The sequence below is a fragment of the Collinsella aerofaciens genome, from assembly GCF_005845035.1.
GTDB classification, from domain to species: Bacteria; Actinomycetota; Coriobacteriia; order Coriobacteriales; family Coriobacteriaceae; genus Collinsella; species Collinsella aerofaciens_I.
The window spans coordinates 57672-115342 of record NZ_SPFO01000002.1; the positions used below are offsets into that span (position 1 = coordinate 57672).

Below are 57671 nucleotides of genomic sequence, written 5' to 3' on the forward strand. Positions count from 1 at the left end.
GACCGTCACCGGGTCGAACTCGGCGACCGGCGTGAGCACACCGGTGCGGCCCACCTGGATGCGAATTTCGCGCAGGATGGTCTGCTTTTCCTCGGGCGGAAACTTAAAGGCGATGGCCCAGCGCGGTGCGCGGGCGGTAAAGCCCAGGTCGAGCTGCTGCTGAAAGCTGTCGACCTTTACGACCACGCCGTCGATGTCATAGTCCAGATCGCCGCGGTGCTCGAGCGCCTGGGCGCAGAACTCGTGAACCTCGGCCGGCGTGGCGCAGCGTGCCACATTGGGGTTGACGCTAAAACCGGCGCTGCGCAGCCAGTCAAGAAACTCGCGCTGGCTGTGGACATGCAGTGGGTCAGTATCGGCGATGGCATAGATAAAGGTAGCGAGATCGCGGCGCGCCGTGATCTTGGGATCTTTTTGGCGCAGGCTGCCGGCGGCGGCGTTGCGCGGGTTGGCGAAGGGGTCGCGTCCCTCGGCATCGGCCTCTTCATTCAGGCGGACAAAGCTACCCTTGGGCATATAGACCTCGCCGCGTACCTCGATGGTGCGCTCGCGGTCGGCGCCCATGTGGGCGAGCGCCGGCTCGGACAGGTGCATGGGCACATCCTTGATGGTACGCACATTGAGCGATACGTCCTCGCCCGTGGTGCCATCGCCGCGCGTGGCCGCGCGCACGAAAGTGCCGTTTTGGTAGGTAAGCGCCACGCCCAGACCGTCAATCTTAAGCTCGCAAGTATAGGTGACGCTACCTGCGCCGAGCGCATCCTCGGTTCGTTGGAGCCACGCGTCGAGCTCGTCCAGATCCATGGCATCGTCCATGGAATACATGCGTGCCATGTGCGTGACCGGCGTAAACTGCTCGCTCACGTAGCCGCCCACGCGCTGGGTATAGCTGTCGGGCGTCACCAGGTCGGGGTAGGTGGCCTCGATTTCCTGCAGCTCAACGAGCATTTTGTCAAAGGCGGTGTCCGTGATCTCGGGCGCATCGAGCATGTAGTAGCGATAGGCGTGGTAATCGAGCTCGTGGCGCAGCTCGGCCGCACGCGCTGCCGCCTGGGCATGGGCGTCGGTCGGCGCGGCGGCATCCGCACTCGCGGGCGTTTCGGTATCGATGTCCACACCGTCACCAAACAGGCTCGATTGCTCCATAGCGGCACTCCTTCGCTCGATTTCAAACGGATACAAGAGTACCACCGGTCACGATGGGGCCGAATAACCCTTTCGAACCGCACCGAATCGGCAGCGCCCGGACCGGGGTGGATCGCGCGATCAAACCATGCCCTTGTCAGCCCCAAGTGATCCGTTTTCCTCCGTCCCCAACGGATCAATAAGAAAAGAGGGGCTGTCCCGCGTTGGTGGGACAGCCCCTCTGGCATTGGTATGTGCGAAACGGCTCGCTAGAACCCCTGGCCGTAACCTTGACCCTGGCCCTGCTGGCCCAGCAGCTCCTCCAGATACTGGCGCAGCTGCTCGTCGGTAATACCGCCGTTGCCGGTATCGGTCGAACTGTCGTCCTGCTGCTGGTTCTGCAGCTCTTCATCGGAGCCCAGCTCGACGGTGACCTTCTTCTCTTCCTTGCCGCGCATGAGCGTGATCTCGACCTTCTCGCCCACCTCGTGGCTGCGCAGTGCGATGATCAGGCCATCGGCGCTCGTGATCTCGTCGTCGCCCAGCTTGGTGATGACGTCGCCCTCCTGAATTCCGGCCTTAGCAGCAGGACCATCCTCGACGACGCTCGCCACATACGCGCCGCTATCGGTGCTCAGCTTGTTGGTGCGGGCGTTGAGCGCGTTGACGCTCGAAAGCGTAGCGCCCATGTACGGATGCACCGGCGTCTTGCCGTCGATGATCTGGTCGGCAATGTTCTTGGCATAGTTGACCGGAATGGCAAAACCCACGCCCGAGCTGGAGCCCGAATAGCTCTCGATGAGCGAGTTGATACCCACGAGCTCGCCATTGTCGTTGACGAGCGCGCCGCCGGAGTTGCCTGGGTTGATGGCGGCATCGGTCTGAATCATGTTGGCATAGATGGTGTTACCGCTGGTAGAGCTCATGGCCGTGGAGCGATACAGCGCCGACACAATGCCCGTAGAGACAGACTGTTCGTTACCGAACGGCGAGCCGATCGCCATGACCCACTCGCCCACGTTGAGCTTGGAGGAATCACCCATCTCGATCGGGGTGAGCTTGGAGGCGTCAGCATCCTTGAGCTTGATGACGGCCAGGTCGCTCGAGGCATCGTTGCCCACGAACTCGGCCTCGTAGGTGGTGCCGTCGTCCATGGTAACCACGTACTGGTCATAGCCATCGACCACGTGGTTGTTGGTGAGAATATGGCCCTCGGTATCGAGCACCACGCCCGAACCGACGCTGCCTGAGTTATCCGACTCGTCGGCAGACTGCGAAAGCGAGCCATTCTGGCTGCCGCTCGAAGTGGCGGTAATGGAAACCACGGAGGGCAGGGCCTTGGCAGAAACGGCCTCGGCCAGCGTGGTGTCCTCGGAGTCGATCGTGATCTTTTGCGTCGACGAACCCGAAGCACCCGCCGTCACGGCATTCTTGCCGCCGCCGATATCGAGCGTGCCGCTCATAATGAGCGCAATGACCAGCAGGGCTCCGCAGGCACAGCCGGCAAGCGCCGTAATAAAGATCGGCAGCTTTTTGGTCTTGGTCTTGACCACCGTGTGCTTGTTCACGACCTGCTGGCCACCCAGCGGCTTGCCGGTCTGCGTGTCGTAGGCCTGCACGTAGGGAATGTTACTGCCGGCAGGCGTCGACTCCACCTGCACACGCGGCTGCTGCTGGGTCTCGCCGGCGTTGCCCGCATCCTGGGGACGCTGGGAATCGTTCTCGCTCATGGCTGCGATCCTTTCGTCAAATAACCAAAGGCCCGCCAAACATGTGGCGGGCCATCATTGTTCACGTTGAGTTGTACCCCAATATGCGGGCGTACGTGTATGAGAACGCAATCTTTTAGGAAGGCTTAAGTTCTGCTGCAGACCCGAAAGGACCCGGCCTACGGCAAAACCACCACAAAGGTGCCTGTCCCCTTTGTGGTGGAAATCTAGTCCTTAAACAGATAGCCCACGCCGCGGACGGTGGTGATGTGTGCCGCGATCTGCGGGCCTACCTTGGAGCGGATGCGTCGAATGTGCACATCGACGGTGCGCGTGCCACCGCAGTACTCAAAGCCCCACACGCGGTGCAGCAGCACCTCGCGGCTGTAGGCGCGGTTGGGGTGCGTCGCCAAAAAGCTCAGCAGCGAGTACTCCATCAGCGTCAGGTCGATGGGCTCATCATCGAGCGTCACCTGGTAGGTAGCCAGGTTAATCTCGAGGTTATCGATGTTGAGCACATCGTCGGCGGTGACGGTCTCCTCCTCGCCCATCAGGCGCTGCGCACGAGCCTTGAGCTCGTTGGGTGTCGCCGTGGGGCATACAAAGTCGGCATGCGCGTGATTGGGCAGGCGCAAGGTACCGAGCGCCTCGTCGTCGACGATCACCAACATGGGGACGCCGCCACGATCGTCAAGCCACTTGGCAATCTGATCGATACGGTCGCTGCGGATGCCGTCGGAATCGAGAATCAGCAGGTCAAAGTCGTGCGCCGCAGTCGGCGAATCGGGGGTTGCCAGGCTCACCTCGACACCCAGGGTGGTCGTCAAGCTGCGGGCAAACTCGTGGAAGCGCGTCGTGCGCGCCATGAACAGGGCACTCTTTTCGGACATATCGGCCTCCAAAGAAATGAGCTCAATCGTACTGGAACAAGCCAGCGCGATTAGGAGTTCGCCAGGTAGTGCTTGATCTCCCACTCGGTGATCGTAGACTCAAACTTATGCCACTCGTCGCGCTTCTTTTTGAGGAAGAAACTGTGGATGTGCTCGCCGAGGGCATCCTTCATAAACTGCGAGTCCTCAAACACGTCGAGCGCCTCTTTGAGCGAACGCGGCAGCGGCGTGTAGCCGGCCTCGAGCATCTGGCGGTCGGTGAGCTTGAGCGTCTCGGCCGTGGCCTCGGGCGGGAGTTCCAGCTTGCGCTCGATGCCGTCCAGACCAGCCGCCAGCGTGACGGCGTTGACCAGGTACGGGTTGGCCATGGGGTCGGGGCTGCGAAGCTCGATGCGCGTGGACAGCTGCTTGCCGGGCTTGTAGACCGGAATGCGGACCATACTCGCGCGGTTGCGCAGGCCCCACGTGGCGTACTGCGGCACGGAGTCGCCGCCCGTGGTGATGCGCTTGTACGAGTTGACCGTGGGGTTAGTGATGGCGCTGATCTCGCGCGCGTGCGCCAAGATGCCGGCCATGTAGTGCTTGGCGATATCGGAGAGGTGGTACTTCTCGTCGTCCTCGCCCCAAAAGACGTTGTTGCCGTCGTGGTCGAATAGCGACTGGCACAGGAACATAGCGCTGCCGTCCTCGCCCGCCAACGGCTTGGGCATAAAGGAGGCGTGGCAACCGCTCTCGTAGGCCTGCTGCTTAATGATGAGCTTGGCCGTGGTGATGGCGTCGGACATGCTCAGGGCCTCGGCGTGACGCAGGCTCATGCCGTGCTGCGAGCGGCCAGCGGCGTGGAAGGTGTACTCCACGGGCACGGACATCTTCTCGAGCGTGAGGACCGTGTTGCGGCGCAGGTCGCGGGCGGCGTCGCTCACCGAAAGATCGAAGTAGCCCACGTTGTCGAGCGGCTCGGGGGTGTGCTCGTCGGGGAAGTAGTAATACTCCAGCTCGGCACCCACATTGAGCAGGTAGCCGGCCTTCTCGGCCTTGCGGAACATGCGGCGCAGGGCATCGCGCGGATCGCCGGCAAACGGCTTGCGATCGGGAGTGCACACGTCGCAGAACACGCGGGCGACGCCGTTGTGGCTCGGGCGCCACGGCAGGATCTGGAAGGTCGAAGCATCGGGGAACGCCAGCATGTCGGCTTCCTCGGGCGTGGCAAAGCCCTCGATAGCGGAGCCGTCAAAGCCAATACCCTCCTCAAAAGCGACCTCGAGGTCCTCGGGGCTAATGGCAAAGTTCTTGAGGCGGCCGAGAATGTCGACAAACCACAGACGAACAAAGCGGATGTCACGCTGCTCTACGGAGCGGAGTACGTAATCGATGTTCTGCTGGTTCATGTCGCTCCCCTTTCTTTCGGGCGGGTTTCGACTGGTCTATATCGCAGATACTATCGCAGAAAAATGTTTCCGCAGGGTTAAAGCGTATCAAGCGCTCAAAAAACGTGTGCGAACAGGCAGTCACGAACGAATGGCTAGCGTTCAGATTCGGAAACAATTTGCCTACACGCTCGTTCCAGCGCTGGGAACTCCATCGTCACCGCATCCCAAACAACCGATCGGTCGACATTGCCGTAATCATGCGCGAGGTAATTTCTCATGCCGATAATTCCACGCCACTCAATTTCGGGATGAAGCCGCTGCGAGCGTTCCGACAACTTGCCCGCTTCTTCCGTCACCCTAAGCGCGCACATCAAAAGGGAGTCCGCCAACGCCCTCGTCCGCACGTCATTCGCATGCAGAAACTGGTCCTCGGTGATATCAAAAGCCTTGATGCGCTCGTTTGTTTCAGAGATGGCGTCCAAGACCTCTTGGGCGCGGAGGCCGTCTGACTTACGCGCGATCATAAAGGATCACTCCTTCGCGCTCGATTGCCGCGGCAAGATCGGCATCAAGATGGTCGCTCGAGACAAGATCAACCTGCCTCCCAGTTTCTTTGCGCACCGCCTCGCCGAATGCCGACAACGCGAAAAGGCCAAAGCCCTGATCGCGATCGACTTCGAGACGCAAGTCAATGTCACTATCGGCACGCGCGTCGCCACGAGCATACGAGCCAAAAAGAATCACGCTTTTGATGGCGGGAATCGGGCTGGCCGCCTCACGGACAGCGGACTCAATCTGAGCGGTATCCAAAATGCCCGCCGCGACGCTTCCGCTCGCAGAGCTTTTACCGAGTGAAGGGACAAACGGCAGCGAACGCTCGCGCAGCATCTGTCTCATAAACATATTGACTGCAACAGACGAAGTCATGCCAAGTTCTTCGCACAGCTCGGCAAATGAATCTTTAATTGACGAGTCCACTCGCACACTCAGCACAGACGCAGCCATGGATACCTCCTGTATGACATTGTCTATATATTATCACACAGACTAGCGCGAGGTCGAAGCGCGGTGTTCGATGTGGCCGGGGACCTCGATGCGCTTGGGGGCGAGCTTTGCGGCATCGCCCACCGTAGTGGTAACGACGTCGATGCGCTCGGACAGGCGCTCGACCACGCGCTCGGCAATGGTGAGGGTGTCCTGCGCGGCCGTGGTCACACCGCCAAAGAGCACGTGGTTCCAGGGGTAATCGTCAAACGTCGCAATCTTGAGGCCAGCCGGCAACGAAGGTCCCAACTGTGCCAGCGCCTCGGTCAGACGCAGGAAGACCAGGCCGTTGACGGCAATGAGGCCGAGCTTTTTGCCCGCGTAGTCGCGGATGGTCTCGTCCAGGCGGCTGACGCTCGTGGCACCGTCATCGGCCAAGGTGACAACCTCGCCCGCAAGGTCGCGGCGCGAAAGCTCGTCGGCAAAGGCCTCGGCGCGCTCGCGACGCACGGGGCTGTCGTCGCTTGCCTCGGTGAGCAGGCACAGGCGCTCGCTGCCCGCAGCGGCCAGGGCGTCTACCAGGCCGGCGACCAGCTCACGGTTGTTAGATGTCACCAGATCGGCACCGCCGTCGGCAACGTCGCGGTCGAGCAGCACAACGGGCAGACGTCCCGCGGCAGCGGCGATGGCCCCGTCGTTACCACCGCAGGTGTTGACGACCAGGCCGTCTACGCCGGCATCGATAAGTCTGGTGAGCGACTCCGCTTCCTTAGCGGGGTCGTTGACACTAATGGCCGTCATAAGCGAGCAGCCGCGCGCGGCGGCACTGGCGGAAAGTCCTTCGAGCATAGCGCTGGAGAACGGGTTGGCGATGTCGGCCAGGATCACGCCAATGAGGTTGGTGCGCGAGCTGCGCAGATTGCGCGCGGCGGCACGCGGGCGATAGCCGGTGCGCTCGATAACCGCCGCGATGCGAGCACGGGTTTCCTCGGTCATTTGCCCGGGGCGGTTGTTGAGATAGCGCGAGACCGTGGCCGGGCTCACGCCCGCCTCGGCGGCAATGTCCTTGATTCTCATCTGCGCCATAGCGCACCCCGTTTCCCATTTGTCGGCAGTCTGAGCCATTTTAGGCATTTTTTTAAAAATCTCGCTTGCAAAACGTTGTAGGTGAGCAGCATCGTTTTTGCGCCTCGAGCAGATGCGATGATGGGCTAGATAGACGAATCTTTGGACAGCTCGAAATAGTCGGGATGCAAGGTGATAACCGGGCCCTGCTCCTCGGGCATCAGGTGCAAGTGTGTCTCGGCCAGATAGCTCGCCGCGTCGGTATCGCCCCTCTTAATGGCCTCGAGAATCCGGCGATGCTGCCGACGAATCGGCTCCCAATCTAGGTCCTGCGACACCATACGCAACCAGTTGTATCGCTCAAAATGCGTATTGACGCTCTTCATCCAATCCCACAACATGTGACGGCCGGCAATCGCAAAACACGTCTCATGGAACAGGTTGTCCAGATCAAAAAAGCGACGCGTTTCGCTATGGTCGAGCGACTCGGACTCGGCAAGAATCTGCTCGAGCCGCTGCTTTTGCTCGGGTGTGGCGGCCGAACAGCATTTAATAAGCACGCTTCTCTCGAGTTTCTCGCGCAAGAAACAGGCATTCTCGGCGCGCTCCATGCTGATTTTTGAGACATAGGTGCCGCTTTTGGGACGCGTTTCCACCAGCTCCTGCTCGCGCAGGCGCACAAAAGACTCGCGAATGGGCGTGCGCCCGATTCCCGTCTCCTTTTCCAGACCAATCGCCGAAAGACGCGTGCCAGGCTTGAGCTCGGCATAGATGATCTTGGAGCGCAATGCGTTGTATGCCTGATCTTGCAGGCTCTGATAATGCTGATGTTGTTCCATAAAGCCCTCGGATGAAGCCCACGGTTTGTCGAATTTCACCACGTAATACTATCGCATCCCCCATCCCATCAGTTGTGGTGAAAGAGGGGGTGCTCACGTCGCCAGCACCGCAAGAGCAAGCGGCGGCATCCCGAAACCCGGGACACCACCGCTATTTTGCTATCGGATGGCGCAGAGACGCCCCTCCTCATGTGCCAAGGGGTTAACTAGAGTTCGCAGGCGACCTTGTAGCCATCGCCGATGGCGTCGCGGATGTTGCCGCACTTGTTGGCATCGCCCAGCACGTGGGCGGCAACACCGGCTGCAGCCAGGTCGTCGGCCAGCTTGGTGTTGGGACGATAGCCCATAGCAAGCACCAGCGTATCGGCACCGGCAATAGTGTGGACCTCGCCGTCCTTCTCGTAGCTGATGGTATCCTCGGTGATCTCGGTCACCTTGGCCTCGGTCAGCACATGGACGCCCTTGGAGAGCATGCGCGTGATGAGCACCGCGCGACCGGCACCGCCCTCGTTGGCGGCGAGCGTCTTGGTCATCTCGATGACGGTGACATCGCGGTTGGCCGGCGACAGGTCGTTGACCAACGGGGCCAGGTAATCGGCCGTCTCGCAGCCAACGGTGCCGCCGCCCACGATGACGATCTTCTTACCCGGGAAAGCCTTGCCACCCAGCAGGTCGTCGGCCGTCATAACCTGCTTAAAGCCCTGCATGAAGGCCGGAGCGATGGGCTCGGCGCCATAGGCCAGGACGACCTCGTAGCCGGCGTAGTCGCGCTGAATGTCCTCGGCAGTAAGCTCGGTGCCAAATACGCACTTCACGCCCGCCTCAGCAAGACGGCGATACTGATACTTGATCACACGGGTGAGTTCCTGCTTTGCCGGCGGAACGGCTGCGATACGCATCTCGCCGCCCGGTTCGTCCTGCTTGTCCACGAGCACCACGTTGTGGCCGCGCTTGGCGGCAATGAACGCCGCCTCCATGCCCGCAGGACCAGCGCCCACAACGAGCACGTTCTTGGCCTCGGCGGCAGGCTCGTAGCCAGCCTCGTCGCGCTCCACGTCCGGATTAACGGTGCAGGAGATGCGTTTGCCAAACATAATGCCGTTCAGGCAGCGCAGGCAGCCAATGCAGGGGCGAATATCGTCGGCGTTGCCGGCAGCGGCCTTGTTGCAGAACTCGGCATCACACAGATTGGCGCGGCCCATCATGCAGATATCGGCAGCGCCGTCCTCGATCAGCTCCTCGGCGATCCAGGCCTCGTTGATACGGCCGACCGTGGCGACGGGAATGTTCACGTGCTTCTTAATCTCGCGCGAGCAGGCGGCATGCGAGGCCTGCTGAGTACCGGCGGCGGGAATTGCGGAACCGCGCTTGATGGTGGTACCGCCCGACACGTGAATCATGTCGACGCCGGCCTTCTCCAAGCGACGCGAGACATAGATCATGTCGTTGAGGGTCAGGCCGCCATCGGTGTACTCATCGCCCGAGATGCGGACGTCGATGATAAAGTCCTTGCCGCAGCGCTCGCGAATCTCGGCGATGACCTCGAGCAAAAAGCGCATGCGGGCGTCGAGCGAGCCGCCGTACTCATCGGTACGCTTGTTATAGAGCGGGGTCAAGAAACCGCCGAGCATGCCGTGGGCGTGCGCCGCATGGACCTCGACGCCATCGACACCGGCCTTCTGCATACGCACGGCAGCGTCGCCAAACTGATGCGTGAGCTCGTGAATCTCATCGACCGTAATGGGGCGCGGCGCCTCGCGGGCATAGGACGGGCCCACAAAGGACGGAGCGATCAGGCGCGGCGTACCCGGAATGTTAAAGGCCATGTAGGCGGGGTGGAAGAGCTGCGGCATGATCTTGCAGCCATACTCGTGGACGGCTGCGGCGAGCTTTTCCCAGCCGGGGATAAACGTGTCGTCGTAGCAGCACATGTCACCCGGCAGATAGGTATAGGTGGGCTCGACCGTCACGACCTCGGTGATGATCAGGCCCACGCCGCCCTTGGCGCGGGCACGATAATGATCGACCAAGTCGTCGGTCACATAGCCATGATCGGCCAGGTTGGTGGACACTGGCGGCATAAAGACGCGGTTCTTGACCTCGGTTGTACCGACCTTGATCGGGCTAAAGAGCATCGGATAGGCAGAAGACTCCATACAGGATTCCTTTCGTTTGAGCCGCTCGGCGGCAGTTGCTAACGTACTTATCGTATCAGCAACTGCCGCATCCGCAGTCAAACATGCCCAAACGCGGTCGGCTAATGAATACCGCGGCCCAAGTCTTCGGCGATTTTGTCCACGCCCTTAAGTGCGGCACAGGTCTTTTTGTTGGAGCAATGCCCCGTGCAAACGCCACCCTGAGCGCAGTCGGCGCAGGTGCCCTTGCGGTAGATGCGCACGCACACGGCGACAAACGCAATACCGATAACAGCCAGTACAACAATATCGATAGGTGCCATAGCAAGCCTCCTCTAGTTAACCACCACTTACTTTACCCCATTCTCCACCTACCAAAAAGGGACAGGTTTATTTTGGTCGGTTTTATCTGCGGAAACGCCACATCTCCCCTACCAAAAAGCCCGAGTGTCACTGAGACACCCGGGCTCGTGGAAAGGGGTTGATCCTTATTCGGACTTAGGCGGAAACTGCAGCGGAAGCAGTGTTGGTCTCGTCCTCGTCGGTCCAAGCGTGCTTGGGCATAGGACGGAAAATCTGGAAGAGCATCGCGACCAGCAGCACGATAGCCACAACCGTCCAGAAGCCAAACTGCCCAAGGACAAGCAGGTTATAGAACTGGTTGATGAACAGGCCGATCACCCAAGCGAAGGCGCACTCGTAGCCGAGGGCAATCGCGGTCCACTTGCCGGAATCCATCTGGTTGCGGATGGTACCCATAGCGGCAAAGCACGGAGCGCACAGCAGGTTGAACGCGCCGAAGGCAACGCAGGCGCCCATGGTGGGGAACATGCCGGCAAACGCGGTCCACAGGCTCGGGTCGGTCTCGCCCGCGTCGGCGACGGACAGCAGCGAGCCGGCGGTGGCGACGACGTTCTCCTTGGCGACGAGGCCAGAGACAGTCAGCGCGGTTGCCTGCCAGGTGCTAAAGCCGAGCGGGGCGAAGATCCAAGCGACCAGGTTGCCCAGCATGGCGAGCACGGAGTAGTCCATGAACTCCTCGGGGATGCCGTCCATCGCAGGCAGGAAGCCAAAGGAGCCGTTGTAGCTACCAAAGTTGGAGAGGAACCACACCACGACGGTAGAGGCGAAGATGATCGTGCCGGCCTTCTTGATAAAGGCCCAGCAGCGCTCCCACACGTGCAGCGCCCAGGAGCGGATCGCCGGGAAGTGGTAAGCGGGGAGCTCCATGACAAACGGGGTCGGGCGGCCGGCGAAGAGCTTGGTCTTCTTGAGCATGAGGCCCGAGGCGATGACGGCAAAGACGCCCAGGAAGTAGAAGAGCGGGCTGATCCACGCGGCGGTGGTAGAAGAATCGCCGATGATGGAACCCATGAGCAGGGCGATGATCGGCAGCTTAGCGCCACAGGGAATGAACGTGGTGGTCATGACCGTCATGCGGCGGTCCTTCTCGTTCTCGATGGTCTTGGTAGCCATGACGCCGGGGACGCCGCAGCCCGAGGACACGAGCATGGGGATGAAGGACTTACCGGACAGGCCAAAGCGGCGGAACACGCGGTCCATGATGAAGGCGACGCGGGCCATATAGCCGCAGTCCTCCAAGAAGGACAGCATGACGAACAGCAGGAACATCTGCGGGACGAAGCCGAAGATGGCGCCCAGGCCGCCGACGATGCCGTCGCAGACCAGCGAATCGACCAGGCCACCGTCCTCGGTGCCGCCCGCCACAAGGGCGTCGTGCACCACGGTGGTGATACCCGGGACATAGGGGCCGTACTGTGCCGGGTCGACCGAGTCGGCATTGTCACCCGCAGCCTCGACGGCCGCGTCGTAGGCGTCGCGACCCTGGCCGAGCACATACCAACCGTCGGTACCGAAGAGCTGGTCGTTGGTGAAGTCGGTCACCGTGCCGCCCAAGGTAGAAACGGCGATGTAGTACACGCAGAACATGATGACCACAAAGATCGGCAGGCCCAGGATACGGTTGGTAACCACGCGGTCGATCTTCTCGGAGGTGCTCATCTTTGCCGGAGCCTTGGTGAGGCACTCGTCAATGATGTGGGCAATCACGCCGTAACGCTCGCCGGTGATGATGGACTCGGCGTCGTCGTCGCAGTCCTGCTCGCACTGGGCGACCAGCTGCTCCACGCGAGCGGCCTTCTCCTTGGTGAGGTTGATGAGCTTGCAGGCGTCTGCGTCACGCTCGAACAGCTTGACGGCGTAATAGCGGCGCTTGTTGGCGGGAACGCTCGCCGGAAGGTTGTTCTCGATGTGCGTCAGAACGTCCTCGATGGAGGAGTCGAACTTGTGCTCCGGCACCTGCCCCTTGGAAGCAGCGGACTTTTTGACCTGCTCGAACAGCTCCTTGATGCCCTTGTTCTTAAGAGCGGAGATCATCATGACCGGGCAGCCGAGCTTCTTGGAGAGCTTGTCCGTGTCGATCTTGTCACCGTTCTTCTCGACCAAGTCGGCCATGTTGAGGGCGACGACCACGGGCAGGCCGGTCTCGATAACCTGAAGCGCCAGGTACAGGTTGCGCTCGAGGTTGGTGGCATCGACAACCTGGACGACAACATCGGGCTCGCCGCTCATGAGGTAATCGCGCGAGCACTGCTCCTCGGGGCTGTAGGGGGAAAGCGAGTAGATGCCGGGGAGGTCCGTGATGGTAACGTTCTTGTCGCTTAGGAGCTTGGCTTCCTTTTTCTCAACCGTGACGCCGGGCCAATTGCCAACGTAGCCGTTGGCGCCGGTGATCAGGTTGAAAAGCGTGGTCTTGCCGCAGTTGGGGTTACCCGCCAGCGCGACATGGATCTGAGAATCCGCCATTCAATCCTTCTTCCTTGTGTGCCTGCGCTGCTTTCTCCGCGCAGGCTGGATAAATGTGCTTCAAAGTTGCAGCATTAAGTTAGAAAAACCTAACTTTATCTGCAGAAATATACGCCGCGAGCCCTTACTGGACCTCGACGACGGCCGCCTCCTCCTTGCGGATGGAAAGCTCGTAGCCGCGCACGTTGATCTCGACCGGATCACCGAGCGGCGCGACCTTCACGACCTTGAACGAAGTGCCCTTGATGAGCCCCAGGTCCATAAGGTGGCGGCGAAGCGCACCCTCACCGTGAAGCTTGACGATGGTAGAGCTCTCGCCCACCTTAACGTCACCCAACGTCTTCATCCTCTTGTCCCCCTTTCGGTTTTTATGAAATGCTTCGGACTAACCGACGGTCATGATGTGCATGGCAACCTTGGAATCGATGCCAAAGCGTGCGCCCAGCACCGTGACGATGATATTGGCACCACTCGAGCTCACCACGTGGATTTCGTTGCCCTCGACAAAGCCGAGGTCCTTGAGGTGGTGTTTCATGTCCTCATTGCCCTTTACACGAGACACGCGCACGGTTTCGCCCGCTTTTACCATCGAAAGCGGCATGGCCGGCATCTGCGGTCCGCAAGACATGAGTTGCTCCTAACGTCAGTTCGTCCTCAACATCGACGCGATAAAAGTTAACCACGTCTATGTTCGCTTTAGTAAACTAGCACGCGGTTAACTTTTTGGAAAGGGTCCCCATTCAGATTTCGAAAAAGTTTCCTATACGAAACAAAAAGGCGCGGCAAAGGACCATCCTTTACCGCGCCCTATCATGCCTAGAGCGAGAGATTTCTGATCGACGTAACGCAGGAAGCCTCATCCACGCCCGAAACGCGGAACACAACATCCTCGCCGCACTCGCCGTAGAGAGCCATGAGTCCCATGACATCGCGGCCATCCGTGTGGCGATCGCCGATGCTGACTGACACGTCGCTACGATGCTTGGCAATGATGTCATAGAGCAGCGCAACCGGGCGGGCATGTAATCCCAACGGATCTTTAATCGTCTTTGTAAACTCGACCATGTCCCCTCCCACGACATCGCACATTCGGCCGGCAAACCCAGCCACGTGGTAGTTATTGTAGCGTTAGATGCTTGTCGAGAGCCCCTCCGGATACCCCGTGGTCAAAAAGTGGCAAATATGAGTACTGTCACCAATTTAGTAGCAGCAAAATCGAGAGCAAATTGGCCGATTTGGCCGATTTTAATGTTTTGGAAGCCATCGAATCGCGTCTATAGGGGGTTAGATAAATTGATTTTGAGCCCATTTTCGCTCAGAACAGGCCGAAAAATATGACACCTCTTTTGCAACAGTACTCATATTTGGTATTTTTTGACCACAGGGTCCAAAACCATGCTCCAAAACACAAAAGGAGGGGCCTCGTAAGGCCCCTCCTTAGGAAAGGGAATCGATTTATTCCACAGCCGTAGATTAATCCTAGCCGCTACTCCATCATATCGAGGACGGAAGGGCGAAGCTCGTTCTCGGCGGCCTCGGGATCGGTCTCGCGCAGGCGGTTGATGTAGCGGTTGTACCACGTCACGGCAAGGCCCAAGAAGACAACCACGCCGCCAACGTTGTAGACCAGCGTCAGCCACAGCGGCTGATCGAGCGGAATGGTGCCGCAGATAAGCACGAAGCAGAAGACCACAAGCAGGAATGCGGCAACGACCAGGCCAAAGCTGCGCGAACCCATGCGGAAGCCACGGGGAGCGGCGTCAAAGTTCTTGCGCAGCATAAAGTAGGCAAGCAAAATCAGCAGCGGTGGGAGCAGAGCGGTGGCAGCAGTCATGTTGGTAACGATCATGAGCAGGTCGTCGAGGTTACCGGAGCCCAGGGCCGGAATGATCAGGATGGGGACGACGATGGCGAACTGCAGCCAAGCAGCGCGGGCAGGAATGCCATGCTCGTTGAGCTCGACGATCTTGCTACCAAAGACGCCCTTGGGGATCTCGGTGAAGAAAACCTTGATGGGAGCAGAGGTCCACATCATGAGGGAGCCCAGCGTGGCGGCGAGAAGGATCAAGCCGATGGCGCGCGTAGACACTTCCATGGGAATGCCAAAGTGGGCAAAGACAGCGCCGAATACGTCGAAGATACCGGTGGAGATGGCAACGCCGCCCTCGGGGATGAATAGGTTGACCAGCAGCGAAGCGCCTGCATACAGAAGGCCGATGGTCAGGCCGGCGATAACGACGGTGCGCACGAAGGCCTTGACGCCACCCTTAAGGTCGTTAAGGAACACGCCGACAGACTCAGCGCCGCCAACGCCCTGGATGATCCAGGCAAGCGTACCGAAGAAGCCCCACGCAGTTGCGAAGTTGCTCATGTCGGGAGCCATGTTAGCGGGAGTAGGAGCCGTAGCGAACTCAACGCCGCCAAAGGCAGCAGCCAGGGACAGCAGGATGAACACGGCGGTCAGGCCGAGAGCCGCGGTCGAACCGAAGGAGGAAATGGAGCCGATCCACTTAGCGCCCTTGGTCGAAACCCACGTGGCGATAGCAAAGACGACGATCTCGATAATGGTGATCCACAGCTGCGAAAGCTCGGCGTTGGCACCAAAGAACACGTAGCTCGCGTAGATGATGACGTTGGGCAGGACGGACGCAAAGAAGAACAGGTTAACGAACCAGTAGCTAAATGCCGTCAGGAACGCCCAGCGACCACCCATCGAGGTCTTAACCCATGCGTACACGCCAGACTCGGAGTCCTTGTTGAGGCCGACGAACTCGGCGGTAACCAGGGTATAGGGGACAAAGTACAAAAGCGTGGCGAAGAAGAACGACGGCGCAGCTGCCAAGCCGATGGCCGCGTTGTTGTTGATGATGTTCTTGATACCGAACACGGCGGCGACCGTCATGCCCAGCAGAGCGAACGAACCAATCGTTCCTCGTTTTTCAGAGCTCATAAGCCCTCCCAATCATCTGTTAAATGTCATCTAAAACCGTCCGAGCTGCAAGTGCAAACACGGATGGCGCACCTGCTAAGGGGAATGGGGAAAAGGGAGTCAACAAAGCCATCCCCCTTAACGGCGCGAAGCAAACGTCCAGGCGGACGAATACTACTTGTTGGGGAAGGAATAACCTTCGACTGTCACGTGCAGTACCACGACGCGGGGATCCGCGGCATCGGCCACGACACGGTAGGCCTCGTCAATTTCGACGACGGCAACGCCGCCGGCGGGAATCGTCACGGTCTCCCCCGTACCCTCAAAGCGCTCGCGATCATCGATATCGCTGTAGGCGCGCGTACAGGTAAGATCGGCCTTGGAAGCCACCTCAACGGTCAGATTGCCGTCGAGCGGGGCGAGCACGGCATGGTAGCGACGGTGACCGACCAGATCGGCAGTAGCCGCCTCGTGGGCGTTCACCCACCAATACACCAGCGAGTCGCCGATAGAGTACGCCACATCGTGCTGCAGTTCAGAAACGCCGTCGAGTGCCTGACCGGTACGCATCCACTTCTTGACGGACTTCATCTGAGCGTCGAAATCGGCGCGCGAGTTAAAGACATGCATGGCTTATGCCTCCTTAATGGGTGCCAGCGCCTGAGCCAAATCGGCAGACGTCAGCGGTCGCAGGGACACCTCAAAGCTGAAGCTCTCAAAACGGGTGCGATAGGAATCGAGCACCTCGGAACCCCAAGAGTTCGAGCCAAGGCCGAGCAGCTGGTCGTTGATGTTAACCGTGACCGTGTCGCCCGGAACAAGGTCGTAGACGTGCTTGGCATTATCAATAGCCTCGCAGCTATAGGGCCATGCCGAGAACGAGAACGGGTTGGAAGCGGCGTCGGCCGGACGAGTCACCAGCACGCCATCACCGTGGCTAGAGCGCAGGGCAACCCAGCGGGTACCCTCGCGGTTGGCACAGTCCTGAGGCATAACGTAGGGCGTGAACATGTCGTCGACCGTAGTGCGGTAATGACCGACCGGGTTGGCACGCAGCGAGTCCGGATAGTTCTCGCCCGGGCCGTGGCCATACCACTCGACGGCACGATCGCAACCGGGAACCTCAAAGGAGATGCCGATGCGCGGGATAATGTCCGAATAGTCGCCGTAGGGCTCGCCGGAAACCTTGAGGTCGACGCGACCGCTCGGAAGCACGGTGTAGACAAGCTCGACGCGCATGCCGAACGCGCGGACGGGAGGAGCAATACGTTGGCTCACGGTAACGACGACCGCATTGCCGTCCTGCTTCCAAAAAACCTTGCGGGTGGACGTCTGCATTACATCAATGAAGTTGTCCTTCCACAGGGAGTCGTACTCCTGGGCGTGGTTGTCGACGAGCGGATGCCAAAAACCAACCTGGGGACCAGAGGCCATGACGTCACGGCCGGATGCCTTCCACTCGCTCACGGTGCCGTTTACCTTGCTGAAGGTCAGCTCGCCGTTGAGGGAGTGAATGCGAATCTCCTGCTCGGTCTCCTCGACCGTAAGCTCAGGACGAGTGGGAGCCGCAATGGCCGGCGCCGGATGGTTTGCGATGGCAAACTGGTTTGCGCCCAGTTGGAACATCGGCTCGCACCAGACGTGAGCGGCCATGGTGTAGGCGCGCACAGTCAGCAGGGTCTCGCCTACCGCGGCCTCGTGAATCACCAGCGGAAGCTGGACGGACTCACCGGGGGCAACCGCACCGGGCATGAGCGTCTTGCGGCAGACCACGTCGCCGTCCACCAGGGTCTCCGCCGACAGGCAAACATCCTCGAGGGTGGTAAACCAGCGCTTGTTGGTGACAGTCAGCTCGCCCGCCTCGGCGTCATAAGCCATGCGAACCGGGCAGATGACCTGGCCGTACTCGGTAAGGCCCGGGCTCGGCTGCTGCCAGGGGAACACCATGCCATCGATGCAGAAGTTGCTGTTGTTGGGGTAATCGCCGTTGTCGCCGCCATACATATCGTAGGCAATGCCGTCCTCGGTCACAGCAGCCAGACCGTGGTCGCACCATTCCCAGATAAACTGGCCTTGGATGCAATCCCAGCGATCGAAGACCTCCTGATACTCGGACAGGCCTCCGGGGCCGTTGCCCATGGAGTGACCGTACTCGCAGTTGATGCGCGGCTTGGGGAACGGATGCTCACCAAAGTCGTTCATCTGCGACACGCGGGAGTACATGGTGGAGATAACGTCGACGGTATCGGCGTTGCGATCCTCCTCGTAATGGACCGGACGACCATCGAGCTCGTGAGCCTTGGCGTACATCGCGCGGATGTTGCAGCCATAGCCGCTCTCGTTGCCCATCGACCACATAATGATGCAGGCGTGATTGCGCTCCTGCATCACCAGGCGCTCAATGCGGTCGACGTAGGCCGGCTCCCATGCCGGGTCGTCGGTGACCAGGGCGATATTGCCGATATTCTCGAAGCCGTGGCTCTCCATATCGGTCTCGGCGACCAGCATGATGCCGTACTCGTCGCACAGCTCGTAGAAGCGCGGATCGTTGGCGTAGTGGGACGTGCGCACCGCGTTGATGTTGTGCTGCTTCATGAGCTCCAGGTCGCGGCGCATGCGCTCGAGACCCACGGCGCGGCCCTTGTGATCGTCGTGGTCGTGGCGGTTGACGCCATGCATCTTAAAGTAGGTGCCGTTGAGGTAGATATGATTGCCCTCGACCGTCACCTCGGCAAGGCCTTGGCGATGCGGAACGTACTCGCTGACCTCGTCGCCGTCGTAGACCTCAAGCGTAAGGTCATAGAGGAAGGGGTCCTCGGGGTTCCAGAAGTGGGCATCGGCAACGCTGCACTCGGCATGGCCGTCGACGCACTCGCCCGTAGCGACCACATTCTGGCCATCGCTGAGCGTATACACGACGCGACTTGCGCCCTCGGCAACCGTATCGAGCGTGATCAGAGCGGCATCGCCCTCGCGGTGCGTGCGGAACCTAAAGTCGACCAGATGCGCGGTGGGACGCTGCATGAGGTACACATCGCGGAAGATGCCCGATGCCCACCACATGTCCTGGTCCTCGATGTAGCTACCATCGCTGTACTGCAGAACCTTGACCGCAAACAGGTTGTCGCCCTCGACGAGCGCGTCGGTCACGTCAAACTCGGCGGACAGGCGCGAACCCTTGGTCATGCCGATAAACTTGCCGTTGACATACAGCTCGCCGTAGCTCTCGATACCGTCGAAGCGAATAATCTCGCGAGCGCCGGCAGGCACGGCGGGAAGTTTGACGATGCGTTGGTAGACGCCCGTAGGGTCGTCGGAGGGAGCGAACGGCTGATCCACCGGGAACGGAAAACCCTCGTCGGTGTAGGCAAGGTTGCCATAGCCGTCTACCTGCCACAGGTGCGGAACCTCCACGTGATCCCACTCGGGCTCGTACGTGCAAAGTGCTTCGTTGGAGACGGCCGCGGGGCCCTCAAAAAGGCGGAACTGCCACGAGCCGGACAGCTGGACAAATCCGCGCGACAGCTCGCGGCTGTACGTAGCGGCGAGATCGGCGGTCTCATAACCCATAAAGTACGCATGGGGTGCCAGGCGGTTCCTGTGGGTGAGCGCTTGGTTTTCCCAATCGTTAATGGCGTCCATGGTGATGCTCCTTCGTCATCGTAGTGCTTCTTTGTGCAACCGGTTGTCCTTATCTTACGGGCGGTGCAAAAATCTGTGCAACCGGTTGTCCGCCGAACGGTCGATTTTGCCGGATTAACGGTGCAACCGGTTGTACAACCATGCTACTTATGTCACCCTAAGCTTAGGTACACAGCACAGGGCATCGTTCTTGAACTCACAGGCAACTGTCGCGCCTACCTATATCTCGCCCACACATGCCGTACTCAGTCGCAGTTTGATTGCAGCACGACACCGGTCACCGGATATCATGAACGCTGTTCAGGCGCACTATAGTAAGCTGTATCCGCACCAGCCTGTATCAGTAACAACATCGACCGCATTTTCCAGGAGACGCCATGACCCAACCAGCACGCACCGCACCCACGCTTGCCGAGGTTGCTGCAGCTGCCGGTGTTTCGCGCTCCACAGCATCGCGAGCACTCAACGATTCGCCCCGCATTAGCGAGGAGACCAAAAAACGCGTCCGCGCGGCTGCCAAGGAAGTCAATTTTGTACCCAACGCACGCGGCCGGGCACTCGCCGTCGGACGCACGGAAATAATCGCCGTACTGGTTACCGAGCCTTTGAGCGAGCTGTTTAGCGATCCCACCTACAGTGAGTTTTTAAGCGGTATTACCGAGGAACTTTCTGAGTCGTCTTACCTACCCGTGATCTTGCAGGCATCTTCCTCGCACGAGCGCAATCGCGCACGCGAGCATTTTGAGCGTCGCTCGTTTGACGCCGTCATCGACGTCTCGCCCTACAAGGGCAGTGAGCTGCTCGAGGTGCTGCGCGAGCTGGGCGTACCCACCGTGTTGTGCGGCCAGCTCGAGGGCCACCCCTATCGCGATGTGTTCTCGACGGTCTACTCCGACGACGAAGAGGGCGGCCGCTTCGCCGCGCTCGCCATGAAAGATCGCGGGCGCAAGGACATCGTTGCCGTGCTGGGGCCGCAGGATAACCCCGCCGTCGTCGACCGCCTTCGCGGCTACCGTGCAATTTTGGGCGAAAGCCTTCCGGATGAAAATGTCATCTATACCGGATGGAGCAGCGGAGACGGCTACCAAGCCACGCGGCGGCTGCTCGCGCGCGAAATACATGCCGACGGCGTGCTATGCGGATCGGACCGTATCGCAACCGGCGTTATCGCCGCATTCAACGAAGCGGGAATTAGCGTACCCAAAGACGTTTCGGTCGTAGGCTTCGATGACCACGAGGTCGCAGCTCGCAGCGTCCCCGCGTTGACGACCATTCGTCAGCCGCTTCGCGAGGAAGGCCGCATGGCTGCAGGCATTGCGCTCGATATGATTAACGGTGCCGCGCCCACCACCACCGTCATGCACATGCAGCTCGTTCAGAGAGACTCACTGTAGGAAACTGGGCCGGGCTTTCCGCTAGGCTGCTTTAGCGGAAAGCCCGGCCCATTCCGAACGCCGATTCTGGGATGTATTTTCCGCCAGAAGCTCAACCGGAAAGTGTGACCCGTTATTTGGCTGGATTCTGGGTCGCAGTTTCCGCGACGTCCGGTCACCCTATGTCCTCGCAACGCCCGCGCATAAAAAACGAGGGAAGGCACGCGTCCTTCCCTCGTTACAGGCAATATGTAGCCGCTTGCCTACATCAGGCGCAGGCTGACGTCCTTGAGCTGGGCGCCGGAAACGGCACTCGGGGCGCCCGACATAAGGTCGGAGCCGCTGGCCGTCTTGGGGAACGCCATGACGTCGCGGATGGAGTCGGAACCGGTGAGCAGCATGCACACGCGGTCCAGACCCAGAGCGAAACCGCCCATCGGGGGCGCACCAAACTTGAGCGCCTCCATGAGGAAGCCAAACTGAGACTCAGCGCGCTCCTCGGTAAAGCCCAGGAGCTTGAGCATGGACATCTGCATCTCGGCGTTGTGGATACGCATGCCGCCGCCGCCGGCCTCAAAGCCGTCCATGACAAAGTCATAGGTGCACGAACCGGCTGCCAGCGGATCGGCCTCGATCTTGGCGATGTCGGTCTCGGTCGGCAGAGTGAACGGTTGGTGCTCGGCAGCGTAAGCCTTGCGGTCCTCATCCCAGTGGAACAGCGGGAAGTTGACGACCCACAGGAAGTCGTGACCCTCGCGCTTGATCTCGAGCGCGTTGGCCATGTGCGAACGCATGCCGCCCAGGATCTCGTCAGAGAGCAGGCGCGGGCCGGCGGCGAACATCACGAGGTCGCCGGGCTCGACGTCCATACGCTCGCGCAGGGCAGTCATTTCCTCGTCCGAGAAGAACTTGACGATGGGACTGTTGATGGAGCCATCCTCGCGGAAAGCAATCCAAGCCAGGCCCTTGGCGCCAAACGTGGAGGCCACGCCGGCGAGCTTATCGATCTTGGCACGTGCCCAGGCACCGGCGCCCTTGGCGTTAATGGCCTTGACGACAGAACCCTCCTCGTTTGCGGCAGTCGCAAAGACCTTGAACTTGGAGTTGGCAAAGATGTCGGTCAGGTCGACCAGATGCATGCCATAGCGGGTATCGGGCTTGTCGGAGCCATAGGTGTCCATGGCCTCCCAGTAGTTCATGCGACGCAGCGGCGTGGGCATCTCGACACCCATGCGGCCGAAGGCATCGGCCAGGACCTCTTCGAGCGCGCTCATAACGTCGTTCTGGTCCACGAAGGACATCTCGATATCGACCTGAGTGAACTCGGGCTGACGGTCGGCACGCAGGTCCTCGTCGCGGAAGCACTTGGCAACCTGATAGTAGCGCTCGACGCCACCGACCATAAGCAGCTGCTTCAGGAGCTGCGGGGACTGCGGCAGGGCGTAGAAGTTGCCCGGCTGAATACGGCTGGGAACGATGAAGTCACGAGCGCCCTCGGGCGTGGACTTAAACAGGGAGGGCGTCTCGACCTCCATGAACTCACGGTTGTGCAGCGCCTCGCGAATGGCAAAGGTAAAGTCGGAGCGCAGCTTGAGGTTGGCCATCATCTCGGGACGACGGAGGTCCAGATAGCGATAGCGCAGACGGGTGTCCTCGCTGGTCTCGATGCCGTCCTCGATCTGGAACGGCGGGGTGACGGACGTGTTGAGCACCTCGGCGTGGTCGGTCAGGACCTCGATCTCGCCGGTCGCGAGCTTGGCGTTGGTGGTCTCCTCGCCACGGGAGCGCACGACGCCGTGGATCTTGATGGGCCACTCGGGACGCATGGTCTCGGCGATCTTAAATGCGTCGCCGTCAGAGTGCTCGGGGTCGAAGGTGAGCTGCGTGATGCCCTCGCGGTCACGAAGGTCGCAGAAAATAAGGCCGCCGTGGTCACGGCGACGGCTCACCCAACCGGTGAGGGTGACCTCTTCGCCCACGTTCTCGAAGCGAAGCTCGCCGCAGGTACGGGTGTGCATGGAATGCTCATCGATGGGACGGGTCTGGCTCATACCAGTGATCCTCCTTTATGGATCTGTGCCGCCCCGTGTCGTTCCGGGCGGCGTCGTACAGATTTGCCCAGCCTGCGTAAACCGCGCAGCCGGACATGGCGTTCTATCTTATCGCACCCGCGTCGATGTACCACGAAAAAGTAGCTCTTGCCCAAAGACTTGACGGAGACGAAACAATTGACGCACCGTGGCCGTCGCCAAGGCGCGCGGCGTGCGACAATGTGCCCCAATAAAACAGCACTTGGAAAGGCCCGTCATGACTGCACGCCTCATCGTTATGGATATCGACTCCACGCTCATCAACCAGGAGGTCATCGACCTGTTGGGCGAGGAGGCCGGCGTAGGCGAGCAAGTGGCGAAGATCACCGAACGCGCCATGCGCGGCGAGCTCGACTTTAAGCAGGCGCTTGAGGAGCGCGTGGGGCTGCTTGCCGGCTTGGATGAGAGCGTGTTCGAGCGCACCTTTGAGCGCGTGACATTTACCCCCGGCGCGTTAGAGCTTGTGCGCTCGGCACACAGCAAGGGCTGGAAGGTCGGCGTGGTGAGCGGCGGCTTCCACGAGATCGCTGACAAGATCGTAGCTGCCGCGGGTATCGATTTTTGCCTGGCCAACCGCCTGGAAGTCGTCGACGGCAAGCTCACGGGTAAGCTGGCGGCAGACATTGTGACCAAGGAGTCCAAACTCATCCAGATGCTGGATTGGGCAGTCGAGTGCGGTGTCGACATGGCCCATACCGTCGCGATCGGCGACGGCGCCAACGACATCCCCATGATTCAGGCCGCGGGCACGGGCATCGCGTTTTGTGCCAAGCCCAAGACGCGCGAAGCCGCCCCGTTTGCCATCGATGAGCGCAACCTGATGCTCGCCATGGACATCATCCTGCGCGACTAGCCGATCCGTCTAACAATTGAATCAGTCTGTCCTATAGTTTCCGAACAATTTTGTCTTAGTGTTCGGAAACATACCCTTTGAGTGCTAGACTTTGCGCCGTCGAAGGGAACATATATGGATAAGCGAGATCTTGAGCAGTTGCTGAGCGATGTTGCCGGCGGAGCAGTCACCCCGGCTGTCGCCCTTACGCGCATCCAGACGGCGCCAACCGCCAATCTGGGTTTTGCGCAGCTCGATCTTTCGCGCGGGGTGCGCCAGGGAGCCGGCGAGGTTGTCTACGGCGCCGGTAAAACCGCCGAGCAGATTGCCGCCATTATCGAAGCGCTGCACGATGCCGGCCAGGAGCGCATCCTGGTCACGCGCCTGGACGCCGAAAAGGCAGCCCGCACCTCGGAACTCCTCGACAACGGCATCGACCTGGGATATGTCCCGGACGCACAGCTCGCCCTCGTAGGAGGCAAGCCCTCCCCTACCGGCAATGGACGCATCGTCGTCGCCTGCGCCGGTACGAGCGACCTGCCCGTCGCCGAAGAAGCCACGTTGACGGCCGAGTTCTATGGCAACGAGGTCGACCGCCTCTACGACGTAGGCGTCGCCGGCCTGCACCGCCTGCTCGCGCATGCCGAGGAACTCGCCCAGGCACAGGTGGTCATTGCCATCGCCGGCATGGAGGGCGCGTTGGCGAGCGTTATCGGCGGTCTGGTGAGCTGTCCGGTCATCGCCGTTCCCACCAGCGTGGGCTACGGCGCAAGTTTTGGTGGCGTAGCCGCGCTGCTCGCCATGCTCAACTCCTGTGCCAGCGGCGTATCGGTCGTCAATATCGACAACGGCTTCGGCGCCGCCTACCAGGCAAGTCTTATCAATCATCTGAGCGCCGGCACACCCCGCGCCCGCTAAGGAGCATTCCATGTCCAATCATCAGCACACGCTTATCATCGACGGCACCTCGGGCATCAGCGGCGATATGACCGTCGCGGCCCTGCTCGACCTGGGCGCCAGCGAGGAGCACCTGCGCGAACAGCTCGCCACACTGCCGGTCGACGGCTTTACGATCGCCGTCACGCGCGTAAACAAGCATGGCATCGACGCCTGCGATTTCGACGTTCAGCTGGCAGAAGAGCTCGAGAACCACGACCACGACATGGCATGGCTCTACGGCAACGAAGCAGCTGCCGAGCACACGCACGAGCACGAGCACGAGCACCACCATCATGACCATGACGAGCATGAGCACTGCCATGAGCATGATCATGAGACCCACGGCCATGGCCACGAGGGTCACCATCACGCCCACCACCATCACCACCGTTCTTTGGCGGACGTCACCGCCATCATCGACGGCTCGCAGTTAAGCGATGGCGCCAAGCGTCGTGCGCACGCCATCTTTACCGCGCTCGCCGCCTCCGAGGCCAAGGCCCACGGCAAAACGCCCGAGACCGTCATGTTCCACGAGGTAGGCGCCGTCGATTCCATCGTCGACGTCTGCTCTGTCGCCATCTGCCTCGATGACCTGGGCATCGAGGATATTGTCGTCGAGTCGCTCTCCGAGGGCCACGGCACCATCCACTGTGCCCACGGCCTCATGCCCATTCCCGTCCCCGCTGTCGTCAACCTGTGCCAGGCGGGCAATATCGCCCTCACGCCTGCACCGGTCGCCGGCGAGCTCGTGACGCCCACGGGCGCCGCCATCGTCACCGCGCTGTGTACGTCCGACCAACTGCCCTCACGCTACCGCATCGAAGCCGTCGGCTACGGCGCTGGCAAGCGCCCCTACGAGGGTTGCTCCGGTACGCTCCGCTGCCTGCTCGTTCACGCGGACGCATAGCCATGGATGCCCGCAAGGCAAAAAGCCGCGCTGCCATCGTTTCGGCGTTCTCCGAGCTGCTGCGCGAAGAGGACTACGGCAAGATCACCGTCGGCGACATCATCGCGCGCGCCCACGTAGGCCGCGCGACATTCTACGGCCTCTTTAAGAGCAAAGACGACCTACTGTCCGAGCTCGTGAGCGACATCTGCACCCACGCCCTCGACGACGATGGTACGCCGCTCGACGACCCACTCGTGCAAGTCGAGCATATCCTCAACAACCTCTGGGAACGCCGTCAGGGCGTTCGAGCCCTCGTAGCCGGCGCCGGCTCACGCGTCTTCGCCGACTGCCTCCGCAAGACCATCATGTCGCGCGCAGCCGAAACCGTCCCCGTCGACCCCGCAGGCCCCGCCGCCACCATGGACCGCAGCTTCTTACTACACCACATAGCCTCAAGCTTCGTAGGAATGGTCCAATGGTGGGCCTGGCACAACTTCCAAGCAGCCAAAGCCGACGTAGCCAAAGACTACCTATCAGCCATTAAGCCTCTCTTCAACTGAGTAAACCCCTCATCCCAAAGTTCCGACCTCATCTCAAAGCGCCGCCCCAACCCAAAGCACAATCCATCCCAAAGTGTCGACAGAAGCCCAACGCCCCTACCAGCAACAAGCCCCTCCCATCCAAATTCAGATATATATTGGGTTGCTTGTACGAACGCAACAAAGATCCCGCAGCTGTCCGCATGGGGTAACTTCCCAGCGCATTCCGCAGGACGCAAAAAGGCTCGCCGCACGAAGTGCGCAGCGAGCCTTTTTGCATGTCCGAGGACGCGCTGGGAAGTTACCCCATGCGGCCAGCGGACAACTATGTAGCCTCAGACTAGAACATGCCCAAGAAACCATGCACAAACAGCGCGGCCAGAGCGGCACCGACAAACGGAGCGATGCCAGGAACAAGCAGGCCATACTTCCAGTTGTTGTCGGCCTTGTTCTTGATCGGCAGCACCTGATAGGCCATGCGAGGACCAAGGTCACGAGCCTGGTTCATGGCGAAGCCAGTAATGCCGCCCATGCCCATGCCAACAGCCCAAACGATCAGACCGACGCAGATAGCGAGCATCAAAACGTTCTCGCCGGCACGGCTAGCGGTAGCCAGGATGGCGCTGATGAACACAAAGGTGCAGATAGCCTCGCAGAAGAAGTTGCGGGCATAGTTGGTGCCCTCGGTGGTGGGGTTGGTCGAGAAGATGTTGCGCTGGGCAATAGGGTCGACGACGCCGTCGGAAGCCTTGAACTCATCGGCATACATCAACCACGCGATCACGGCGCCCACAAAGCCGCCGAGCATATCGGCAATCATGAAGGGGATGCAGCTGCTCCACGGCACCAGGCCCACGATGCACTGGGCAAGCACCATGGCGGGGTTCATGCACACGGCGCCGCCAAAGATAAACAAGGCGACCGAGATGCCAAAAGACCAGGTGGTGATGGCAAACATGTGGCCGGAGCCCTGATACTTGGTGCCCTTAAGCACGGTATCGCAGTGCACGCCCACGCCAAAGATGATCATGAGGGCCGTTGCGCCGAATTCGCAGAGGAGTTTGGTAAGCATAAAACCTTATCTTTCTTGTCGGTTATAAACGGTTCGTTTAGGCCGCGTACTAGTGCTGTGCGACGACAACGCCCAGGCCATCGGGAATGACGGCCACCTTGGCATCGGCACCCTTCATCTCAAAGGCGAGCTTGAGCGCCTCATCGAGGGTGTTAACCGGCGTCATGTGCATATCCTTGATCATCTGGTGATCGCACAGGTCGGTAACCATGATCACAGGGTGATGCGCCAGGATGCGGGCAAAGATCTGGCTCGTCCACTGGTCGGGCAGGGTCTCGTCCTTAGGACGGTCGATGCAGGCGCGCTCAAACTCTGCCGGATCATTGTCGGCGATGTTGTGATAGAAGCCCTCGCCACCGTGACCGTCGGCACAGCCGGCGACGTCGATGATCACGCCGCCCTCGGGAAGCGTGGCCTCGGCAGAGCACATGCCCTTCACGGCCTGGTAGATGTTCTGGTCGAGCGGGTAGCCGCCGTTGGTGGTGATGGCAATCTCGCACTCGACGGGCTCAACGCCGGCAAGGCTCTTCACGAACTCGCAGCCAGCCTCGTGCGCCTTGTGGATATCGCCGGCAAAGGAGCCGATGACCTCGTGCTTGCCGTTGAGCACCACGTTAAGCACAAAGGCAAGGTGAGCCATCTCGGCGGCAGCAAACATGTCCTCGCTCACGTGGTTGTGGCACAGGTTGCCGGCACGCGAGTGGGAATCATTCACAAACTGACCGTTGTGGTTGTACATGATGGTCTTGTAGCTGGCGATGCCAGGCAGGACGGACTTGCGGCTACCAGAGAAACCGGCAAAGAAGTGCGGCTCAATAAAGCCCTCGGCAAGCAGCAGATCGCAATCGGCGGCAATCTTGTTGATGATGCACTCGCCACCAGAAGGCAGGGTGCCGATCTTTTTCATCATGCTGTCGTCAGTCGCGACGTGCATAACGATTTCCTCGTTGGCAACGATCTCCTCGCCGTACTTGTTGACGAGTTCCTCATGCGTCGACGGACGATGCATACCCGTAGCAACCAAAATGCGCACGCGAGCCTCGGGCGCAGCAGAATGGATGTGATGCAGCAGAATAGGCATCGTCACACGCGAGGGAACGGGACGCGTATGATCGGAGCTAATAATGACAATATCCTTCTTGCCAGCACAAAGCTCCTCGAGCGACGGCGAACCATAAGGGTTGGCAAGCGACTCCTCTACCAGCTCTTCCTGCGATTTCGTGGTCTTAAACTCGTTTTGATGACCTTCCATCACACCCGCGAAGTTCTTATCCTCGAGCTCCAGATGCAACGTCTTGTGGTCAAACGGCAGTTCACATTCAAACAATAACGAGCGCCCTCTTCCTTTTCAACTGACACACTAGATAAACCGTTGGAAGGATACGCCGCTCACCGAAAAACACCACCGTCCACCGACTCATTAACACAACGTTCATATTTGATCCACAACAAAACGGCCGCGACCCCAAACGGGACCGCGGCCGCCTGTCAAAGACACTATAGACAGGATGATTTACGCAGCGCCGAGGCAAACATCTAGCCCGAGACGTACGCACGTAAGCCATTTTGCATAAATGCATTAATTAATTTAATCAAATGGCGCATGGATTTCTAGCCGTAACAGGGTAGTGCTCTCCGGAGCGTGCATTTTTGCGAGTATTCAGCATCGCGGGATAAGATTTTGGTGCCAAAAGTCTTTCAAAAGGTAGATAGTCCTCATGGCTCGTCCCATCTGGATGGCATGCGGCGAGAAACCAGCCATATATGAACATCGGCAAAGCCCAATCGTCATGCAAAAGCATCAACAGGAGCCGCGAACGTCACCCATAGCCTTATGCACCAATCTTTGGCTGCTGAAAACTCCGTTTTTTGCACGTCGCCCCAAGCACCACCCTCACCCAGCGGCTGATCCGCCGAAGACCGGACATCGCAGGGCCCGCCATCAGTTTACTTTTAGGCACACTCCGCAGGACGCAAGAAGCCCTCGCCGCACTCCACATTGAGCGCGAAGCGCACCTTATTCTCATCGGCCCCAATTCCTGAAGACCGAGGACGAAGGGACCCGATGGGTTTCCCTCTGAATGCATTCCGCAGCACGAAGCCCCCTTATCCGCAGCTCCGAAGGAGCAGGATAAGGGGGCTTCAAGTGCGAGGACGCATTCAGAGGGAAACCCATCGGGTCCCGGTGAGAGCCACAGGGCTATCGATTACCCCGTGTTCTGCAATCCTGCCGAGACGCCGGTCACAGTCGAAAGAATCAGGCTCATGTACTCGGCCTTCTTCTCCTCGGCCATCTCGTCCTGGTTCATACGCACCTCGCGAAGGGCGCGGACCTGGGCGATGGACAGGGCGTCGACGTAGGGGTTACGTACACGGACGGCGCAGCCGAGCACGCGACGGCGCTGCAGCGGCCACTCGTCACCGACGATGGCAAGGACCCACTTACGCGTGAGCTGCATCTCGGTAAAGACCTTCTCGGACAGATCCTGGCGGTCGCCCAGGTGCAGATACATCTTGGCGATGCGCTGGTCGGTCTTGGCGATCGACATCTCGATGTTGTCGATAAAGGTGCGGAAGAACGGCCACTCCTGGTAGGCAGCCTTGAGCTGGTCAAGATCGCCAAGCTGCTCGCAGGCGGTGCCCAGACCGTACCAAGCGGCCAGGTTAATGCGCGCCTGGCTCCAGCTGAAGATCCACGGAATGGTACGCAGGTCGTCGAGTGACTTCGCACCCAGACCGCGCTTGGCCGGACGCGAGCCGATCGGCAGCAGACCGACCTCGGTCAGCGGCGTCACGGTCGAGAACCACGGTGTAAAGTCCTCGGTGTTCAGCAGGTCCAGATAGCGCTCGTGGCTTGCGGTGTTGAGCTTCTCGGCCATATCCCAGAACTTCTGCGTGGTCTCGGTGTTGGTCTTCTCGACACTCGGGGCCGACTGCAAAAGCGTTGCGGCGGCAACGGACTCAACATGGCGCTGAGCCAGCGTGCGGTTGCCGTAACGGGCAAAGATGACCTCGCCCTGTTCGGTGAGCTTAAAGAAGCAGTTGACCGAACCCTTGGGCTGCGCCAGCACGGCCTTGTTGGCAGGGCCGCCGCCACGGCCCACGGCACCGCCGCGACCGTGCATGAGCACCAGGTCGATATCGTTCTTCTCTGCCCACTTGGCAATGCGCTCCTGCGCGGAGTGCAGCGCGAGCATGGCCGTGGTAGGACCGGCATCCTTGGAGGAGTCGGAATAGCCCAGCATAACCTCCATCCGGCGGTTGGTCTGGGCAAGGCGCTTTTGCACCACGGGCAGCGTAAGCATCTGGTCGAGCACGTCGACGCAGCCCTCGAGGTCCTCGAGCTGCTCAAACAGCGGGATCACGTCGAGCTCGGGGACATCCTCCTCGTGTGCAAAGGACAGGTGGGCGAGCTCAAAGACGTCGGCCACATGCTGGGCGCTCTTGGTGAACGAGATGATGTAGCGGTGCGCCATCTTTTTGCCGTAGCGCTTTTGGATGGAGCCGATAGCGCGGAAGGTATCGATGACCTCGCGCGTCATGGGCTGCAGGTCGCCATGGATACCGTTCTCGTGGATATCCTTAAGGGCGCGGGCATGCACCACGGAGTGCTGACGGAACTCCATCTCGACCATATGGAAGCCGAAGGACTCGACCTGCCAGATGATGGTTTGGACCGGGCCGTAGGCAGCACGGACGGCACCGCAGGCGGCCAGCGAACGCTGGACGACGCGCAGGTCATCCAGGAACTCGTCGGCGCTGTGGTACATGGTGTCGGTGATACGACGGACGGTGGCATTCAGGCGGTCGGCCATGACGAGCATGACGGCGCGATGCGGCTCGTGCTCGGAGATCAGCTCGGCGCGGGCCGTGTAACGAGAGCTCATCTCGACCTGATGGTTCCACAGGTTAATGAGCTCGGCCGACGGCTTGCTGTAGGTAGCCTCGAGCGTGAGGTTGCGGCCGATGTGGCGGCACTTGTCCTCGAGCTTGAGCACCATGTGCGTAAAGTACTTGGCGGCGACCTCACGGCTCACCTTGGCGGTGACGTTGGGGTTACCGTCGCGGTCGGAACCGATCCAGCTGCCGGGATGGAAGAACGCCGGGCACAGCGGCGGCACAGTACCGGCCTTGTCGCCCAGCACCCAATCGTCAAAACGACGATAGATAACGGGGATAACGTCGAACAGCGTGTTATCGAAGATGTCGATGATGGTATCGGCTTCCTCGACCGGCGTGGGCTTCTTGAGCGCGATGGGACTCGTACGCACCAGGGCGTCGATCTCCTGCAGCATATGGCGCTCGTTCTCCACCAGGTCGGAGCCGCCCAGACGCGGACGCTCCTCCAGCAGGTTGGAGATACGGCGGATCTTGCCCTCGACGGCCTTACGACGGGCCTCGGTGGGATGTGCGGTAAAGACAGGGTGGAACTCGAGCTTGTCGAGCAGCTCGTTGGCACCCTCGACACCCAGCTCATTCACCAGCTGGTGATAGGCAACGGTAAGCTCGTTGGCAGGATCGACCTCGGTATCGGTCGACGCACCGGCCTCGCGCTCGCGCAGCTGCGCCACACGGTAGTTCTCCTCCGACAGGTTTGCCAGATGGAAAAAGCTCGTAAAGGCGCGAACGATGACCTGCTGCTTATCGAGCGGCAGGCTGTCGATCAAATCGACGACCTCACGAAATGCCACGGCAGTGGGCTCGTCGGCGGTGGGCACGCCCTGCTCGTCGACGGCTTCGTCGGCAGCGCAGGTACCGGGGTTGCCGGCATTGACCACAATCTCGGCTGTCAAAATCTTGTCGAACAGGTCCGCGATCTCGGGATCATACTCGCTAAGCACACGGCGCTCCAGGCGCAAGAACAGCGCCAGATTGTCGCGCAGCTCCTCGGGGATCTCGATCTCGGCGAGACGCTCCCTGGACTCGGCATTCGAGCCGATTCGGTTAACGAGGCGGTTGACCACGGCAGCGACGCGCGCCGCGGCTTCGGGTACAGACTGGTTGCTTAGGTTCTCAGCCACGTTTCCTCCCATTCCTCCTTCTATGCACGTAACATGCGGTATTCATTATAGGCGCTTGAGAAATACTTTCGACACTGATTGCGCTTTACCACACAAAAGTATTTTCTGCATTGCAAAGGTTTTTGCCCTAAATGGTCGTATTTCTCGGTGGGCGGCATACGTAAACGGGGGCATTCCGCATAAAAGCGAAACACCCCCGTAACAATCGCTCTCCATGAGCAGGGCACGTTAGCAGGCCCGAAGCTCAAAAAGATGCGCTACAGGCGCTCGCGAACCGCCTCGACGACGTTGTCCAAATCGGCGAGCACCTCGTCATGGCTCTGCATGTCGCGCACTTTGACCTTGCCGGCGGCAAGCTCGTCGCCACCCAGGACCAAGATGAGCTTGGCGCCTACCTTATCGGCTTGCTTAAACTGGGCCTTGAGCGAACGACCCTGATAGTCGGCCTCGGTCACGATACCTGCGGCGCGAAGCTCCTGCGTAATGGCAAAGACGTTCTGACGCAGCTCCTTGCCGGCGTTGGCGACATAGACGCACGGGGCCTCATCGGCACCCAAATCGCTGCCAAAGGCCTGCAGGGCCAGCAGGGCGCGCTCAAAACCGACAGCAAAGCCGACGCCCGCCGTGGGCTTGCCACCCTCGAGCTCGACCAGGCCATCGTAGCGGCCGCCGCCGCCGATGGAGCCGACGCCGGCGCCAGGGGCCTCGACCTCAAAGACAGTACGGGTGTAGTAGTCCAGGCCGCGCACCAAGGTGGGATCCTCGACATACTCGATACCGGCGGCATCCAGATAGCGCTTGACCTGCTCGTAGTGCTCGCGGCACTCATCGCACAGGTTGTCACCCATCAGCGGAGCCTCGGCCATGATCTCGCGGCAGTGGTCGTTCTTGCAGTCGAAGGCACGCAGCGGGTTGAGCTCGGCGCGCTCGCGGCACTCATCGCACATCTCGTCGGCGTGATCGAGGATGAACTGCTTAACCTGCTCGCGATAAGCCGGACGGCACTGGGCGTCACCCATCGAGTTGATGAGCAGACGAAGCTTGGAAAGATCGAAGCCCAGGCGCTTGTAGAACTCCATGAGCATGATGATGCACTCGGCGTCTGCCGCCGGATCGGGAGCGCCGAGCCACTCGATGCCCACCTGGTGGAACTGGCGCAGGCGGCCCTTCTGGGGACGCTCGCCGCGGAACATGGCCTCGGCGTAGTAAGCCTTAAACGGCGTGGAGCCCTGGGGCACCAGATTGTTCTCGACGACGGCGCGCACCACGCCGGCCGTGCCCTCGGGGCGAAGTGCCAGGCGCTGCTTGGGCTTGAGTTTGGTGTCGGTGCCCTCGGTAAAGACGCGCTCCAGGTTGGCACCGCTGAACACGCGGAACATTTCCTTGCGCACGACGTCGGTCGACTGGCCGATACCGTGGACAAACACGTCAACCTGCTCGATCGCGGGCGTCTCGATGGGTTTAAAACCAAACGGCTCGAACACGCCGGCCGCAATCTGCTGCATCTTTTGCCAGGCGCGCATCTCGGCGCCGATAAGGTCGCGGGTTCCCTCCGCCTTCTGTGCCTGCATGGGCAAACACCTTTCTTTTGTATCGCGTCATAGGTAGTGGACATTATACGGCACAAAGCAGCAACGCGGCGGCGCGCCTGACCGAACGAGGGTATGGGGACTCGTTCGGCCAGACGCGCCGCCGCGGCAGCCGATCCCTTTTCCTCCGTCCCCTTCGGATCACGTGATCTGTTGGGGACGGAGGAAAAGGGATCATTTCGTAGGCCCGTGGCCGCCTTGGAAACCGAATGATGGTACGAGCATCCATTCGGCTTCCAAAGCGGCCACGGACAGAACGGGGCGAACAGAAAAGAGCAACGGACGTCTACTCCCCCACCACGCTTGCGCGCAGCTTGGCGGCGATGGGCTCCGATGCCAGCAGGAACACGAGCATGACCACGGAGCACGCCAGGCACACGATCCAGGTGCTCGCAAAGGAGCCCGAGACGGCAAAGAGCACGTAGACCTGCCACAGCTCACCGACAAAGCTCATGCCGGCAAGCACCGCCGAGGTAGCGATAACGGTAAGCGAGCCCAATACGCGGCCACTCACCTTATCGGCAACATGGCCGATAACGAGCGAACCCACGACACTCACCACGGTGGAGATGGCATTGGAGACGTTGTACTGCGCAAGGGAAATACCCAGGTCGCTGACGATCAGCGGCTGGAACAGGCTCATGCAATTGACAAAAATCGTGTAACACGTGGCCATGATCACGAAGCCGGAGGCCACCACGAGCCAGCCGGGGAAGAACTTACGCTGCTGGGGCATACTGCTCCTTTTAGACAAACGAATAGCCTGCGCCGGGCGCCGGTAGTGCCCAAGATTGCCTTGAAAGACAAGGGCATAGGCCTTACGGCCATGCCCGCAGGCTTGAAAAGCAAGGTTGGGTGCTACCGGTGGTCGGCGATATAGCCCAAAGCGACGGCGGTATAGGCCGCGGCACCGAGGGGAAGCTCGGCATCGTTAAAACGTGCCTTGGGATGGTGCTGGGCAAAGTGTTCGTCCGTGTCGGTTACGGCCGCGCCCACGGTAAAGTACGCACTCGGAATCTCGCTCGAGATAAGCGCGAAGTCTTCACTCGCCATGGCATGGAAAAGCGACAAGAAAGCCGCCTTGGGCAGCACTGCGCCCACGTAGCCAAGCGACGCCTGGGTCATATCGCTGTCGAGTACAAGCGGCGGAACATCCGAAAGCGTCTCGATGGTCGCCGGCGTACGATATGTTGCGACAACGCCGTTAACGACCTCGGCGATGCGGGTCTTGAGGTGAGCCATGAGCTCAACATCAAAGCCGCGCAGCGTTCCCTCGAGCACGCAGGTGTCGGGGATGACGTTGGCCGCCAGGCCGCCAGCAAACTTACCGACGGTAAGTGCGACCTCCTTGGCCGCCGGCACTTCGCGAGCGATGAGCTCCTGAAGCGCCAGATGCACATGGACGCCGGCCGTGTGATGGGGTCGATGCAAATCTCGGGGCTCGAGCCATGGCCGCCCTTGCCCTGAAGCGTGATGCGAAAACCGTACACGCCCGAAAGCGCCGGGCTCCCATAGAGCACCAGGCCGAGCGGCGATTGGCTGTTGACGTGCATGGCAAAGGCAGCCTGGGGGCGCGGGTTCTGCAGCAGGCCATCGGCGATGGCAGCGCGCGCCCCTTCAAAGGTCTCCTCGCCCGGCTGGAACAGCAACTTCACCGTGGCGTTGGCCTCCACAAGCTCGGCCTCGCGGGCCTTGAGCAAACGGGCCGCACCGAGCAGTGCCGTCGCGTGCATATCGTGACCGCAAGCATGCATGCAGCCATTGGTGGATGCAAAGGGCTCGCCGGATTCCTCGACAACGGGCAGGGCATCCATATCGCCTCGGAGCATGACGACCGTTCCGGCCTGCTCGTCCTTGCACGTGCCATTGCCCTGAGCGGCCGCGGCCGCACCGGCACCGATCAGGCCAACGACGCAGGAACCGTCGACGAGCGTGGTATGGGGGATGTCCATCTCGTCCAGACGTGCCTGGATATAGGCAGACGTCTGCGGAAGATTGTTACCGAGCTCAGGCATCTGGTGTAGATCGTGTCGCCACGCAGCGAGCTCGTCTGCAAAAGCCCGAGCTTCTGCGACAAGACCGTCACCGATAGCGGTCTGCGCCGCTGTGGTAGCCTGAGGCGCTGGTTGCGGTTGAAAATCGGACAGAGCTGATGCCATAGAAGCCCTCCAGTAACGTTTTTGCAGCACGCACTTTGATAGCGTAAAGTGCAAGGTACAACTGTAAGGGCATGACATAAAAATGCCGCCCTGGGAGGGCGGCGCAACAAGTTGTTTACAATTGCGGGTGTGATTTTCGGCGCAAGAAATCGAAATGCGTCTCGCTCAAGATAATCGAAAGAAAGATGAGCGCGAAGCCGGCGAGCAGGCGCGAGGTGAGCGCCTCCCCCATCAGCAGCACCGAGAACAGCACGCCCGAAGGCGACTCCATCGAAAGGAGCAGTGAGCCCGTCGAGGCCGAGACATGCGCCAGGCCGACGTTTTGGATGAGCAGAGCCGCGCATGTGCAACCAACCGAGAGAAACGCCATCGCGCTGATAAAGCTCGGCGTCCACACGGACAGAGGCGCTTGGGTCTCGAATAGCAGCGACGTTGCCAGGCTCAGCACGCCGTTGCCCACAAACATCCAAAACGTGATGACGTTGATGTCCATTTTGCGACCGTACTTGGCAGTCACCGCCATCTGGATGGCGAAAAAGACCGCACCCGCCAGCGTAATGACATCACCGATGTTGAATTCAACGCTATCGAGCGCCACCAAGCCAACGCCCGCCAAGCACAGCAGCGCCGCGCCCAGGTTATAGCGGGTGAGTTTTTCGCCGCTCAGAAAATAGCTCGCGAACGGCACAACGATGCAATACGTGCCCGTCAAAAAAGCATTCTTGCCCGCCGTGGTGTGCGCCAGACCGACTGTCTGCAGGGCGTAGGCGGCCCACATAAGTGCGCCCATGCCAAGTCCGACGATAAGGTTGCGGGCGTTGAGGTGCGCGATGATGCGCTTGTGGAAGATGAAAAACATGACCAACGCCGCAGGCAGAAAGCGCACGTAGAGCAGTTCGAACACCGGAATGGTGTCGAGCGCGTCCTTCATGGTCGTAAAGGAGTAGCCCCAGACGACTGCCACCGAAAGCAGCAGGACTTTCCAGAACAGCGGCGAGCGAGCGCCGGCGCCGCGGGAGGTGCCGCCCGCGCCCAGGTCCTCGCGAGCAACAGGGCTATCGGGCATCATTTCGATATTGTCAGTGGCATGCTGGGCCATAGGGCATCCTCGCGCTCAATCTGGGCGTGGTGTCCGCACGCGCATGGCTGCGTGCCGCCTCATGGTCAAATAAAAGCAGGGCGCACCGGACCCCCGGCACGCCCCGCTACTGTAGCAACAACCGGCGTTGCATCGCAATCCAGCCCACTAAAGTACCGACTTGAATAACCTCGATGTTCCGTCAACGTCAGCGAAAACGGCCCCAAGCGAGCAAGGTGACGTGAAATGAAAGGGCGCTGACCTTCTGGTCGCGCCCTTGAAATTGAACGTCAGATTGCCGCTTGGGGCCGTTTGCAGCGTCGAGCCGTTACGCGGTTTGGTAAAACCGCGTAACTAGATTAATTTGGTTGATTCCAGCTTTTCGATGATCCAGTCGTTGGCTTTGATGACCGGGCGGCGGAAGACGACGCCCAGGGCCAGTGACGGAATCAGATAGCTCGCCAGAATGCCTAGCTCAATCCAATACTCCATATGGTAGGCACCGGCCATGGCGGCATGCATGGCGTTGATGCCGTGGGTGAACGGCAGGAACGGATAGATCGCCTGGAACACGGGGCCGGTCATCTCGATGGGGAACGTGCCGCCCGAACCGCCGACCTGCATGACCAGCAGCACAACGGCGAGCGCCTTGCCGATATCGCCAAACGAAACCGTAAGCGTGTAGACGATATTGGAGAACACGAGACTCGCGACCCAGCCCGCCAGCACAAACTGCAGCGGGTCGTCGCACTGGATGCCAAAGAACAGGATGTCGCCCGCACACACGAGCGTTGCCTGCAGCAGGGCCAGACCGCCAAAGAACAGGTAGCGGCCCAGGTAGATCTCGTGCAGGCGCACGGGGATGAGCTCGTTGATAAGCTCATCGTCAACCGAGACCTTCATCATGGCCGCCAGCACAATCGAGCCCACCCAGAGCGACAGAATCGTGTAGAACGGTGCCATGGCCGAACCGTAGTTGCGAATCGGATAGACCGGCTTGCGATCGAGCGCGACGGGGCCGGAAAGCGACACGGCCAGACCCTCGGGATCATTGCCGATCATCGTCTTGATCGTAGCGAGGTCATCCGACATCAAGGCGCCGTCGAGCTCGTCCTTAAACGCGCTGATCTTGTCCGACGCCTCGCCCAGCTGATCAGAAGCCTTGTTGACCAGCTTTGCAGCCTTGGAGAGGCCCTTTGCCAGCGAACCGGATGCGTCGGTCAGGCCGCCTACGGCGCTATCCAGGTCGCCCGAGATGCCATCAAGCGAGTCCAGAATGCCCGAAACCGTCTTCTTGAGCTCCTTGGCCTTAACCGAGAACGTGGAATCGTAATCGGATTTGGCACCCGCGATGCCGGCCTTGGCATCAGCGATGGCCTGATCGACCTCGGCACGCGAGTTGTTGACCTCGGCCATGCTATCGGAGAGAGACTTCGCGGTAGCCGCCAGATCCTTGGCATTGTTGCGGTACTCAACGGCGATTCTGCCCAGCGACGTCGCGGCGGACTTGAGGCCGTCCTTCAAATTCTCATCGCTCACCTGGTCGGCAAGGCTGCGGAGCTGATCGGCCATCGCATCGATATCCTTGGCGCGCGCATTGAGGGCCGCAGCGGCATCGTTGAGTTGGGACACCGTAAGGTCGACATGCTGGTTTGCGGTGTCGAACGCCTTCGCGAGCTCGGCAGACACATTGTCGAACGAACCAGCACTTCCATCGATTGCGGCATCGATGGCATCGTTTGCCGCCTTAAGCGCTTCTTTGGAATCATCGATGCCGCTTTTGGCATGTTCCATGAGCTGCTTTGTCGACTCATCGACCGTGCCCGTCTGCTTGAGCATGCCGCTCGCCGACGTCAGCGAATCGGACGTGGAGCTCAAAATGCCCGCCAGCGACGAAGCATTTGCCTGAACGTCTCGCAGGTCCTCAATCGAATCGCCAAGCGTCGAGGACAGGTTGGCGATAAAGTTGCTGACCTGGTCGGTGCTCATGTAATCGAGCAGGCTGGACACCGTCTTAAGACCGATGCTCGTAATGGTCTCGGTAAAAGTTTCGTTAACCTGGCTCTGAACGGCACTCGAACCCTTCTCGGTCACGATCTGCGCAATGGCGTTGGCCTTCTGGTTCTCGTAAAACTCGATATCGGCGTGTTTCACGTCGGTCGAGAAAAGCGTCATCATGTCGGAGCTAAAGCTCTTGGGGATTACGACGGCCGCATAGTAAGCGCCCGACTTAACGCCCTCGATAGCCTTTTCGCGATTGTTGAGCACAACCCAATCGAAGCTCTCGTTGCCGCGTAGGGTGGCGGTCACGTTTTCGCCCACGTTAACCTCGACGGGGATCAAATCGCTCTCGTAACCCTCATCGGTGTTGACCACGGCGATCTTAAGATTGCCGGTGTTGCCGTACGGATCCCAGCTGCCGGCGATGTTAAACCACGCGTACAGACACGGTACGATAATGAGGCCCATCACGACAACCAAGCCGATCACGGAGCGAGACACGTTTTGGACATCGCGCTTAAACAGATGCAGGATGTTCTTCATTTATGCCTCACCTCCTTTGGAGTGCTTGCCAAGCGCGGTGGTATCTCCATCATTTGTGGCTGTGCTGTCGCTGCCCTGAGATTTATGGTGCGAGCCGATATGCGGCAAGCGGCCCGTGGACTGATCGCCGCCCTTGGCACCACGCTCGCTGGCGTTGAGGCCAAACATGTGGCGGGCGGCAGGAATGGCGGCCGTGTGTTCGCGCATCTCGCGACGCAGGTCCTCATCCGAAAGCGCCGAGATGCGCATCTGGGTATTGAGGCTCGCTCGGATATATTCGATATTGATCAGCCAGCCGCAGATGGCAATAACCGAGATGATCCAAATGACAAGCAGGATGATCTTGCCGTTATTGTCGATATCGAGAACCGTCGACAGGACAAAGAGCAGGACCTGAACGCCCACCACGGCGGCAAAACCGCCCTTGATGTAGTACGGGTAGCGATGTTCAAAGGCGACCGCATGATCGAGCAGTTCGCGACGGTACGAATCGGAATCGAGCATGACGCGCATGGCCGTGCGCAGCGAGTAGCGCTGGCGCGGCAGGTCGTTGGACTCGCAAATCATCATACCGGTCGTGGAGAGCTGTTTATCAAAGAGCAGGTTAAGGTTGAGCAGCAGCGGACGCAGCTGCAGGCCGATAAAGAGCGCCACGATCAAGAACACGCCCAGAATGCACAGGTTAAACAGGTAGTTGAACGAATACATGCCGCCGACCGTCTCGCGCAGCAGATTGATGCCGTAGGTAAAGGGCAGCAGCGGGTGCAGCCACTGGAAGAAGCCGGGCATCATCTCGATGGGATACATGCCCGACGAACCGGGAATCTGCACGATAACCAGGATGACGCCGATTGCCTTACCGATATGCTTAAACGTAGTAGATAGCGCATAAATGATGTTGACGTACGTAAACGAGATGGCGATGCCACCCAGCACGAACAGCAGCGGGTTGATGCACTGCACGCCAATCACCAGATCGCCCGCCGTCACGATGATGGCTTGGAGCGCGCCCAAGATCACCAGGAGCATCCAACGGCCGAAGTAGCCCTGGCGCGCCGTAAAGCTGCCAATGCCCTCGCGATCGACCTCGAGCTTGTAGATGGCGATGAGTACGTAACCGCCCACCCAAAGCGCCAGATTAGTGTAGAAGGGGGCGATGCCCGAGCCAAAGCTCTTGACCGGATAGATTGACTTGGACGTCAACTCAACCGGAGACGCCATGAAATCTGCCACGTCATTGACATCGACGCCCATCAGATCGGCCAGCTCGCCCATGGACTCGGAGGTCTGCAGCGCCGCGACGTCATTGGCGGCGGTTGCAAGCTTGTCCTGGACCTTGGCAAGCGAGGAATCGGTCTGGGACAGCGTGGTCTTGGCCTGGCCGAGCGTAGCGCTAAGCTGCGCCAACGTGCCGCGCGCATTTGCAAGTGTAGGTGTCATACCCGAGACGATACCGGTCAGGTCGCCCGAAACGGCAGCAAAAGAGTCGAGCGCGCTCGAGGCCTTCGGCAGCGCGTTTTGGCCCAAGTCCGTCTGGGCTTGGCCAAGGTTGGTCGCACCGGTATGAATTGCGTTATTGATAGCGTCACTGGCACCCGAAACAGCCGCTGCGTCATTCGCCATGGCGCTCGACTGCGCGGACAGACCGTCCTTGATGCTCTGAAGCTTTTCATTCTGCTCTCGAAGCAAATCGATGGTCGATACAATGCGCGCGTCAATTTCCTCGGAACCTGTCGACGTGTCATTGGCGAGAATCTCTAAGTGCCCGATAACGGCCTTATTGTGGTCGATCGTCGCTTGGAGAGACTCGAGCGAGTTGTCGATACGGGTGGTCGTAGATGTGACCGTGCCCGTCAGCTTGCCGATGGCAGCGTTCGCAGAGGCTGACGTCTTGGTGAGCGCAAGGCTGCCTTCCGAGAGCGCCTTGGAGAGCGAGGCGACAGAGTTGCCCGCCGTGGCGCGAGCCTCGCCCAGCAGGTCATTGCCCTGGGAGATCGCCTGCGTCAGCGACGGCGCCTGACCCTGCAGACCGGCAAGTGCCGCATCTGCCGAGGCAATGGAACCACTCGTCTTATCGATGGCGGCATTCATGTCGCCAATCGAATCACGCACTTCGCCCAACGTATCGGAAGCCTCTGATACCGAACCGGCCAACGAATCCTGAGTCTGGGTTGCCTTGTCCTTTAAATCGACTCCGGCATCCTTGGCAATACTGGCAACGGTCTCGCCCACCGTGGAGACAAATTCCGAGTTGATCTGCTCCTCGATGGTGTTTGCACCGGTGTCGGTAACCTTGGGCGCAATAGCGCTCTTCTTCTCATTGACGTAGTACGTAAGCTTGGGCTGATGGTAGTTGCCGTCGAGCATCGAAACCAGGTTATCCGAGAAGTTCTTGGGGACTACGATGGCCGCATAGTACTCACCGCTCTCGACGCCCTCTTTGGCATCGGCCGCAGAATCGACGAAGGTCCAGCCCAGCTGATCGTTCTCCTTGAGCTGATCGACGACCTGATCGCCCGCGTTGAGCTCGCCCACCAGGTCGTTTTGGGTGCCCCGATCGTTGTTGGCGATGGCAATCTTGATGCCCTGGGTGTTTCCGTACGGATCCCAGTTGGCCACGATGTTGTACCAGGCATACAGCGAGGGAATAACGCACACGCCAAGGGTAACCACCAAGGCGACGGGGTTCACAAGCAGTCGCTTAATGTCGCGCTTAAATATCGCAAAGGAGACCTTTGCATTGGATAGTTTGCTGCCGAGACTCACGCTTGGACCATCCATCCTGTCGTTGAATCGAATCGTACTATCGATAACCATTGTACGTAAGCGCTTTAGCGTCTCAGAGCACAATGGTATTGAGTTTTGCGGGTAGCAATATACTACGAAGACGAATTAACGTACAGTTGTACAGTATCTTTAATTTCAGCAGGTCACAAAACCACAACCCGCACAAATTAGCAATTCAAATAGTCATCGGGGACGTTCTTAAACGACTGGTCAAACAAGAACGCCCCCAACGACTAGTTTGGACCACGGTAACATCGATGTTTTAGCAATGCCAGCGAGCGGGCGCCAGAGCGAACAAATTGGCATGAAAAGAGGACGGCATAGACCTTCTGGTCATGCCGTCCTCTTTGAATGACAAGTTGTCGCTCTGACGCCCGCGCAGCGTCGACTGGTCCGCCGTTCGTTAGAACGGCGGAACTGAGGGCAGCGTCGAGCTGTTACGCGGTTTGGTAAAACCGCGTAACTACCTAACTACATCAAGTTGCAGACAGCCGCCGCGAAGGCAACGGGGTCCTCGGGGAGGATGCCCTCGACCAGCAGGGCCTGATCGTAGAGCAAGCCGGAGTACTGCTTGATCTTGTCGGCGTCACCTGCCTTCTGGGCAGCGACAAGCTTGTCGAAGACCGGGTGCTTGGCGTTGAGCTCGAGCACGCGCTGGCTCTTGGGCATGCCGTCGGGCGCGCCCTCGGGTCCCTTCTGGAGCACCTTCTCCATCTCGAGCGAAAGCGGGCCCTCGGTGGTGATGCAAGCGGGGGCATCGGTCAGGCGCGCGGAGACGGCAACTTTCTCGACCTTGTCACCGAGCGCCTCCTTCATAGCGCTAAAGAGGTCCTCGTTCTCCTTGGTGGCGTCCTCGGCCTCCTTCTTCTCGTCCTCGGTCGCCAGGTCAAGATCACCGGTCGCAACGTTCTTGAGCTCCAGATGACGATCCTCGACCTCGGGCTCGGCACCGTCGGCCACAGCCTTCTCGGCAGCCTCGCGGGCAGCGTCGTCCTCGTAAATCTTGGGCATATCGGCGGCAACGTACTCACGCATAGCCTGGAACGTGAACTCATCCACATCCTGCGTCAGCAGCAGCACGTCATAGCCGCGGTCGAGCACGCCCTTTACCACGGGCATCTTTGCCAAGCGCTCACGCGAGTCGCCGGCGGCGTAGTAGATGGCCTTCTGATCCTCGGGCATGCCCTTGGCATACTCGGCCAGGGTAATCATCTTCTGTTCCTTGGCAGACCAGAACAGCAACAGGTCAGCGAGTTCATCGGCCTTCATGCCATAGCTCGAGTAGATGCCGTACTTAAGACCGCGGCCAAAGTTCTCAAAGAACTTCTCGTAGGCCTCGCGGTCGTTGTCACGCATATCCTCAAGGTCGGCGGTAATCTTCTTTTCCACGCGCTTGGCGATGGCCTTGAGCTGACGGTTCTGCTGCAGCGTCTCACGCGAAATATTGAGCGTCACGTCAGCAGAGTCCACGACACCGCGCACAAAGTTGTAGTAGTCGGGCAGCAGGTCGTCGCACTTCTCCATAATCAGCACGTTGGAGCTGTAGAGCGCCAGACCCTTCTCGTAGTCCTTGCTGTACAGATCGAACGGGGCGCGACCCGGCACAAACAGCAGGGCGTCGTACTCGAGCGTGCCCTCGGCGTGGAAGCTGATGGTGCGCGCAGGATTATCAAAGTCGTGGAACGTAGACTTGTAGAACTCGTCGTAGTCCTTCTGCTCAACATCGGAGCTGCGCTTTTTCCAAATCGGCGTCATGGAGTTGATGGTCTCGAGCTCCTGGTAGTCCTCATACTCGGGCTTGTAATCGTCGCCGGCGTCCTCGGGCTTGGGTTTCTGGCGGCTCTTGGACACCATCATCTGAATCGGATAGCGCACATAGTTGCTGTACTGCTGAATCAGGCTCTTGAGGCCCCACTCGGTCAGGAAGCGATCGTAGGTCTCGGCCTCGCCGTCGGCATCGAGCTTCTCGTTCTCGCGCAGCGTCAGGATGACATCGGTACCGTGCTCGGCGCGCTCGCCATCTTCGATGGTGTAACCCTCAAGACCATCAGACTCCCACACGTGAGCGGTGTCCTCGCCATAGGCGCGGCTCACGACCTTCACGTGGCTGGCGACCATAAAAGCCGAGTAGAAGCCCACGCCAAACTGGCCAATGATGTCGACATCCGAACCCTGCTGCTCGGCGTTCTCGGTCTTAAACTCCTCGGAGCCGGAATGGGCGATGGTGCCCAGATTGCGCTCCAGCTCCTCGGCGGTCATGCCAATGCCGTTATCCGAGATAGTAATGGTGCGGGCATCTTTATCAAAGGAGACGCGAATAGCCAGGTCGCCCTGGTCGAGCTTGACGCTCGGGTCCTGCAGGCTCTTAAAGTTGAGCTTGTCGACGGCGTCGCTCGCGTTAGAGATAAGCTCGCGCAGGAAGATTTCCTTATTGGTGTAGATGGAGTTGATCATGAGGTCGAGCAGTTTTTTGCTCTCGGTCTTAAATTGACGCATGTGCAGTCCTTTCGCGCTACCCCCGCCCGCAAAAACGGCCCGGTCGCCCGAGCCGCATCGCAGACCTGCTATGTTCAGACTTAGATTTTATAACCCATTAGCGCGCACATATACATACGGAATCGAAAAACTGTATGTCAGAGCGCTCTGATGCGCCAATTGCCAAGGAGTGTCCCAAACTGCCGGCAGGAAAGGAACGTCCCTATCTGCCATCTACGCGCTTGGCCATCCAAGCATGGGGCTGGCCCTCGTCTTCGTAGTCCACCGGGGCAATCTGCGTGTAGCCCGCCTTGGCATAGAGCGGCAGCACGTATTCCTGAGCATGCAGCTTAATGAGCTTGGCGCCGGCATCACGCGCGCACGTATCACTGGCCTCGACAATCTTGCTCGCCAAACCGCGACGGCGCATGCTCGGCAGCACGGCCACGCGCCCCATAATGTAGGTCTCCCCCGCCGCGACACCTTCGTCCAAGTCGCACGCCGGCGACACCGGAGCCTCTGCGTCAGCCGCGCGCTCAAGCTCTTCGGGAAACACGCGCGAGCAACCGGCAAGCTCGCCGTCTACATAGAGCGTCACATGAATGCAGTTCGGATCCTCGTCGATAGCGTCGAACTCATTCTCGTAGCCCTGCTCATCCATAAAAACGACGCGGCGCACCAACGCCGCGTCATCAAAGCATCCCGTCTTAAGTTGGATATCCATGCTGCCCTTTCATTCAATGCGAACGTTAGGGACAGATTTTAGCGAAAATGGGCTCCGCGCACGCTAAACTTCGCGCGAGCCTTCGCCAGGCAGTCGTAATGACCCACGTTATGGGCATCGCTCGCGATGAAGCTGTACAGGTTCTGATCGAACAGGCGCTGTGCCGGCTTTTTCTCGCGACCAAAGCGACCGCCGGCAATAAAGTCCGCCGAAGCCTGCAGCTTGCAGCCCATATCGACCAGGCGCTCCGCCACGCTTACATCCTTTTGGACGGCGCGATAGCGCTCAGGATGAGCGATGATCACCTGGTAGCCACGGCACTGCAAATCGTAAATCGTGTTCTCGTACTCTCTAAACGCATACGCATCGGCATGCGTCGAAAGCTCAAGCAGGAACTCATTGGTTCCATCAAAATGCAAGTGCTCCGCGGCATCGATACCAAGCTCAACGAGCTTTCGATGGTTGACCTCGAAGCCCATCTGGAGCGGAAAACCGTCAGCGTTATCACGCAGCAGTTCAAAGGCATCCCACATCTTGTCGTAATCAAAATAGGGATCACGGCAGTGAGGAGTGCAAACGATTCTGGTTACACCGGCCCGCTTGGCAGCCTCGAGCATCGCCAAGCTCTCATCGAGATCGGCGGCGCCGTCGTCTACACCCGGCAAGATATGGCAATGAATGTCACGCATAGGTCAGCCTTAATCAACTAAACGTTTGCTCGGTTGGTGAAGATGCCCTTTTTGGAAGTCCCCTGATCGTCGGAGCCCTTCTTCACCTTCTTACCGTCCTTGGTGTAGTAGGAGTAGTAGTACTCGCTGGTCTCGGTCTCACAGTAATTCATGACGGTACCGATGAGCTTGACCTTTTCGGACTTCTTAAGCTGGCCGATAGCGTTGAGCGCCTCCTCGCGCTTGGTGAAGTCCTCGCGCACCACGAACAGCGTGCCGTCGGTCAGGCTGGCAATCTCGGCAGCATCGATGAAGGTGCCGACCGGGGGAGCGTCGAAGATGACGTAGTGGAACTTAGCAGACAGTGCCTTTACCAGCTTGGCAAAGCGGTGAGAGACGATGATGTCGGCAGGATTGGGAATATGCGGCTCGGCATCAAGGAAGTAGAAGTTCTTCTGACCCGTCTCGACAATTGCCTGGTCAATGGAGATCTGCTCGGAAAGAACCGCATAGAGTCCGCCGCGCGAACGAACGCCGAGCATATCGGAAAGGGACCTGCGGCGCATATCGGCCTCAACCAGGAGCACGGACTTGCCACTCGTGGCGATTGCCTGAGCAAGGTTAATGGAAACCGTAGACTTGCCCTCGTTGGGAATCGAGGAGGTAACGGTGATGGTGCGAATGGGGTCGTCCACGCTCGCAAAGCGAATGTTGGCCAGAAGGGTCTTGGCGGCATTCTGTACAACGAGCTTATCGGTGTTCTTTGCCTTAGCCATGCCTATTTACCACCTTTCATAGCCGGAATTCGGCCAACAACGGGAATGCCCAGGAGCTCTTCCGCCTCTTCGGCACCGCGGATGCGGGTATTGAGCATGTCTGCCAAAACGACATAGGCGACTGCGATAAAGATACCGGCGAGGAACGCGACGGCAATATACAGCGTGCGCTTGGGGCCGCTGGGGACTTCGGGGGTCTTAGCCTCGTCGATAACGTTGATGCTCTGGGCAGCGCCGACGTTCTGAGCGACCGTACTCACCGAGCTAGCTATGGCCTTTGCGACCTCAGCCGTCTCCTTGGCATCGGTGCCGGTAACCGAAAGCGTAATGACACGCGTGGTGGTCTCGGAGGAAACAGACACCTTGTAGTCATCCAGATCGGTGAGGCCCAGTTCCTTGGCGGCGCCGCTCTTAACGCTATCGCTATCCAGCAGCGTGGCGATATCGTTGGAAAGCATCTGGCTCGCCGAGAGATCGTTGTAGCTCATCTGGCCGCTATCGTCGGTCTTGGCGAGAATGTACATGCTCGTCGTCGCGGTATAGGTGTTGTCCATCGCGGCGAAGGACACGATACCCATGGCGATCGCGCAGACCACCGGAAGGGTGATGACCAGCTTGAGGTGCTTCTTCAGCAGCTGGAACAGTTCGAGAAGGGTCATGCAGCTTGCCTTTCATTTCCCCAGTTCGGATTGACAAAACTGTCCGTATGTTATCGCATCTTTTTACCGAGACCAAACTCTATACATAAGAAACAGGCTCTCCTGTAAAAATGTCGGAAGCAATCGTAAAATTGCACAACAACGCCGCACCCGAAAGTCAAATGCGGCGTCTGCATCAATACCTATGTTGTATCGCTATGCGAATGGCTCGTCCTGCTGTATGGGAAACGTCACCGTAATGGTGGTTCCCACGCCCAACTCGCTCGACAGATCGAGCGTGGCGTGATGATACAGGGCCGCATGCTTGACAATGGCAAGCCCCAGACCGGTTCCGCCGCGCGCCTTGGACCTACTCTTGTCCACGCGATAGAACCGCTCAAATACCTTGCCCTGTTCTTCAGGCGCGATACCGATTCCCGTGTCGGCGACCGCAAGGAACGGATGGCCTTCGTCGTTGGTGCCGCACTGCAGCGTAACCGTACCGCCGGGTCGATTGTAGCGGATGGCGTTGCTTGCCAGATTATAGATGAGCTCGTCAATCAAGCGCGACACGCCCTCGATGACCACAGGCTTGGTCTCATGACTTATCGTCACATTCGCCTGACGGGCGACCTGTTCAAGACGCTGCTCAACCGCATAGACGGCGCGCGAGAGCTCAATAGGCTCCGTGGACCCAATGGGCACCGTCTCGCCCTCAGTTGCACGCTCGGCCTCGTCCAAGTTAGACAGCGTAAGGATGTCGTTGACGAGCGCTGCCAAGCGGCCCGCCTCACGATAGATGCGACCGCCAAAGTTGCGCAGGTCGTCCTCGCCCTCGACCATGCCGTTTGCGATGAGCTCGGCATAGCCCGAAATCGCCGTAAGCGGCGTCTTGAGCTCATGAGTGATATTCGCCGTGAACTCGCGGCGCATACGGTCGTTGTCCGCTAGCACCGCCATTTGGCGCTTGAGCTCCTGGCGCTGCGACTCGATACGCTCAAGCATGGGGACCATCTCGGCATAGGCGTGCTCATAGCTACGGCGTGGGTGGTCCAAATCCACCTCTTGCAAAGGCGCGATGATGGCACGGGACTCGCGGCGCGCCATAAAAAACGAGAGTACCGCACCCGCTGCCGCGATAAGCAGCATCGGCGCCACCATCGACAGCAAAATCGCCGCAACGCCGGGCTGGGCCTGTGCCAAGCGGACAACCTGGCCGTTATCAAGGGCGACGGCGCGATACAGCATAATCTCGTCGAGCGTAGAGCTTGCGCGCTCCGCGGAACCCGAACCATTCTCAAAGGCCTCGATGACCTCGGGGCGATCGCCGTGGTTGGGCAATGTGGAAGGCGACGCCTCGTTGTCGTAGGCAACCGATCCATCCTTGTTAATCAGCGTGATGCGCAAGTCCTCGCGATCGAGGCTACGCAAGAACGGGATGGGCTCCTGCTGCTCGTCGAGGGCGGCAGCAATGAGCTCGGTTTCCTGCGCCAGATTGGCACTCGTGGCATCCGCCAAGGTGTTTTGCACAAAGAACGCACCCAGCACCGTAAACGCCACGATAACCGCCATGGCGCAGACAAAGATCGTCACAAAAACGCGGTGCGACAGCGTATGTTTTCCATGGGGGGCGAAGACCACGGGTTACTCCTCCGATGCGGTGGCCGCGGTGTCGTCACCTTCGGCACCATCACCGGCAGAAGGCTCGGCCAAGCGGTAGCCCACGCCGCGCACGGTCTCGATGGCGCTGGCATGCTCGCCCAGTTTTTGGCGAAGCGTCTGCACGTGCACGTCAACGGTGCGCGAACCGCCGTCGAAGTCCCAGCCCCACACGCTCTGCAGCAACGACTCGCGGGTAAAGACCACGCCGGGCTTACGCATGAGGTACTCGAGCAGGTCGAACTCGCGCAGGGTGAGCTTAAGCGGCTCGCCGGCAACGGTCACCTCGCGATGGCTGGGCGAGAGCACGATGTCGCCCACGCTGAGCACATCGCTCGCCTGCTTGACCATGCCGCCGCGACGCAGCAGTGCGCGGCAGCGGCTGGCGAGCTCCATGAGCGAGAAGGGTTTAGTCAGGTAATCGTCGGCACCGCCATCGAGCGCCATCACCTTGTCGAGCTCGGTGTCCTTGGCGGTAAGCATCATGATGGGCACCGTCGCCGTCAGGCGGTCGGCGCGCAGGCGGCGCATAATCGCCAAACCATCGGTATCGGGCAGCATGATGTCGAGCAGGACAGCATCGGGTACCCGTCGCGCCACGGCGGCCTTAAACTCGCCATCGCACGAAAAGCCCTCGGCCTCGATTCCCTGCTTGCGCAGCGCGTAGACCGTCAGATCCCTGATGTTGTCATCGTCCTCGACGTAATAGATCATGTTGAACCCCTTTGCGGCCGGCATGACCGCATCTTAACCCTAAAGGTACCTTTACTAGATGGTATCAGCCAAAACGTCCCGTCAAATAATCCGCCGTGCGCGGATCGGTCGGATTCTTGAAGAGTTGCGCGGTGGGCGCGTGCTCCACCAGCTCACCCAGCAAAAAGAATGCGACCGAATCGGAGATACGCGCCGCCTGCTGCATATTGTGCGTAACGACCACGAGCGTGCAGGTCTCTTTGAGCTCGCAGGCCAGCTGCTCCACCACCAGCGTCGACACAGGATCGAGTGCCGAGGTCGGCTCGTCCATCAGCAGAATGTCGGGCTGCACGGCAAGTGCGCGGGCGATGCACAGGCGCTGCTGCTGGCCGCCCGAAAGACCCAGACCCGACTCTTTGAGCTTGTCCTTGGCCTCGTCCCACAGGGCGGCGCGTCGCAGGGAGTCTTCGACCAGCTCGTCGAGCACGACGCGATCGCGCACACCCATACCGCGCGGCCCATAGGCGACGTTGTCGTAGATGCTCATGGGAAACGGGTTGGGGCGCTGGAACACCATGCCCACGCGCTGGCGAAGGCGGCAGATGTCGTAGTCGCCCAGGATATCTTGACCATCGAGCGCAATCTTGCCCTCGATTCGGCAGTCCTTGATGCCGTCGTTCATGCGGTTAAAGCAGCGCAGCAACGTGGACTTTCCGCAGCCCGAAGGCCCGATGAACGAGGTAATCTGCTTGTCGCGGATCTTGATATTCACGTCCTTGAGCGCATGGTGGTCGCCATAGAACAGGTCGAGGCCCTCAACATCGATTCGCGTCGGCGAGGCGGCAAGATCCTCTGCCGTGGGGCGAGTCGCATCCCCAACCTCGCGCTCGTGCGCGGCCTCGGCCTGCGCTTTCATGAGTTCTTCAAGCTCCGTGGGCTCCACAGCCGCAGCAGCCGTCATACCGCATACCTCCACATCGATATCAATTCAGCAGTATCGATAGTAGGAATCGCGGCTCATATGCACGTGAGCGCATTGTCAAGTGTTTGTAAGGGCACGCTGGCTATGCGGCGGGCAGCTCGATGGTGAATATCGTGTGTTCGGGCGTCGATTCACATGCAACGGTACCGCCGTGCGCGCATACGATCTCCTTGGCGATGGCAAGCCCCAGTCCAGCGCCGCCGCGATTGGTCGCACGCGCCGCATCCAGGCGATAGAACTTCTCAAAGATCACCTTGAGCTTAGCCGCAGGGATGGGATCGCCCTGATTGATAAAGCGCACGCGCACGCCACCGCCGTCCCGGCGTCTGGCCTCGATCGTGATGGTCGAGCCCTCATAGCTATAGGCAATAGCGTTTTTCATGATGTTGTTGAACACGCGAGCCATTTTGTCGCCATCCACGAGCACCGTCAGGTCCTCGCGAATATCAACTTGGACTTCCTTATGCTGCTCGTTGAGGATGGGATAGAACTCGTCAGTCACCTGAGCCAGCAGCAACCCCAGATCAACATAGCCGCGCGTGAGCACGATATCGTGGAAGTCAAAGCGCGTGATATCGAAGAACTCTTCGATGAGCGTATCGAGCCGGTGCGCCTTGTCGAGCGCCACGCCCGTAAAGTGCGCACGTTGCTCAACCGGCAGCTCGGGAGCCTCTTGCAGCAGCGAAAGATAGCCCACCACACTGGCAAGCGGGGTGCGTAGGTCATGTGCCAAGTACGTGACCAGATCGTCCTTGCGATGCGACTCGTCACGCAGAGCTTGCTGCACCTTGCGCTCTCGGTCACGCACGCGGTTAAGGGCGCCCTCGACCTCCAAGAAGTCGCCGTCGATGTTGTCCCAGGTGTCGGGGTGATCGATCAGGCGATCTTGAATACGAGCAGCCAGCACACAATCGGCATGCTGCTCGCCCTGCTCGTAGCCCTGGTAGTACAGGGCGCGGCCGCACAAGAACAGCACGCACACGGCAAGCGCCAGCACAAAGCCAAGCATGTTGAATACAAAGCCGGCATCGAACAACACCGGCCCTTCGATGCCGCCGAGCGCCATGGCGCCAATCGCCAACGTCATGGCCCACGCGGCGCCGCCAATCACCACGCAGCGGCACACGATCTCAAATCGATCGATCAGCAAAAAGCCGACAAGCAGCACCGCCAAGATTCCGACGATGTTGTCGATGCCAATCAGCAGCAGGCTCAGCAAAAAGAGCAGCACCGTTGCAAGCGCGCGGTTGTCGACGACCGACCTCACGTATTCAAAGAGCCGATCGGGCACCTCGAACGCTTGTCTATCGTCTTTTGTCATATCAAGATCCTCACAAGCGAAAAGCGTTATTCGATGATGTAGCCGACGCCCCAGACGTTTTTGATAAAGCGTGGCTTTTGTGCGTCGTCGCCGATCTTTTCGCGCAAGTGGCGAATGTGCACCATCACCGTATTGTTGGAGCCGGGCATAAAGTCCTCGTTCCACACCGCGCGGAACAGGTCCTCCACGGCCACCACGCTGCCGCGATGCTCGACCAGATACAGCAAGATTGAATACTCGGTGGGTGTGAGGCGTACCGGCGCACCGTCCACCGTCACGGAACGAGCGTCGCGGTTGATCTCCAAGCCGTCGAGCTGAATGGTCGGCGATTCGGCCGCCTGTGCGCGGCTACCGTAGCTGGTGTAGCGGCGAAGCTGAGCGTGCACGCGCGCGATGAGCTCCAGCGGACGGAACGGCTTAACCACGTAATCGTCCGCGCCAAGCGAAAGGCCCCCGATCTTGTCTTGCTGGGCATCGCGCGCCGTCAGCATGATCACAGGATAGGTATGGCTGGAACGGATCGTACGCAGCAGCTCAAATCCATCGATATCGGGCAGCATGACATCCAGCAGCGCCAGATCGAACTCCTGCTCCAAAATCGCCTTGGCAGCATCGGCCCCGCTATAGGCAATCTGGACATCAAAGCCCTCTTTTGTAAGGTAGATACCAACCAAGTCGGCGATGGCCTTCTCGTCATCAACTACCAGTATGCGCTCGTTCATGCGTGCTCCTCTCGCGCTCCATTATGCCCGAGGCGAGGCACGCCACACACAACAAGCGTGGGTGATTAAGTCGGCCTTAAGCACCCTTGTGCCCGTTCGGGAGCGGATGTGGGCCACGCACGCACGCGATGATCGCCGACGCCAGCAAACGATATACTCTAGTTCCAGAAGAGACCATCCCGTCGAAAGCGAAATCTGTGAAGTCCCTCACCTCTTTTGCAAAGCGCTCAGCCCAGCTTGCCGCCGGCTTTGTTTGCGCCATCGCCCTTGCCGCTGGCGTGCCCACCGTCGCCGGCGCCCAAGTGCTCACGAGCGACAATGTTTGCGGCAAAACCGCCGATGTGCGCGGCATCACGGCCGAAAACCTGCCCGATATCGATGCGACCAATGCCCTCGTCATGGGCAAAGACGGCACCGTCTACTATGCCCGCGGCGCCGATGAGCAGGTCAAGATTGCCTCGATCACCAAGGTCATGACCGCAATCCTAACCGTCGAGAATTGCAAGATGGACGAGAAGGTCACGGTGAGCAACGCCGCAGCCACCGTGGGCAATTCGACCGCCGGCTTGCTCGAAGGCGACGAGCTTACCGTGGAGCAGGCGCTGCGCGGCCTGATGATTCCCTCAGGCAACGACGCCGCCATCGTGCTCGCCGAATATGTGGGCAAGAAAATCGACCCTAAGACCAAAGACGCCGAGGCCACATTTGTGAAGGCCATGAACGAGCGCGCTAAGAAGCTCGGCTGCACCGGTACGCTTTTTGAAAACCCGCATGGTCTGGACTTTGATGAGTGGGCTGGCGATATGCACTCAACCGCACACGACGTAGCACTGATGATGCAGGAGGCCATGAAAAACGACACGATCCGCGAGGTCGTAGCGAGCGAGGATTCCTGGATCGAGGTCACGGGCGCCGACGGCACTGACCATTCGCATTCCATGGACACGCATAACTATTTGCTGGGCCAAGATGGCAACATCGGTGGCAAGACTGGCACCACCGACGATGCAGGCTATTGCTTTACGGGTGCCTACAACCGCGATGGCGACGAGATCTACACCGTCGTTTTGAACTCCACCACCACCGACCAGCGCTTTACCGATACCGCAATCCTTGCCAATTGGTACTACGGTCACAAGGTCACGGTCGCGATCGCCAACACGCAAGAAAAGACCGCCAACGGCAACCCGCTTATGGCGCGCATTAGTCAAACCGACTGGACGGATAAGACAATCGACGCCACGCTCGCCGATCCTACGGCGCAAGCGACCGTGTTTTCTCTTGCCGGCGAGGTGACCGAAAAGGTTAGCTACGATGACCTTTCGGGCACGGTGCATGTGGGCGACAAGGTGGGCAGCGTTACGCTCAAGCAGGACAGCACCAAGATCGCCGTCATGGACCTGGTCGCCGACGAGGAAGGCGCAGGGCCAAACCCCATCGAGTGGCTGCTCGTGAAGCTCGATCGCTTGGGCCGCCGCATCGACAACCGCCCGCTCACAGCCGAGAGCGAGACCGTAGCCAAGGCGCCCAAGGCGTAGGGCCGGAGCGATATCACATCGAACCAAATGAGGCGTCCAACGGGGCGCCTCATTTTTGAGGGTTCGAATCCCCAGCGCCCTTTCTCGATAATAAAAAAGGGCCCCCGATGGGACCCTTCTTTAAAGTTAAACTGGCGGAGAGCTGGGGATGTCCGGACATGCTACGCATGCCCTCCGGCTTCAAAGCCTGGCGGCTTTTCGCCCACGGGCTACAAACGCTTTCGCGTTTGCTTAACGCCCGTGCCCTCTCGGGTTCGAATCCCCAGCCTCCTTTCTCCGCACAAAAAAAGGCCCCAAATGGGACCCTTCTTCAAATTCGTACTGGCGGAGAGCTGGGGATTCGAACCCCAGATGCCCTTTTGGGGCATACTCGCTTAGCAGGCGAGCACCTTCGGCCTCTCGGTCAGCTCTCCGTAACAGCCGTTCTATAGTAACCAAACAGCCTAAGATGGGCAAGAGGAAATTTTCTAATTGCCTAGCATCCTTTCCTCATTGGAAGCTTCGCCTACCCCAGCGAGCGGTTGAGGGAGCCGAGCTCGTCGTTGCCCATGGTGCGCCACATTTGGAAGATGCAACCGCGTGCCAGGAAAAAGAAGCCGTTGTCGACCAGTTGAACAGCGGCATCTGCCAGCTGATTCGTCACGGCGGACACTGGCGGCAGCTCGAGTCCAGCCTTGCGAATGGTCTCGACCGCTTCCTCGAACGTCGGAGGCTCGCTGACGCCCATCTCGTTCATAAGGCCCTGCATTTCTTCCAGCGCGCTGCTGCCCGACTCCTCGCCACGTGGCACCAGACGGTAACAAGCCAGCGCAAGGTCGAGCTGATCGCAATTCCAATAGGCAAACGCCAGGCGATAGAACAGGTAGCCGATTGCAGAGCGATCGCTGGCAATACGTAGGCCGTGGCGCGCCACCTCGATAATCTCGTCAAAGCGCTCCAGACGCGCAAGAACGTTGATGAGCGCAAAGTGCGATTGCATGGACGAGCGCGCCAGATCGTAAAGATGGCGCACCTCGGGCAGCGCTCGTTCAAAGTCCTCTTGCTCGACGTAAAAGCTGCAGATCTCGTGCTGGGCAAAGTACAGCGCATCGGGCGCACGAAGGATTCGCACAGAGCGGTCTTCTTCCAACACCGGTAGCACCATGCGCACCAGCTGGTTATCGCAAAACTGCGTTTGAACCGGACCTGTCGCCAAAAGCTCGGCAACGGCGCACTTAGCCTCCAACTCCTCAACAAGACGGGAAAAGCCTTCAAAAGCACCTGTACGGTTGACTTTTGCCTGCTCGCGCAATTCAACAACACGGGCCACGTATGGGTCGTCGTCCTCTTCCATGACCTCCAACTCGTCAGCCGTATCGGCAAGCAGCAAATCGCGCAGCGCCGGCGGAAGCGTGCGATGGTCATCACGCGGACGAGCATGAACCTCCGCAGGTTCAATCGTCTCCGGAGCAGTTGACTCATACGCCTCAAGTACACGCTTGCACGGCATATCGTCCATGTCCATGCTCTCAAGATCCTTGGCGACAGGCACGCAATCGGCCAGATAGGCCGCGCGCCCAAAGAAATACGTTGCGACAACGCGCTCGCCCTGCTCACTGTCGGGAGCAGCAATCTGCACATAGCAGCGCGTGATGCAGGTGCCCGCGGCAAAACACGCTGCCGCAAGCGTGAGTGCCACGCGCGCATCGTGCTCCGCGGCCCAGATCGCGCGCGTGTCCTCGTCCAGCTCGCGCCAGGCGTCATCCTGAGCGTCGTATTCACGTTGCGGCATGGCATCAACGACAGACTGCCCAAACCGAACGAGCATAATCCCCTCGGCGACGTTTGCCCGATAGGTATAGTCGAGCCGCGTGACCACGTTGAGCGCCTCAACGATTCGCGCAAAACGGGTGCGCACGTCCCACTCGCCGCCCGGCTGGCAAGCCACCGTACCCGGCTTGCCCCACGGGTTATCGCTCGAAGCCGTATCGAGCAGTCGGGGAACATCGTTGGTCGTCTTGGCGATATGCCACGCATCAAAGAGCGCGCAGCCCTCAAGGCTCGGCGAGGATGCCGCAGGGACCAATCCGGCCCCGATGCGCTCAAGGATGCCGGAGAGGCGGTTGAGACGGCACTCGATGGCAAGCAGCATGTCAATCTCGTCCTGGTCCAACAGGCTACGATCAAAATTGAGATAGAAAATCTTTGAGCGATCAATGCGAGCCAGGCTCATCTCGGACTTGGCAGCGATGGTGCGCAGGCGGGGCAAGTCAATTTCGCTCATAAGGGCGGCGGCATAGCGCTCGATACCGCTCGGATTCTCGGCATGGTCAACGCGGTAGAGCAGCGTCTCGATAGCATCGGGGAGCGGTGCCGTGTTAAAGCCCAAAAACACCTCGACCGGCTCGGGCAACTTTACGAGCTTGATCTTGTCGACAACGTTTTGCATACCCTCGTCGAGTCCGCCGGCGTCCGCCGTGTTCACAATAGCGCTTTCGGAGTTGGCAAATATCACGTAGCGCAAGAACATCGAGGCCATGAACTCGCCGTAAGGAAGGGCGCGGGTCGAATTCCATGTCTCGTGGTCGGACTGCTCGCGCATGGGGCCTTCGGGAGAGCCGGCAGTTTGCGCACACGCGCGCATTGCACCGTTGGCTTCCCTTACCATAATCTCACCAATACTGGAATCCGACTCGTCAAGGACCAGTTCCATGTCGGGATCGTTGGGCAGCGGAGCCTCGCTGACGGGGCGGTCCACCTTGTACACCTCACCCGAAACGCTTACGTAGCCCAAAAGCGACACATGACTTTTGCCAACGAATTCGACGACATAACAAGATTCAAGCTGATCCTCGCCAAAGAGTTTCCAGACCACGCCATATGAGCGTCCCGCAGGCTGCTCGGGCATCGCCGGAAAGCGCTTCTTGGGATCGAGAAACCTGAGCTTGTATGTCGGACGCTCTGCCACGAAGTATCACCCTGATCGGTCGCTTGAAGAAGGAGTGGTCGCGAATAAGTCGCGACATCTACTCGGAATCTTACACGAGTCGACAGGAAATCGTCCGCTTCA

General features: G+C 59.7%; 44 protein-coding genes, 1 tRNA gene and 1 pseudogene (1 of these 46 only partly in view). 6 read left to right on the top strand and 40 right to left on the bottom strand.

Translation table 11 applies throughout. The annotated features are described in order from the left end of the window. The 17 genes from ligA to FGQ67_RS01450 form a co-directional block, all read right to left on the bottom strand. Positions 1-1146: the 5' portion of an NAD-dependent DNA ligase LigA gene (gene ligA, locus FGQ67_RS01370; protein ID WP_138339694.1), read on the bottom strand. Its footprint begins 1083 nt before the window's first position; only the first 1146 of its 2229 coding nucleotides appear in the window; its start codon is at positions 1144-1146; its stop codon lies beyond the left edge, outside the window. A gap of 248 nt (positions 1147-1394) precedes the next feature. After that, complete coding sequence (locus FGQ67_RS01375) at positions 1395-2855, bottom strand: S1C family serine protease (RefSeq protein WP_138339695.1); 1461 nt, start codon at positions 2853-2855, stop codon at positions 1395-1397. Positions 2856-3061: 206 nt separating this feature from the next. Beyond that, positions 3062-3724 carry a response regulator transcription factor gene (locus tag FGQ67_RS01380; RefSeq protein WP_022095077.1) on the bottom strand — a complete coding sequence of 221 codons (663 nt, stop codon included), beginning with the start codon at positions 3722-3724 and terminating at the stop codon, positions 3062-3064. Between the two features lie 50 nt (positions 3725-3774). Continuing rightward, complete coding sequence (locus FGQ67_RS01385; protein ID WP_117745685.1) at positions 3775-5112, bottom strand: glutamine synthetase family protein; 1338 nt, start codon at positions 5110-5112, stop codon at positions 3775-3777. Between the two features lie 134 nt (positions 5113-5246). After that, positions 5247-5618 carry a HepT-like ribonuclease domain-containing protein gene (locus FGQ67_RS01390; RefSeq protein ID WP_118258530.1) on the bottom strand — a complete coding sequence of 124 codons (372 nt, stop codon included), beginning with the start codon at positions 5616-5618 and terminating at the stop codon, positions 5247-5249. Then, a complete protein-coding gene (locus tag FGQ67_RS01395) occupies positions 5605-6099 on the bottom strand; it encodes a type II toxin-antitoxin system RelB/DinJ family antitoxin (RefSeq protein WP_138339696.1) in 495 nt (164 codons plus the stop codon). The genes FGQ67_RS01390 and FGQ67_RS01395 overlap by 14 nt, the downstream gene beginning before the upstream one ends. 42 nt (positions 6100-6141) lie before the next feature. Further along, positions 6142-7164: a LacI family DNA-binding transcriptional regulator gene (locus FGQ67_RS01400; protein ID WP_171025130.1), complete on the bottom strand. Its 1023-nt coding sequence runs from the start codon at positions 7162-7164 to the stop codon at positions 6142-6144. Positions 7165-7289: 125 nt separating this feature from the next. After that, a complete protein-coding gene (locus FGQ67_RS01405) occupies positions 7290-8021 on the bottom strand; it encodes a GntR family transcriptional regulator (RefSeq protein WP_138339698.1) in 732 nt (243 codons plus the stop codon). Between the two features lie 167 nt (positions 8022-8188). After that, on the bottom strand, positions 8189-10138 hold the full coding sequence (locus FGQ67_RS01410; RefSeq protein WP_138339699.1) for an NAD(P)/FAD-dependent oxidoreductase: 1950 nt from the start codon (positions 10136-10138) through the stop codon (positions 8189-8191). 101 nt (positions 10139-10239) lie between these two features. Then, positions 10240-10440 carry a hypothetical protein gene (locus FGQ67_RS01415; RefSeq protein WP_117634210.1) on the bottom strand — a complete coding sequence of 67 codons (201 nt, stop codon included), beginning with the start codon at positions 10438-10440 and terminating at the stop codon, positions 10240-10242. A 175-nt stretch (positions 10441-10615) separates the two neighbouring features. After that, positions 10616-12943: a ferrous iron transporter B gene (gene feoB, locus FGQ67_RS01420; protein WP_138339700.1), complete on the bottom strand. Its 2328-nt coding sequence runs from the start codon at positions 12941-12943 to the stop codon at positions 10616-10618. Between the two features lie 124 nt (positions 12944-13067). Further along, complete coding sequence (locus FGQ67_RS01425; protein WP_006234774.1) at positions 13068-13289, bottom strand: FeoA family protein; 222 nt, start codon at positions 13287-13289, stop codon at positions 13068-13070. Positions 13290-13328: 39 nt separating this feature from the next. Continuing rightward, entirely contained in the window at positions 13329-13571 is a 243-nt protein-coding gene (locus FGQ67_RS01430) for a FeoA family protein (protein ID WP_022094360.1), read from the bottom strand. 188 nt (positions 13572-13759) lie between these two features. Further along, positions 13760-14008, bottom strand: a complete 249-nt coding sequence (locus FGQ67_RS01435; RefSeq protein ID WP_171025131.1) for an HPr family phosphocarrier protein — start codon at positions 14006-14008, stop codon at positions 13760-13762. Positions 14009-14429: 421 nt separating this feature from the next. Next, positions 14430-15893, bottom strand: a complete 1464-nt coding sequence (locus FGQ67_RS01440) for an amino acid permease (protein ID WP_138339702.1) — start codon at positions 15891-15893, stop codon at positions 14430-14432. A 153-nt stretch (positions 15894-16046) separates the two neighbouring features. Next, positions 16047-16502: a NanQ anomerase/TabA/YiaL family protein gene (locus FGQ67_RS01445; protein ID WP_138339703.1), complete on the bottom strand. Its 456-nt coding sequence runs from the start codon at positions 16500-16502 to the stop codon at positions 16047-16049. A 3-nt stretch (positions 16503-16505) separates the two neighbouring features. Next, positions 16506-19514, bottom strand: a complete 3009-nt coding sequence (locus FGQ67_RS01450) for a glycoside hydrolase family 2 TIM barrel-domain containing protein (RefSeq protein ID WP_138339704.1) — start codon at positions 19512-19514, stop codon at positions 16506-16508. A 377-nt stretch (positions 19515-19891) separates the two neighbouring features. On the opposite strand from FGQ67_RS01450, the gene FGQ67_RS01455 reads away from it, so the two are divergent. Then, a complete protein-coding gene (locus FGQ67_RS01455) occupies positions 19892-20908 on the top strand; it encodes a LacI family DNA-binding transcriptional regulator (RefSeq protein ID WP_138339705.1) in 1017 nt (338 codons plus the stop codon). A gap of 242 nt (positions 20909-21150) precedes the next feature. Here FGQ67_RS01455 and aspS read toward each other — a convergent pair whose 3' ends face one another. Continuing rightward, a complete protein-coding gene (gene aspS / locus FGQ67_RS01460; RefSeq protein ID WP_138339706.1) occupies positions 21151-22938 on the bottom strand; it encodes an aspartate--tRNA ligase in 1788 nt (595 codons plus the stop codon). 256 nt (positions 22939-23194) lie between these two features. Here aspS and serB point away from each other — a divergent pair, with 256 nt between their 5' ends. The 4 genes from serB to FGQ67_RS01480 all read left to right on the top strand — a co-directional run bounded on the left by serB (position 23195) and on the right by FGQ67_RS01480 (position 26197). Next, positions 23195-23830, top strand: coding sequence for a phosphoserine phosphatase SerB (serB, locus tag FGQ67_RS01465; RefSeq protein WP_138339707.1), 636 nt, complete (start codon positions 23195-23197; stop codon positions 23828-23830). 114 nt (positions 23831-23944) lie between these two features. Next, complete coding sequence (larB, locus tag FGQ67_RS01470) at positions 23945-24727, top strand: nickel pincer cofactor biosynthesis protein LarB (protein ID WP_138339708.1); 783 nt, start codon at positions 23945-23947, stop codon at positions 24725-24727. Between the two features lie 10 nt (positions 24728-24737). Then, entirely contained in the window at positions 24738-25655 is a 918-nt protein-coding gene (gene larC / locus FGQ67_RS01475; protein WP_138339709.1) for a nickel pincer cofactor biosynthesis protein LarC, read from the top strand. A 2-nt stretch (positions 25656-25657) separates the two neighbouring features. Beyond that, entirely contained in the window at positions 25658-26197 is a 540-nt protein-coding gene (locus FGQ67_RS01480) for a TetR/AcrR family transcriptional regulator (RefSeq protein WP_138339710.1), read from the top strand. Between the two features lie 319 nt (positions 26198-26516). Here the strand turns inward: FGQ67_RS01480 and larD are convergent, their stop codons facing one another. From larD to FGQ67_RS01575, 20 genes and pseudogenes are all read right to left on the bottom strand, one after another. Beyond that, the gene (gene larD, locus FGQ67_RS01485) at positions 26517-27248 is read right to left on the bottom strand and encodes a D/L-lactic acid transporter LarD (RefSeq protein ID WP_055309665.1); all 732 of its coding nucleotides are present in this window, start codon (positions 27246-27248) and stop codon (positions 26517-26519) included. A 49-nt stretch (positions 27249-27297) separates the two neighbouring features. Beyond that, the gene (larA, locus tag FGQ67_RS01490; RefSeq protein ID WP_022093875.1) at positions 27298-28575 is read right to left on the bottom strand and encodes a nickel-dependent lactate racemase; all 1278 of its coding nucleotides are present in this window, start codon (positions 28573-28575) and stop codon (positions 27298-27300) included. Positions 28576-29455: 880 nt separating this feature from the next. Next, on the bottom strand, positions 29456-32269 hold the full coding sequence (locus tag FGQ67_RS01495) for a phosphoenolpyruvate carboxylase (protein WP_416378154.1): 2814 nt from the start codon (positions 32267-32269) through the stop codon (positions 29456-29458). A gap of 257 nt (positions 32270-32526) precedes the next feature. Then, positions 32527-33840, bottom strand: a complete 1314-nt coding sequence (gene hisS / locus FGQ67_RS01500) for a histidine--tRNA ligase (protein ID WP_117640032.1) — start codon at positions 33838-33840, stop codon at positions 32527-32529. Positions 33841-34144: 304 nt separating this feature from the next. Beyond that, complete coding sequence (locus FGQ67_RS01505) at positions 34145-34594, bottom strand: MFS transporter (protein WP_212745992.1); 450 nt, start codon at positions 34592-34594, stop codon at positions 34145-34147. Between the two features lie 122 nt (positions 34595-34716). After that, positions 34717-35289: a zinc-binding metallopeptidase family protein gene (locus FGQ67_RS10230; RefSeq protein ID WP_249934348.1), complete on the bottom strand. Its 573-nt coding sequence runs from the start codon at positions 35287-35289 to the stop codon at positions 34717-34719. A 158-nt stretch (positions 35290-35447) separates the two neighbouring features. Continuing rightward, a pseudogene (locus FGQ67_RS10385) lies at positions 35448-36095 on the bottom strand (M20 metallopeptidase family protein); the annotation flags it as partial. Between the two features lie 37 nt (positions 36096-36132). Further along, on the bottom strand, positions 36133-37116 hold the full coding sequence (locus tag FGQ67_RS01515) for a DMT family transporter (protein ID WP_138339712.1): 984 nt from the start codon (positions 37114-37116) through the stop codon (positions 36133-36135). Positions 37117-37449: 333 nt separating this feature from the next. Continuing rightward, a complete protein-coding gene (locus FGQ67_RS01520) occupies positions 37450-39639 on the bottom strand; it encodes a YhgE/Pip domain-containing protein (protein ID WP_138339713.1) in 2190 nt (729 codons plus the stop codon). Next, positions 39640-42405, bottom strand: a complete 2766-nt coding sequence (locus FGQ67_RS01525) for a YhgE/Pip domain-containing protein (RefSeq protein WP_249934350.1) — start codon at positions 42403-42405, stop codon at positions 39640-39642. A gap of 492 nt (positions 42406-42897) precedes the next feature. Next, positions 42898-44922, bottom strand: a complete 2025-nt coding sequence (gene htpG, locus FGQ67_RS01530) for a molecular chaperone HtpG (RefSeq protein ID WP_138339715.1) — start codon at positions 44920-44922, stop codon at positions 42898-42900. A gap of 202 nt (positions 44923-45124) precedes the next feature. Beyond that, positions 45125-45625 carry a GNAT family N-acetyltransferase gene (locus FGQ67_RS01535; RefSeq protein WP_117637372.1) on the bottom strand — a complete coding sequence of 167 codons (501 nt, stop codon included), beginning with the start codon at positions 45623-45625 and terminating at the stop codon, positions 45125-45127. A 38-nt stretch (positions 45626-45663) separates the two neighbouring features. Further along, the gene (locus FGQ67_RS01540) at positions 45664-46314 is read right to left on the bottom strand and encodes a tyrosine-protein phosphatase (RefSeq protein ID WP_022094060.1); all 651 of its coding nucleotides are present in this window, start codon (positions 46312-46314) and stop codon (positions 45664-45666) included. 17 nt (positions 46315-46331) lie between these two features. Continuing rightward, on the bottom strand, positions 46332-47069 hold the full coding sequence (locus FGQ67_RS01545) for a CpsD/CapB family tyrosine-protein kinase (RefSeq protein ID WP_138339716.1): 738 nt from the start codon (positions 47067-47069) through the stop codon (positions 46332-46334). A gap of 2 nt (positions 47070-47071) precedes the next feature. Continuing rightward, a complete protein-coding gene (locus tag FGQ67_RS01550; RefSeq protein WP_138339717.1) occupies positions 47072-47728 on the bottom strand; it encodes a YveK family protein in 657 nt (218 codons plus the stop codon). Positions 47729-47923: 195 nt separating this feature from the next. Further along, the gene (locus FGQ67_RS01555; protein WP_138339718.1) at positions 47924-49348 is read right to left on the bottom strand and encodes a sensor histidine kinase; all 1425 of its coding nucleotides are present in this window, start codon (positions 49346-49348) and stop codon (positions 47924-47926) included. A gap of 3 nt (positions 49349-49351) precedes the next feature. Further along, positions 49352-50080 (bottom strand): response regulator transcription factor, encoded by a 729-nt coding sequence (locus FGQ67_RS01560; protein ID WP_089572665.1) that lies wholly within the window; start codon positions 50078-50080, stop codon positions 49352-49354. A 64-nt stretch (positions 50081-50144) separates the two neighbouring features. Further along, entirely contained in the window at positions 50145-51020 is an 876-nt protein-coding gene (gene pstB, locus FGQ67_RS01565; RefSeq protein ID WP_006234803.1) for a phosphate ABC transporter ATP-binding protein PstB, read from the bottom strand. A 103-nt stretch (positions 51021-51123) separates the two neighbouring features. After that, positions 51124-52362 carry a sensor histidine kinase gene (locus FGQ67_RS01570; RefSeq protein ID WP_138339719.1) on the bottom strand — a complete coding sequence of 413 codons (1239 nt, stop codon included), beginning with the start codon at positions 52360-52362 and terminating at the stop codon, positions 51124-51126. Between the two features lie 26 nt (positions 52363-52388). Next, positions 52389-53084 (bottom strand): response regulator transcription factor, encoded by a 696-nt coding sequence (locus FGQ67_RS01575; RefSeq protein ID WP_022094536.1) that lies wholly within the window; start codon positions 53082-53084, stop codon positions 52389-52391. 197 nt (positions 53085-53281) lie between these two features. On the opposite strand from FGQ67_RS01575, the gene FGQ67_RS01580 reads away from it, so the two are divergent. Continuing rightward, positions 53282-54622 carry a D-alanyl-D-alanine carboxypeptidase family protein gene (locus tag FGQ67_RS01580; RefSeq protein WP_171025132.1) on the top strand — a complete coding sequence of 447 codons (1341 nt, stop codon included), beginning with the start codon at positions 53282-53284 and terminating at the stop codon, positions 54620-54622. A 322-nt stretch (positions 54623-54944) separates the two neighbouring features. Here FGQ67_RS01580 and FGQ67_RS01585 read toward each other — a convergent pair. Then, positions 54945-55035 (bottom strand) — tRNA-Ser (locus tag FGQ67_RS01585). Between the two features lie 92 nt (positions 55036-55127). Further along, positions 55128-57569 (bottom strand): tetratricopeptide repeat protein, encoded by a 2442-nt coding sequence (locus tag FGQ67_RS01590; protein ID WP_138339721.1) that lies wholly within the window; start codon positions 57567-57569, stop codon positions 55128-55130. Positions 57570-57671: the final 102 nt, after the last annotated feature.

Coding starts and splice junctions, on each gene's coding strand:
- FGQ67_RS01375 (WP_138339695.1), bottom strand. CDS start 2,855: ATGAGCGAGAACGATTCCCAGCGTCCCCAGGATGCGGGCAACGCCGGC.
- FGQ67_RS01380 (WP_022095077.1), bottom strand. CDS start 3,724: ATGTCCGAAAAGAGTGCCCTGTTCATGGCGCGCACGACGCGCTTCCAC.
- FGQ67_RS01385 (WP_117745685.1), bottom strand. CDS start 5,112: ATGAACCAGCAGAACATCGATTACGTACTCCGCTCCGTAGAGCAGCGT.
- FGQ67_RS01390 (WP_118258530.1), bottom strand. CDS start 5,618: ATGATCGCGCGTAAGTCAGACGGCCTCCGCGCCCAAGAGGTCTTGGAC.
- FGQ67_RS01395 (WP_138339696.1), bottom strand. CDS start 6,099: ATGGCTGCGTCTGTGCTGAGTGTGCGAGTGGACTCGTCAATTAAAGAT.
- FGQ67_RS01400 (WP_171025130.1), bottom strand. CDS start 7,164: ATGGCGCAGATGAGAATCAAGGACATTGCCGCCGAGGCGGGCGTGAGC.
- FGQ67_RS01410 (WP_138339699.1), bottom strand. CDS start 10,138: ATGGAGTCTTCTGCCTATCCGATGCTCTTTAGCCCGATCAAGGTCGGT.
- FGQ67_RS01415 (WP_117634210.1), bottom strand. CDS start 10,440: ATGGCACCTATCGATATTGTTGTACTGGCTGTTATCGGTATTGCGTTT.
- feoB (WP_138339700.1), bottom strand. CDS start 12,943: ATGGCGGATTCTCAGATCCATGTCGCGCTGGCGGGTAACCCCAACTGC.
- FGQ67_RS01425 (WP_006234774.1), bottom strand. CDS start 13,289: ATGAAGACGTTGGGTGACGTTAAGGTGGGCGAGAGCTCTACCATCGTC.
- FGQ67_RS01430 (WP_022094360.1), bottom strand. CDS start 13,571: ATGTCTTGCGGACCGCAGATGCCGGCCATGCCGCTTTCGATGGTAAAA.
- FGQ67_RS01435 (WP_171025131.1), bottom strand. CDS start 14,008: ATGGTCGAGTTTACAAAGACGATTAAAGATCCGTTGGGATTACATGCC.
- FGQ67_RS01440 (WP_138339702.1), bottom strand. CDS start 15,893: ATGAGCTCTGAAAAACGAGGAACGATTGGTTCGTTCGCTCTGCTGGGC.
- FGQ67_RS01445 (WP_138339703.1), bottom strand. CDS start 16,502: ATGCATGTCTTTAACTCGCGCGCCGATTTCGACGCTCAGATGAAGTCC.
- FGQ67_RS01450 (WP_138339704.1), bottom strand. CDS start 19,514: ATGGACGCCATTAACGATTGGGAAAACCAAGCGCTCACCCACAGGAAC.
- FGQ67_RS01455 (WP_138339705.1), top strand. CDS start 19,892: ATGACCCAACCAGCACGCACCGCACCCACGCTTGCCGAGGTTGCTGCA.
- aspS (WP_138339706.1), bottom strand. CDS start 22,938: ATGAGCCAGACCCGTCCCATCGATGAGCATTCCATGCACACCCGTACC.
- serB (WP_138339707.1), top strand. CDS start 23,195: ATGACTGCACGCCTCATCGTTATGGATATCGACTCCACGCTCATCAAC.
- larB (WP_138339708.1), top strand. CDS start 23,945: ATGGATAAGCGAGATCTTGAGCAGTTGCTGAGCGATGTTGCCGGCGGA.
- larC (WP_138339709.1), top strand. CDS start 24,738: ATGTCCAATCATCAGCACACGCTTATCATCGACGGCACCTCGGGCATC.
- FGQ67_RS01480 (WP_138339710.1), top strand. CDS start 25,658: ATGGATGCCCGCAAGGCAAAAAGCCGCGCTGCCATCGTTTCGGCGTTC.
- larD (WP_055309665.1), bottom strand. CDS start 27,248: ATGCTTACCAAACTCCTCTGCGAATTCGGCGCAACGGCCCTCATGATC.
- hisS (WP_117640032.1), bottom strand. CDS start 33,840: ATGCAGGCACAGAAGGCGGAGGGAACCCGCGACCTTATCGGCGCCGAG.
- FGQ67_RS01505 (WP_212745992.1), bottom strand. CDS start 34,594: ATGCCCCAGCAGCGTAAGTTCTTCCCCGGCTGGCTCGTGGTGGCCTCC.
- FGQ67_RS01515 (WP_138339712.1), bottom strand. CDS start 37,116: ATGGCCCAGCATGCCACTGACAATATCGAAATGATGCCCGATAGCCCT.
- FGQ67_RS01520 (WP_138339713.1), bottom strand. CDS start 39,639: ATGAAGAACATCCTGCATCTGTTTAAGCGCGATGTCCAAAACGTGTCT.
- htpG (WP_138339715.1), bottom strand. CDS start 44,922: ATGCGTCAATTTAAGACCGAGAGCAAAAAACTGCTCGACCTCATGATC.
- FGQ67_RS01535 (WP_117637372.1), bottom strand. CDS start 45,625: ATGGATATCCAACTTAAGACGGGATGCTTTGATGACGCGGCGTTGGTG.
- FGQ67_RS01540 (WP_022094060.1), bottom strand. CDS start 46,314: ATGCGTGACATTCATTGCCATATCTTGCCGGGTGTAGACGACGGCGCC.
- FGQ67_RS01545 (WP_138339716.1), bottom strand. CDS start 47,069: ATGGCTAAGGCAAAGAACACCGATAAGCTCGTTGTACAGAATGCCGCC.
- FGQ67_RS01550 (WP_138339717.1), bottom strand. CDS start 47,728: ATGACCCTTCTCGAACTGTTCCAGCTGCTGAAGAAGCACCTCAAGCTG.
- FGQ67_RS01560 (WP_089572665.1), bottom strand. CDS start 50,080: ATGATCTATTACGTCGAGGACGATGACAACATCAGGGATCTGACGGTC.
- pstB (WP_006234803.1), bottom strand. CDS start 51,020: ATGACGGCTGCTGCGGCTGTGGAGCCCACGGAGCTTGAAGAACTCATG.
- FGQ67_RS01570 (WP_138339719.1), bottom strand. CDS start 52,362: ATGACAAAAGACGATAGACAAGCGTTCGAGGTGCCCGATCGGCTCTTT.
- FGQ67_RS01575 (WP_022094536.1), bottom strand. CDS start 53,084: ATGAACGAGCGCATACTGGTAGTTGATGACGAGAAGGCCATCGCCGAC.